This window comes from Stutzerimonas nosocomialis (assembly GCF_005876855.1).
In the GTDB taxonomy this organism is placed as follows: domain Bacteria; phylum Pseudomonadota; class Gammaproteobacteria; order Pseudomonadales; family Pseudomonadaceae; genus Stutzerimonas; species Stutzerimonas nosocomialis.
In genome coordinates this window covers 1-54,025 of sequence record NZ_QLAE01000023.1, presented here as the reverse complement: position 1 = coordinate 54,025, position 54,025 = coordinate 1, and the positions used below count along the sequence as shown (strand labels likewise).

Below are 54,025 nucleotides of genomic sequence, written 5' to 3'. Positions count from 1 at the left end.
CAGTGGTACAGCAAGACCCGCTACGGCTATGCGCGGGGCGGCGAACCGGTGCATTTCGTGGCCAACATCCGTCGCTATTACGACATCCTCACCTGGGTCACGCAGCCACAGATGGAAGGCGGCCAGCTGGTCAACGGCGAAATGCACGTGCCGGGCATCTATGCCGGCGAGCCCCAGGAAACCCTCCCGCCGCTCTGACGCGCGACCTCAGTAGCGCCCGATCGGGGCGAAGATCGCGCCACTCCGCTCGGCCAGGACCTCGGCCTGCAGCTCCACCTCCAGACCGCGCCGACCAGCACTCACGTAAATCGTCGCATGCGTCCTGGCCGACTCGTCGATGAAGGTACGCAGCCGCTTCTTCTGCCCCAGCGGGCTTATGCCGCCGACCAGATAACCGGTCGCGCGCTGGGCCGCCTGCGGGTCGGCCATGTCGACCTTCTTCACGCCGGCCGCCTGGGCCAGGGCCTTGAGGTCCAGATTGCCCACCACGGGCACCACCGCCACCAGCAATTCGTTCTTCTCGCTGGCGACCAGCAGGGTCTTGAACACCCGGGCCGGGTCCAGGCCGAGCTTCTCGGCGGCTTCCAGGCCATAGGACGGGGATTTCGGGTCATGGGTATAACTGTGGACCCAGTGCTCGGCACGGGTCTTCTTCAGCAGATCGATGGCAGGCGTCATGTCGGAGATGAGAGGCGGACGGGGCCTCTACGGTAGCCCAACGGCCCTACGCCCGCCAGCCAGGCTACCGGTGCCGGTCCGTCCCGACGGATCGAGCGCTGCCCCTCCGTCGGCCGGGGCCAGCCGCCTCTTCGGTACGGCCGAACTTTACTGGCGCAGCCCGGCCCAATTCGAATGAGCCTGCCCAGGCGATGCCACGCCGTGGGGGCGCCCGCCCCTGCGATCGGCCAGGGCTCGTTCGAACCCGAAAACCACAATCATGCCGACAGGACAGGTGCAGCCATGACCTTGCCACCCCATGCGCCGCTGGCGGAAGTCTACGACCTGGCTGTCGTCGGTGGCGGCATCAACGGCGTGGGCATCGCGGCGGACGCGGCCGGTCGCGGCCTGTCGGTGTTTCTCTGCGAGGCAGAGGACCTGGCGCAACATACCTCCTCGGCCAGCAGCAAGCTCATCCATGGCGGATTGCGCTACCTGGAACACTTCGAGTTCCGGCTGGTGCGCGAAGCCCTGGCCGAACGCGAAGTGCTGCTGGCCAAGGCACCCCACATCATCTCCCCGCTGCGGTTCGTCCTGCCACACCGCCCGCACCTGCGCGCGGCCTGGATGATCCGCGCCGGGCTGTTCCTCTACGACCACCTCGGTCGGCGCCGGAAACTGCCGGCCTCGCGGGGCCTGCACTTCGGCCAGGACAGCCCGCTGAGGCCCGAAATCCACTACGGTTTCGAATATTCCGATTGCTGGGTCGACGACGCCCGGCTGGTGGTGATCAACGCCATCGCCGCCCGGGAAAAGGGCGCGCACCTGCACACCCGCACCCGTTGCGTCAGTGCCCGGCGCAGCAAGGGCCTCTGGCACCTGCACCTCGAGCGGACCAACGGCAGCCTCTACTCGGTGCGGGCACGCGCCCTGGTCAATGCAGCCGGGCCCTGGGTCGCCGATTTCATCCGCAACGACCTCAAGCAGACTTCTCCATACGGGGTCCGCCTGATCCAGGGCAGCCATCTGATCGTGCCGCGGCTGTACGAAGGCGACAACGCCTTCATCCTGCAGAACGACGACCGTCGGATCGTGTTCGCCATCCCCTATCTGGAGCAGTTCACCCTCATCGGCACCACCGATCGCGAATACATCGGCGACCCCGCGCTGGTGCGCATCGGCGCGGACGAAATGGACTACCTGCTGGACATCTGCAACGCCCACTTCAAGCGCCAGCTGCAGCGCAGCGACATCGTCCACAGCTACTCGGGCGTGCGGCCGCTGTGCGACGACGAGTCGGACGAACCTTCGGTGATCACCCGCGACTACACCCTGTCGCTCAGTGCCTACCCGGGCGAGGCGCCGCTGCTCTCGGTGTTCGGCGGCAAGCTGACCACCTATCGCAAGCTCGCCGAGACCGCGCTGGCGCAGCTGCAGCCCTGGTTCCCCCATATGCGATCGCCCTGGACCGCACGGGCTCCGCTGCCCGGTGGCGAAGCGGTGACCTCCATCGACGGGCTGGTCGCCGAACTGCGCGCCGCGCACCCCTGGCTTCCCGAACCGCTGGCGCGACGCTGGGCGCGCAGTTACGGCAGCCGCAGCTGGGTGGTGCTGCAGGACGCCACCTCGCTGGACGACCTGGGACAGTGCTTCGGCGCGGATCTCCACGCCCGTGAAGTCGACTACCTGGTCGCCGAGGAATGGGCCCAGAGCAGCGAGGACATCCTCTGGCGCCGCACCAAGCTCGGCCTGTTTCTGCAACCCCAGGAGCAGAACGCCCTGGCCCGCTACCTGGACGAACGCCCGCTGGACACCCTGCCTCCGTTCGAGCTGTCGCGCCTGGCCTGAGCCGCGCGCGCCTGCGCCTCATCGCTCTGTTTGAATTGTTCGCCCCGACGGGTTTCTAACCTGAGCCCCGACGGAAGAGCGAACGATGACCGAACCGCAGCCCGAGAACCTCGAATCCGTATTGCAGAAACTGGACGGCGCCGCCGACGGCGAGGACCGGGTGTCGATCGGCAGCATGCTCGAGGCCACCGGGCAGCGCAGCTTTGGCGTGTTGCTATTGGTGCCGGGGCTGCTGGTGCTCTCGCCGCTTTCGGGCATCCCCGGTCTACCCACCTTCTTCGCGGTGATGATCGTGCTGGTGGCGACCCAGCTGCTGATCGGGCGCCACCACTTCTGGCTGCCCCGCTGGCTGCTCCAGCGCAGCGCCTCGCGGAGCAAGTACGACAAGGCGATGGGTTTCCTGCACCGCCTGGCCAAGCACGTGGACCGCGTTCTGCAGCCGCGCCTGGCGTGGCTCACCACCGGCATCGCGGTGCGCCTGACCGCCATTCTCTGCGTGCTGGTCGCGATCACCATGCCGCCGCTGGAACTGCTGCCCTTCGCCAACTCCCTGGCCGGCGCGATCCTCACCCTGCTCGGCCTGGGCTTGATGGCGCGCGACGGGGCCATGACGCTGGCGGCGCTGGGCCTTTATGGCATTCTGCTATTTCTTTTCATCCGGGTTCTGTTTTGAGACTCGACAGTCATGGGTGGCTGGGACACACTTTCGCGATGAACCTGGTTCATGGACAGCGATCAGCGCTATTGAAACGTTTCATCTAGCGGTTCAAGGACGGCCCGGAGACACCCATGCTGGAAATACGCCACCTCAAGACACTGCACGCCCTGCGTGAAACCGACAGCCTGGTCGAGGCGGCCGAACGGCTGCACCTCACCCAGTCAGCGCTTTCCCACCAGTTCAAGGAACTCGAGGAGCGGCTCGGGGTGCAGTTGTTCGTGCGCAAGACCCGCCCGGTGCGCTTCACCAGCGCCGGCCTGCGGCTTCTGCAACTGGCCGATTCGGTGTTGCCGCAACTGCGCGGCGCCGAGCGGGACCTGGCCCGGCTGGCCGGGGGAACGGCGGGACGCCTGCACATGGCGATCGAATGCCACAGCTGCTTCCAGTGGCTGATGCCGACCATCGACCAGTTCCGTGACGCCTGGCCCGAGGTGGAGCTGGACCTGGCCTCGGGCTTTTCCTTCGCCCCGCTGCCGGCGCTGGCCCGCGGCGATCTGGACCTGGTGGTGACCTCCGATCCGGTCGAGCTGCCCGGCATCACCTACGTCCCGCTGTTCACCTACGAAGCGCTGCTGGCGGTGGCCAACCAGCATCCGCTCGCCACCCGCCCCTGCGTCAGGCCGGAAGACCTGGCCGGCGAGATCCTCATCACCTACCCGGTCGAACGCGACCGGCTGGACATCTTCACCCGTTTCCTCGAGCCGGCCGACGTCGAGCCGGCGCAGGTGCGGACCTCGGAGCTGACGGTGATGATGATGCAACTGGTGGCCTCCGGGCGCGGGGTCTGCTGCCTGCCCAACTGGGCGCTGCACGAATACAGCGCGCGCGGCTACGTGACCGCCAAGCGGCTCGGCGAGAAGGGCCTGTTCGCCACGCTCTACGCGGGCATCCGCGCCGACATGCTCGACTCACCGTTCATGCGCGACTTCCTGCTCACCGCCAAGGACACCTCCTTCGCCACCCTCGAAGGCGTCAGCGCCGCGCCGAAGGCGAGCCGCTAACCCTTCAGTCCTTGCGCCGGCAGCAGAGGAACAGCCCGAACAGGCCCACCGCGATGCCGCCGGCCAGCAGCATCTTGCGATCGCCCTCTTCGCCGCCTCGCCAGCCGCCATGGACCCGGCGCTGCCCCGAGGGCGGATGGAACAGGTTGCCCGACGAGGTCGGCAGCCGGTCGGCGCGGTTCAACGCCATCCCGGTCAGCAGGCCGCTGATGCGGTCGAAGCCCGGGGTAACGAAATGCGCCAGCCGCAACAGCGTGGCCGTAGCCCCCACCGTGGTGGTGCGGCGCGGACGCATCGCCAGCTCGACCATCGCCGCCGCGACGCGCCGTGGGTCGTACAAGGGTGGCGGCGGCTGCAGCGAACGTCCGGCATAGTTGCCGCCGTCGCGGAAGCCGGGCGTGTCGACCACCGCCGGATACACATCGCACACGTGGATGTCGGGCCACTTCGCCAGCTCCCCGCGCAGGGCCTCGGAGAAGCCGCGCAGGCCGTACTTGGCCGCCGAGTAGGCCACCGCGTAAGGCTGCGCCACCCAGCTGCCCACCGACAGCGTATTGATCAGCACCCCGGAGTTCTGCTGCTTGAAATACGGCAGCACCACGTGGGCACCGCGCAGGTAACCGAGCAGGTCGGTCTGCACCACCTGTTCGTGGGCATCGAGGGGCGTCTCGTCGAACGCGCCGACCGCACCGACACCGGCATTGTTCACCCAGACATCGATGCGGCCCTGCCCGAACGCCGCGGCGGCGCTGCCGAGCGCCTCCATCGAATCGCTGGACGTGACGTCGGTGGGCACGGCGATCGCCTCGGCGCCGAGCCGCTCGCATTCGCCCACGGCGTCGTTAAGGGCTTGCTCGTCGCGCGCGGCCAGCACCAGCCGCGCGCCGTGACGGGCGAAGCACTGGGCCGCGGCGCGTCCGATTCCACTGGAGGCGCCGGTGATCACCACCACCGCGCCAAGGAGATTTCGCAGGCTCATCGTTCCTCCGGTTCCGTTGCCGTCTGTTCAGCTGACAGCCCCGGCACGGCAAACATTCCGTCCGACCGTCCGGTACCCCGGACGATCGAACCCCGCCCGGCGCCAGTCAGACCATGTTCAGCGACTGCTTGCGGGTGGGCGGCTCGAAGGCATCGTCGATGATCGCCAGTTCTTCCTCGCTCAGCTGCAGCGCGGCCGCCGCCGCATTGGCGCGCAGATGCTCGGGCGTCACCGCCTTGGGAATGGCGATCACGCCAGGCTGGCGCAGCACCCAGGCCAGGGCCACCGCCGCAGGCCCCACACCCTGCCGACGCGCCACCTCGAGCAACGCCGGATGACGCAGCAGCGCGCCGCCCTGGCCGACCGGACAGTAGGCCATCACCGGAATCCGCCGCTGCTGGCACCAGGGCAACAGGTCGAACTCGATACCGCGCTCGGCCGGGTTGTAGAGCACCTGGTTGGTCGCACAACGCTCTACCCGGGGCAGATCGAGCATGTCCTCCAGGTCCAGATTGGAGACGCCCCAGCGCCGGATCTTGCCGGCGGCCTTCAACCGTTCGAAGCCTTCCACCGTCTCGGCCAGCGGGTAGCGGCCGCGCCAGTGCAGCAGGTACAGATCGAGGTAATCGCAGCCCAAGCGCTGCAGGCTGCGTTCGCAGGCCTCGACGACGCCGTCGCGGCTGGCGTTGTGCGGGTACACCTTGCTGACCAGGAACACCCGCTCGCGACGTCCGGCGATCGCCTCGCCGACCACGCGCTCGGCGCCGCCTTCGCCGTACATCTCGGCGGTGTCGATCAGGGTCATGCCCAGCTCGATGCCCAGGCGCAGCGCCGCCACCTCACGGTCACGCTCGCCGGCGCGCTCGCCCATATGCCAGGTGCCCTGGCCGATCACCGGCACACAGGTCCCGTCGGCCAGTTCCAGCGTGCACATCAGGCGTCCTCCCCGACGTCTTCCTGCCAGGGGTCATAGGTGCCGAAGCTCCACAGATGGCCCTCCAGGTCCCGGCAGCTGAAGCCGCGGCCGCCGTAGTCCTGGTCCTTGAGGTCCACGACGATCTCGGCGCCGGCCGCCTTGGCCTGGGCATAGAGCGCATCGGCGCTGTTGACGATGACGTAGATGCCCTGGGTGGCGGCGCCCACCTCGTCGGGCTGTCGCAACTGACGGCCATATTCGTTGTCCGCCACCGGGCCGATCATCAGCATGCCGTTGCCGAACGAGACCTGCGCATGAATGATGCCGACCTGCTCGTCCTCGACCACATGCTGCTGGTCGAAACCGAAGGCGCGCTCCAGCCAGTCGAGCGCTGCGCCGACATCGCGGTAGCGCAGGCAGGGAATGAGGGTCGCCGTGGTGTGCTTGGTGAAATGGGACATGCGCGCTCCTTGGGTTGCGGGCGCCGAGCCAGGCGCCATGCCTGTGTGACCGGCGCAGCAGCCAAACGCTCGCATAAATCCGCCGACAAGACGCCCGGGCAGTGACTCAAGCGCCCGCGCGCAGCCGGGCGGGATTGCCCATCACGGTGGCGCCGGCCGGCACGTCGCGGGTCACCACGCTGCCCGCCCCGATCACCGCATCGTCGCCGATCCGGACGCCGGGAAGGATGATCGCCCCACCGCCGATCCAGACATTGCGACCAATGCGCACCGGCCGGCCGAACTCCAGCCCGGCGCGCCGCTGCTCGGCATCGCGCGGATGGTCGGCGGTGTAGATCTGCACCGCCGGGCCGATCTGGGTGTCGGCGCCGATATGCACCTCGACCACGTCGAGAATGACGCAGTTGAAGTTCAGGAACACGCCGTCTTCGAGGTGGATGTTGTAGCCGTAGTCGCAATGGAACGGCGGCCGGATCACCGCGCCGCGCCCGACCGAACCGAGCCGTTGCTCCAGCAGCGTGCGGCGCTCGGCAGGCTCCGCCGCGAGGGCGGCGTTGTAGCGCACCATCCAGGCCTTGGCCGCCGCCTGGTCGGCCTGTATTTCCGCATCCCCGGCCCGGTAGAGCTCGCCGGCCAGCATTTTCTGTTTCTCGCTCAGGGTCATGGCCCCTCCGATGAGTGGATCAGCGTGTCGCTGCCCGGACATCCTTGCGCTGCAGGCAACGGTCAATTTCAGTGCTGCGTCTTAATCGCAACAGTCCTGCCGGAGATAATCCCTCCACTTTTTATAGCGCCTGTTCAGGCGCATGGCTCGTTCTGGAGGTTTCATGAAGATTCTGCTGATCAACGGCGCCAAGGAATTCGCCCATTCGGCGGGGCGCTACAACCACACCCTGCATGACCTCGCGCGCGGCGAACTCGCCGAGCTGGGCCACGAGGTTCAGGAGACCCAGGTCGACGCCGGCTACGACATCGAGGCCGAGGTGGCCAAGTTCGTCTGGGCCGACGTGATCGTCTACCAGATGCCCGGCTGGTGGATGGGCGCGCCCTGGATCATCAAGAAGTACATCGACGAAGTCTTCACCGCCGGCCACGGCACGCTCTACGCCAGCGACGGCCGCAGCCGCAACGATCCGAGCCGCCACTACGGCAGCGGCGGACTGCTGCAGGGTCGCCGCTACATGCTCTCGCTGACCTGGAACGCTCCCCAGGCCGCGTTCGACGAGCCGGGCAACTTCTTCGAAGGGCGCGGCGTCGATGCCGTCTACTTCCCCTTCCATAAGTCCCAGGAATTCCTGGGCCTGCAGGCCCTGCCGACCTTCCTCGCCACCGACGTGATCAAGGCCCCGGACATCGAAGGCGACATCGCGGCCTACAAGGCGCACCTGCGCGAGGTCTTCGGCCCTCGCGGCTGATCGCGCACCCTGGCGACACACGTGTCGCGCCCTGTGCTCCGCAACGGAGCACAGGCGCCAGGCCAACGCGTCCTGCTTCCCCATCCAGACACAAGCCATGCCGCCCCGCTCCTCCCGACCGGCACGCAGAACGTTGATCTGGATCAAGCGCCGCTGCGATTTTCTCGACGACGTCTCAATGGCGTCAAAATGCCATTAAAGCTGTCGAGGATCTGGCCGAAGGCCTGATTCCACAAATCCGGTGTCCTGCCGGACAGGCCTAAACGAACTGGGGAACAAGATGTATCAATGGAGTGAAAAGCGGCTGGCTGATCTGTCGGTTGCCAACAAGCTCATCGTGGGCTTCGGCCTGGTGCTGCTCCTGACGTGCCTGGTGGCCGCGCTCAGCGTGCGAAGTCTCGACCAGGTTGCCGAAGGCAATCGAAACCTGCTGATGGTCGAGGAGCTGCAACAACTGGTCCTGCAGGCCCGCAGCGAGCGCATCCTGTTCGGCATCGCCGGTGAAAAGGCGCATGCCGAAAAGGTCATCGAGCTGACCGAGGAGATGCAGGCGCGGCTCGAGTCCTTCGTGGGCACGCTCGATTCGCCGAGCAGCCTGGCCATCGCCCGCGAGTTGCAGAACACCATCCCGGCCTATCGCAACGCCCTGCAGCGGATGGTCGAGATCCGCACCGGCCGCGAACAGATCCGTGGCGTGTTGGTCAAGAGCGCCGAGCAGACCCTGGCCGGCTTCAACGCCCTGCAGGAGCGCCTGTACACGAGCCTCAGGAACGATCCCTACGCGTCCGGCCTGATCGATCAGGTACGCGAGACCGAGGCGCTGAACAAGCAGGTGCTCAACATCCGCTACCTGGTGCGCGGCTTCATCTTCCAGCAGACGCCGCAATCGCAGCAGCTGGCCAGCGACGCGCTGGACCAGCTGTTCAAGGCGGCCGAGGCCAGCCGCAACCGGCTCCCGGCGCCGGTCGCCGCCGACCTTGCCAGCACCCTCGAAGCCCTGCGCACCTACCAGGCCTCGGTCGGCGCCTTTGGCGAGAGCCTTTCCAGCGGACGAGACGTGGACGCGGGCCTGGTAAAACTGGCCGACTCGCTGCGCACGAACGCCAAGGCCCTGCTGGACGATCGCCAGGCCGCTCTGGCCGAGGCCACCCGGCAGGCGATCCGGCAGGTCGTCCTGGTGGCCGCCGCCGCCCTGGTGCTCGGCTTGCTGGCGGCATTGGCCATCGGCAGCCAGGTCATCCGCCCGCTGCGCCACACGCTCGGCCTCGCCGGCCGCATCGCCCAGGGAGACCTCAGCGCCCAGGCGACCACCGGACGCCGCGACGAACTCGGGCAGTTGCAGAACGCGATGGCGGAAATGGCCGGCAGCCTGCGGGACCTGGTGGGCCGCATCGGCAGCGGCGTATCGCGGATCACCCACTCGGCCGAATCCCTGTCGACCATCACCGAGCAGACCAGCGCCGGCGTCAACAGCCAGAAGGTGGAGACCGACCAGGTGGCCACCGCCATGCAGGAAATGGTCGCCACGGTGCAGGAAGTCGCGCGCAACGCCGAAGAGGCGTCCCAGGCCGCGCGTCTGGCCGACCAGCAGGCCAAGCAGGGTGACAAGGTGGTCAGCACCGCGATCGACGGGATCGAGCAGCTGGCCCGGGGCGTCGAGCGTTCGGCCGAGGCCATGGAACGGCTCAAGGCCGAAAGCGAGCGGATCGGCAGCGTGCTGGACGTGATCAAGTCGGTCGCCGAGCAGACCAACCTGCTGGCGCTCAACGCCGCCATCGAGGCAGCCCGGGCCGGCGAAGCCGGGCGTGGTTTCGCGGTGGTGGCCGACGAGGTGCGCGGCCTGGCCAAGCGCACGCAGCAGTCGACCTCCGAAATCGAGGCCCTGATCGCCGGGCTGCAACAAGGCGCGCAGCAGGCCATGGCGACGATGCACGACAGCCGCTCGCTGACCGCCTCGACCGTCGACCTGACCCGCGAAGCAGGCCTCGCCCTGGCCACCATCACCCAGACCGTCTCGCAGATCCAGAACATGAATCTGCAGATCGCCGCGGCTGCCGAGCAGCAGAGCAGCGTCGCCGACGAGATCAACCGCAGCGTGGTCAACGTGCGCGAAGTGGCCGAGCAGTCGGCCAGCTCAAGCGAGGAGACCGCCGCCTCGAGCACCGAGCTGGCACGCCTGGGTAACGAGCTGCAGCAACAGGTCGCGCGTTTCAGGCTCTAAGCAGATGCCCGCAGCCGGACACCTTCCGGCTGCGGGCACCTTCGCCCGAAACGAGGAAGCCTCGATGACCCCATTGCGCCTTGCGCCCCTGCTGCTCGCGCTGTCGGCCTGCAGCGCCACCCCGCCCGGCAACGATCCCTCGCACCCCGCGCCCGACCCCGCCATCGCCGCCTTTCGCAGCATCTGTCTGGAAACCGCGCCAAGCTTCGCCGGCGCTTCGGCGGCGGCCCGCCAGCTCGGCATCGGGCTCACCGACATGGGCTTCGTCAGGCTGGGCATGACGGCCGACAAATCCATGGGCGTGCAGGTCAAGGACAACAGCGAATGCGCGGTGACCACGCCCAGCCAGGCGGATGATCAGCTCACGCGGCGGTTCCTGGCGATGATCGCCGAGGTCACCGGAACCCCGCCCGGCCGCCAGGTGCCGGTGAAGGTCAGCGTCGGCGACCAGACGTTCATCTTCACCCACGACCGCAACGGCGGCGAAGCCTACGTGATGCTCAGGCCCGAGCCGTAGGCAGCCCCGGCTAGCGGTTGACCACCTTCGCCGGCAGCGCCACCACCAGCAGCGAGCTGAGCAGCAGGCAGCCGGCGAAGAACCACATCGCACCGGTGCTCGAACCGGTGAGGTCGAGCGCCAGCCCGACCAGCGAGTTGCTCACCAGCCCGGCGATGTTGGCCAGCGAGCAGGCCAGCGCGAAGCCGGTGGCCGCGGCGGTCCCGCTGAGAAAGGTCGCCGGCAGGCTGAAGAACACGGGTACCGCGCCGATGATGGTCGCCTGGGCGATGGCGAAGAGAATCACCGTGCCTGTCGCGCTATGGCTGAACCAGGTGCTGGCGGCCATCGCCAGCGCACCGATCCAGAACGGCACGATGATGTGCCAGCGCCGCTCGCGGAAGCGGTCCGAACTCGCGCCCAGCGCCAGCATGCCGATCAGCGCGGCCAGGCTCGGGATCGCGGTGAGCCAGCCGATGGTCAGCGGATCGGCCACGCCGGCGTTGCGCAGGAAGGTCGGCATCCAGAACCCCATGGCATAGGCGCTGAGCAGGATCGAGAAATCGATCCCGCCGAGCATCCAGACCTTCAGGTTGAAGAAGCCTTCGCGAAAGCTCTGCCCGCTGCCGGGGCTCTGCTGCTCGTCGAGGGCAAGCTGCGCGGCGATGGCCTGCGCCTGCGAGGCCGTCAGCCAGCGGGCCTGCTCCGGGCCGTTCGGCAACAGCCGGAACGCCAGCACGCCGAGCAGCACGCTGGGCAGGCCTTCGAGCAGGAACAGCCACTGCCAGCCGTGCATCCCGCCGACCTGGTCGAAACGCCCCATGATCCAGCCCGACAGCGGCCCGCCGACCAGGCTCGACAGCGGCAGGCCGATCATGAACAGGGCGATGATCCGCCCGCGGCGCCAGCTCGGGAACCAGAGCGTCAGGTAATAGAGCACGCCGGGCAGAAAGCCCGCCTCGGCCGCACCGAGCAGGAAGCGGATGAGGTAGAACTGCCCCGGCGTCTGCACGAACAGCGTACAGGCCGACAGCGCGCCCCAGGTGATCATGATCCGTGCGATCCAGATCCGCGCCCCGACGCGCCTGAGCACCAGGTTGCTCGGCACCTCGAAGAGGATGTAGCCGACGAAGAACAGCCCGGCCCCGAGCCCGAACGCCGCCTCGCTGAATTGCAACTGCTCGGCCATCTGCAGCTTGGCGAAGCCGACGTTGATCCGGTCGAGATAGGCGGCGAGGTAGCAGAAGCAGAGGAACGGGATCAGCCGCCAGGTGATGGTGCGATACAGGCGGCGCAGTTCATCGTCGCCGGGCTGGGCTGGCGCAACGGTCATCGAGCGGTCTCCGGGAAGTGGCGGTCGGCGTCAGGGTGAGGTAGGCCTCGGGGTGGCGGCGTGCTGAATACAATGCCCCGCCCCGAAGGTCTCAGGTTTACCGCTCGCGCAGCGTATCGGTTGGCGTCCTCGCATGGAATTGATTCTCTTCATCGGCATCCAGGCCGCGGGTAAATCCACGTTCTATACCCGACGGTTCTTCGACACCCACCTGCGCCTCGATCTCGACATGCTGCGCACGCGTCATTGCGAGCGGAGCGTGCTGCAGACCTGCCTCGCGACGCAGCAACGGCTGGTGGTGGAGCAACCCGACCCTCGCCGAACGCGCCGGCTTCCGGGTGACCGGCTATTTCTTCGAGCCGCCTCTCGGGGCTGCGAGCAACGCAACAAGGCCCGCGCCCGACAGGTACCGCCCGCCGGCCTGTTCGGCACCCTCAAGCGCCTGCAACGACCGAGCCTGGACGAAGGCTTCGATGAACTGCACCGCGTGGTGCTCGAGCCCGACGGGCAGTTTCGCGTGACGCCCTACCCACCTGTTCGGCAGTTTTAAAGACCGGCCTGGGCCGCGATATCGAAGCCGAAATGCTTGCGGCATTGACGGCTGCCCTTGGCGGTGACTCGCAAGACACGCGAGTCGAGGTCCTTCACTACCCACCCCCGGCTACTCATCAGGTCGAGCAACGCGGCGGCGAGGCTGCCTCCCAGGTGCGGGCGCCGCTCGCTCCAATCCAGGCAAGGATAGGCAAAGCGCCGACGACGACCGCGTGCCTGCTCCACATCGACGCCCAGCGCCACTAGCGCTTCCCGGCCTCGATCGGTGAGCCCATAACCGTCCTGCTCAGGCACGATCCAGGCCTGCGCCAGCAGAGCGTCGTGAAGCTTGACCGCCACCTCTCCCGCGCAGTGGTCGTAGCAGGTACGCGCATGGCGCAGCGGTGACGGCGTGCTCGGTCGGAACGGCGTACGCGCCACGCCGGCGACGGTCAGCAAGGCCTCCAGCGCAGCCGCCACGTCGGCGTTGGCCAGACGGAAGTAGCGGTGCTTACCCTGGGACGACATCGCCACCAGCCCTTGATCGCACAGGCGCCGGAAATGTCCGCTGGCCGTGGAGCTGCCGATATCGGCCAACGCAGCCAGCTCCGTTGCGGTACGCGCATGGCCGTCGAGCAGGCTGCAGAGCATGCGTGCCCGCGCGCGATCGGCGATCGCACCCGCGATGTCGGCCAAATGGAGGTCCGTCTGGTCTGCATTCATGGTTCGGCTCATCCCGAAGTATTGGATACAGCCGGCAGCATACTGCGTCGCTATTCCCTTCGCAGGAGATAGCCGCATGCAACGACCGGGTTTCTTTGGGCGCAACGTGATGTGGGCGGCGTTCACGATGGCGATGTTCGGCTGGGGTGTCGGCTTTTACGGGCCGCCGATATTTCTCCATGCCGTGATGCAGCGCACCGGCTGGCCGCTGTCGCTGGTGTCAGGAGCGGTCACGCTGCACTTTCTCGCCGGCACGCTAGTGGTGGCCAACTTGCCACGGATCTACGCCCGTTTCGGCATTGCCCGTGTGACCTTCAGCGGTTCGCTGGTCCTCGCGCTCGGAATTGGCGGCTGGGCTGTCGCCGCAACACCCTGGCAGCTGCTGCTGGCAGCGTTGTTCAGCGGCATGGGCTGGGTCACGCTCGGCGCGGCAGCAGTCAATGCGCTCATCGCGCCGTGGTTCGTCACCACCCGCCCCGCTGCACTGGGCATGGCCTACAACGGCGCGAGTCTGGGCGGCGTGCTGTTCTCACCGTTGTGGGTAGTGTTGATCGCGACCCTGGGTTTCGACGGCGCGGTGCTGGCGGTCGGCCTGTCGATGGTCGCCGTGATCGGCGCACTGGCCCGCAGCATATTCGTCCATAGTCCCGAATCGCTCGGGCAATGTCCGGATGGTGGGTCTTTTCGCGGTCAAGACCGCTCCCACGATGGGCCGCGGTGTCCGGGTGGGAGTGGTCTTGATCGCGAACCTCTGCGCCACCCCGCTCGCGCTCAGGTCCGGTCTCGCGAGTTCGAGCACACCCCCACGGCTGCAGCCGTGACGAGGAGGCCAATGCACCTGCCGGGACGTGCGCTCTGGCGAAATCGGCAATTCGTCACCCTGGCGCTGGGCATGTCGCTGGGCCTGTTCGCCCAGATCGGGCTGATCACCCATCTGTTCAGCCTGCTGGTACCACGCCTTGGCGGACAGTGGGCGGGTATCGCGATGGGCGTTGCGACACTCGCCGCCATAGGCGGACGACTCCTGGTAGGCCGCTATCTAAACCCTGGCAGCGACCGGCGCGGGGTCGCCTGCTGCGCCTATGCCCTGCAGATTCTCGGCTCGCTGGTGCTGCTCGCCGCCGATGGTCAGCCCGCGTTGTTGTGGCTCGGGGTGGTTCTGTTCGGATCGGGTATAGGCAACGCGACCTCCCTGCCCCCGTTGATCGCCCAGACAGAATTCGTCGATGCGCAGCGCGCCGTTTCGCTGATCGTTGCCCTGTCGCAAGCCTGCTACGCCTTCGGCCCGGCGCTGTTCGGGCTGTTACGCGAAGCATCGCCGGCAGGCTGGAATGGCGCGGCCGTGCTGGCCATGGCCGCGCTGATTCAAAGTTTGGCCATGATCAGCTTGGCTCTGGGCCGACGTGTCGATAGTGCCGAGTTCAGCGCAGCAGCTGCCACAACGGCAACCTCGCCTCCCGCTCGGCCTGCCGACGCGTCAGGCCGACGTCCTTGAGTTGCTCGTCGGTCATCCGCAGCAGCGCGCGGCGCGTTTGCTGACGTAGCCGGAAGCGGGCCCAGAGACAGCCGAGCGAGGCGCGCGGCAGGAGTTCGGCATTGCGGACGGTGATTCCGGATGGCGTGAGGGTGGCTTTCATGTCGGCGCTCCTGCAAAGGGGTAACGCCATGATCCTCGGTGCGCCATCTGTATGGCAGATCCAGAAACCATGAATCAGATGCAGTACAGAATGAGCTATGCCGCATCTGAATCCCCGAAAACGGGCCTATCTGTATTGTGACGAGCCCGGACGGCTCGGGTATCGTGCTGGTCATGACCCTCTACCTCGAACTTGCCGAATCCCTCGGCCAGCGCATCGAACAAGGCCTTTACCGCGCGGGCGAGCGCTTGCCTTCCGTGCGTTCGCTGAGCCTTGAGCACGGCGTCAGCCTGACGACGGTGCAACAGGCCTACCGCGTGCTCGAAGAGGCCGGCCTGGCGACGCCACGCCCGAAGTCCGGCTACTTCGTGCCGGACGAGCGGCGCCTGCCCGAGCTGCCCCGGGTCGCTCGGCTGGCGCAACGGCCGGTGGACATATCCCAGTGGGAAGACATCCTCGAGCTGATGCGCAGCCGCCCGGCACCGGAGCTGATGCAGTTCGGCCGCGGCATGCCCGATGTCGTCTCGCCGACGCTCAAGCCGCTGCTGGCGAACCTCGCGCGCCTGAGCAGACGCACCGACGTGCCCGGCCTGTACTACGGCGACATCCAGGGGTTGCGCGCATTGCGCGAGCAGGTGGCACGCCTGGCGCTCGATTCCGGCTGCCAGTTCGGCGCCGAGGATCTGGTGATCACCAACGGCTGCATCGAGGCGCTGACCACCGCGGTCCGCGCGATCTGCGAGCCGGGCGACATCGTTGCGGTGGACTCGCCGAGTTTTCATGGCGCCATGCAGACGCTCAAGGGCGTGGGCATGAAGGCGCTGGAGATTCCGACCGACCCGCTCACGGGCATCAGCCTGGAGGCGCTGGAGCTGGCCCTCGAACAGTGGCCTATCAAGGCGATCCAGATCACCCCGACCTGCAACAACCCGTTCGGCTACGTCATGCCGGAGGCCAACAAGCGCGCCCTGCTGCGCCTGGCTCAGCAGTTCGACGTCGCGGTCATCGAGGATGACGTCCACGGCGACCTGGCCTACCGCTACCCGCGCCCGCGTACCCTCAAGTCGTTCGATATCGACGGGCGGGTGCTGCTCTGCAGCTCCTTCTCCAAGTCGCTCGCACCGGGGCTGCGGGTCGGCTGGATCGCGCCGGGGCGCTATCTGCAGCGAATCCTGCACATGAAGTACATCGGCTCGGGCGCGACGGCCACCCAACCGCAGATGGCCATCGCCCAGTTCATTGCCGAGGGGCACTACCCACCGCACCTTCGCCGGATGCGCAGCCAGTACCAGCGCAACCGCGATCAGATGAGCGCCTGGGTCGGCCGCTATTTCCCCGCCGGGACGCGCATCAGCCAGCCGCTGGGCGGTTTCATGCTGTGGGTCGAGCTGGCCGAGCAGTTCGACAGCCTCGAACTCAACAGGCGCCTGCTCGAACAGGGCATCCAGATCGCGCCGGGTTGCATCTTTTCCGCAGCCGGCAAATACCGGAACTGCCTGCGCCTGAACTATGCGGCCCGCCCCTGCCCCGAACTGGAGGCCGCGGTGCGCCGTATCGGTGAAACCGCGGCACAGTTGCTGAGCGAATCGGAGCCGCCGGCGCCGGCGATCAGTTCAGACGTGCCAGCGCCTGGCTGATTTCACTGACATCGGTCGGCCGTACCACCCGGGCGACTTCCTGCCCCTGGCGCATGAAGATCAGCGTCGGCCAGAGCTTGACGCGGAAGGTGCGGCCCAGCACCCGGCCCTTGCCATCCTCGACCTTGATGTGGCGGATGCCGGGACGCGTGGCGAGGGTCTGCTCGATCAGCGGCTGGGCGGCGCGACAGTGGCCGCACCAGTCGGTGCCGAACTCGATGACGGTCTCTCCGTCGAGCGCATCGACTTCTTCACGCGACGGGGCCTGGGGCGAATACGGGCCATTCATGAGGCAGCTCCTGCAGTGGCTGATGAAGGGTTCGACAGCGTGAGCGTCGCGTTCATTGCATGGGACGAGGGTGTCGGGGGCGCAGGGCGATGGATCGTGGTGGGTTCTTCGCGGTCGAGACCGCTCCCACGGAATACGGCGGTCCGGCCCGTGGGAGTGGTCGGGACGTCTGGTCTTGACCGCGAAGCAAGCGAAGCCACAACGCCAGGCCCCGTATCAGGCCTCTCCCGAGTGGCGCATCGCCCAGGCGTGCGTGCCACCGTGGCTCAGTCGCTCACGTGAATGACGATCTTGCCGCGCACATGCCCTGTCTGGCTCAGGCGCATGGCGTCGGCGGCCTGCTCCAGTGGGAAGGTTTTGGCGATGGGGACGATCAGACGGCCTTCGGCAGCCATGTCGGCCAGCACGCGCAGGTCGGCGCCGCTTGGGCGCACCCAGGCCCAAAGCCCGCCGGCGGATGACACCGAGTCGTCGACGATCGAGCCGTGACGGCCACCTTCACGCAGAACCGCCCGGGTCTGCTCCAGCACGCCACCGACGAAGTCCACGACCACGTCGACACCTTCGGGCGCCAGCGCCCGGACGCGCTCGACCAGGCCCTCGCCGTAGGCCACCGGCTCGACGCCCAGCGAGCGGAGGAACGCATGGTTCTTTTCCGACGCGGTACCGATCACCCTCGCGCCGAGGTAGCGCGCGATCTGCACCGCCTGGATGCCCACCCCGCCCGCGGCCGCATGCACCAGCACCAGGTCCTTCTCGCCGGTGTGCAGCCGCGTCAGCAGCTGGTAGGCGGTCAGGCCCGCCAGGGGAATGGCGGCCGCCTGGTCCCAATCCAGGCTGGCCGGCTTGCGGGTCACCGAGCGTGCCGGAACCGTCGCCAGCTCGGCGTAGGTGCCGTCGTGGACGAAATCCTTGCGCGCGTAGGCCATCACTTCGTCGCCGGGTGAGAACTCCGGAACGTCGAAGCCGACCGCCTCGACGACGCCGGCGACGTCCCAGCCCGGCGTCACCGGGAAAAACGTCTGCATCGCGCCATCGAGGGCGCCGGACATGAGCTTCCAGTCCACCGGGTTCACCGCCGCGCGGCGCACGCGGATCAGCACTTCGCCGGGCGCCACCTTCGGTGCGGGCCGCTCGCCGAGTTTCAGCACGTCAGGGTCGCCGTAGCGCTCGTAGATCATGGCTTTCATCGGTTCTCTCCTGCAGGGTTGGCCGCTCGGCAGCGCGCCGAGTGCAGAGGCGTGATGCCTCAGGGTTGGTCCCGAGGCCGCCGTCGGGAGTTCATCGTCGCCGACTGCCGGAGCCCCTGGCCTGGGCAAGGCGGCCCGGCAGCCGCATCAGCGCGCCGGCACCAGGCGAATCCGGGTGATTTCCGAAGGCGCGCCGAAACGTAGCGGCGGGCCCCAGTAACCGGTGCCGCGGCTGATGTAGACCTGCAGCCGCCCCGCCCGCTGCAGTCCGGCCACCCAGGGCTGCTGCCAGCGCACGAAGTGCATCCAGGGCCAGAACTGGCCGCCGTGGGTATGCCCTGACAGTTGCAGGTCATACCCCGCCTCGCGGGCGGCGGTGGCTGAACGCGGCTGATGCGCCAGCAGGATCTTCGGCGCCTCGGCCGGCGCACCGGCCAGTGCGGCCTGGGGGTCGCTGCGGTGGTCGGGATGGAAATGGCCGGCCGAATAATCGGTGACGCCCGCGACCACCAGCTCGCCCCCCTCGTGGGCGAGCCGCACGTGCTGGTTGAGCAGCACCCGCAGGCCGAGTCGCTCGAACTCGGCGACCCAGGCCTTGGCGCCGGAGTAGTACTCGTGATTGCCGGTCACCACCAGCGTGCCGTGCCTGGCGTTGAGGTCGGCAAGCGGTGCGATGTCGTCGCGCAGGCCCTCGACGCTGCCGTCCACCAGGTCGCCGGTGATGGCGATCAGGTCCGCCGACAGGGCATTGGTCCGGGTGACGATGCCATCCAGGTAGCCACGCTTGATGGTCGGCCCGACGTGGATGTCGCTGAGCTGGACGATGGTGAAGCCGTGCAGCGACGCGGGCAGGCCATCCAGGGCGATTTCCCGCTCGACCACGCGCGCCACCCGGCGTGCATTGAACAGGCCGAACAGCGTCAGCGCGACCACCAGCCCGAGCACCGCCAGCGCCGAGCCATGGGCGAAGCCGGGCCAGTCCAGGCCGGTCAGCGACAGTATGGCGAGCACCAGAGCGCGCAGCAGCGCGAGCACCGCCAGGCTCGAGAACACGCCCATCACCAGCAGCGCGGTCCAGGCGAGCCACGCCCGGCCCTGGCGCTGGACGCCCATGGGCAGCAGCAGGCAGGAGATCACCAGGTAGAGCCAGGCCGCGCCCGTCCCCACCGGGCCCAATGCCAGGTCGGGAATCAGGGTGACGCCGACGAACAGGTGCAGGCCGGCCAGTACCAGCAGAATCATCAATCGTGAACGCATCGCGGTCTCTCGGCAGGAACAACAGGGTCGGACGCCTGGGGCGTTCCGGGTGCCCGGGGATGAACCGAGATGATGCGCGATTTCCAGAAAAGAAACCGCAGTGGCAGGCGGGAGGGAGAAAAAAGGGCGTCGCCGCGCGGCGACGCCCTTCTGTCAGCGCTGGATCACGGTCGCGACGTTGCCGGTACCGTTCTGCATCACGGTGGCGCTGAGGTTTTCGCTCGTCAGCGCGATGCTGCCCTGGGTGATCCGCGCCTGGTTGGCATCGCCGACCTGGCTGACCGCGGCGTCCAGGTTGTAGCCGTACTGGGTCACGCTGATAAGGTTTTCCGAGCCTTGCTGGGAGAAGGTGGTGGTATTGAAATCGGCGCCTTGCTGCACCTCCACCGCATTGGAGTCGCCGATCGACACGCCGGTGATTTCGCTGCTGCGACCGTCCTGATCCATCACCAGGTCGTTGCCGTACCCTTCCTGCACGAGATCGATGAGGTTGTGGCCGCCCGATTGGGAGACCTGGGCCGTGTTGGCATCCCCCTTCTGCTCCAGCCGAACCAGCCCGGCGTTGTAGCGGCTGGAATACTGGTCCACCTCCGCATTGTTGTCGTTGCCTACCTGGGCGACTTCGATGGTGCCGCCGTAAGCCACGACGGCCTGGCGAATGGACAGCACGTTGCCGTCCCCGACCTGCTGGCTGACGGTGGTCCCGCTGCCCAGTTGAGTGAGGGTGGTGGCGTTGTCGTTGCCTATCGACGACACATCGGCCTCGTTCAGCCGCCAGCTCTGTTCGATCACGTGCAGGTTGCCATTCCCCTGCTGCGACGAGACGACCTGGTTGTCCGCTTCTTCCTGCCAGACCACCGAATAGTTGCCTTCGCCGACCTGGTTGATGGCCGCGTTCTGTCGCTCGCCTTCCTGATAGATGCTGGCGTTGTTGGCCTGCCCGTTCTGATCGATCGAGGCGGTATGTTCCAGGCCAACCTGGATGGTTTCGGCGAGGTTCGAGCCGCCGGCCTGGATGACCGTCGAGCTATGCCGGTCGCCGTCCTGGTACTGGACGATCTGGTTGCCTTCGCCATTGGATTGCTCGGCGAAGACCTCGTTGTCGTTTCCGGTCTGGCTCTGATCGACCTGGTTGGCAGCGGCGGCGTTGAGGCTGAAGGCAAACAGAATGGCAACAGCCAGGGGTTTGGGTGTGAACATGCGCAATAGCTCCTGTAACGAGTGCGTCGGCACAGGCCGGTTGGGTGACATCCGAGGTCCCCGACCGGCCTCCCTGTACGGCACAGCGTCCGGATTGTTCGCCAGCGCGACGAGCGAGGTGAATCGGCTTAACGGTGTAAAAAGCAGCGGCCGTCATGGCCGACCGGATTAACCCCCGCCTGGGCCGCGGCTGTGCAGGCGAAAAAGCTCCCGGCCATTCGTCGGTCAGGCGCAACGCCGCGTCGGGCTTCGTGGCGCGGCGCTGGCCTGCATCAGAAAAGCGCCTGGATCGCTTCCCGGTAGGCCTGTCGTCCGACCCGCATGCTGTTGTTGTGGGTGGCGCCTTCCACCAGCAACAGCCGCTTGGGCTCGAGCGCCGCCTCGTACAGTTCCTCACTGAAACGAGCCGGCACGTACTGGTCCTGGGTGCCATGCACCACCAGCAGCGGCATGCCGATCTGGTCGATCTTGTCGATCGAGTCGAAGCGCTGCGACAGCAGCCAGCGCACCGGGAGGGAGGTATCGGCCAGGACGGTGGCGATATCGGCGAGCGTGGTGAAGGTGGATTCGATGATCAGCCCCCGCGCCTGCACCTCGCCATCGGCGCTGCGCGCCTCGCGCCCCAGCTCGGCGGCCAGGTCGACCGCCACCGCGCCGCCCAGGGAATGCCCGTAGATCAGGCGCTTGCCGGCGTCGGGCTGCAGCGTCTTCATCCGCTCCCAGGCGATGCGCGCATCCTCGTAGACCGTGGCTTCCGAAGGCGGATCGCCGAGGCTCTGGCCGAAACCGCGGTAGTCGATGGCGAACACCGAGAAGCCCAGCGCGCGCAGCTGTTCGAGGCGAAACAGGTGCCCGGTGAGGTTCCAGCGTGCGCCGTGGAGATAAAGCACCGCCGGCGCATCCTCGCTCGCGGCGGGCCACCACCAGGCCGAAATGCTCTGGCTTTCGCCGAAGTTCGGGCCGCGCAGCACCATCTCCTCGACGCCCTCGGGCAATCCGCCGTACCAGCTGGCGTTGCCCTGCTCGACCCGGAACACCAGCTCGCGCTCCTTCTGCTCGAGCATCGAGCAACCCACCGGCAAGCCCACCACCAGCGCCATCAACAGCAACAACCCCGGCCAGCGGGGAAAACGCCTTCTCGCCATATGGCTCACCTGTGAAAGACAACCGACACATTGGGCCGGCTCGATCCCCTGCGGTGCAAGTCGCAGGCCAGGGCAAGGGGTAACCGGGCGTGTCGGTCGCGCTGGAATCGAGCGGGCGACGCTCGAGGCGGGAATGACAGACAGGGCATCAACCGAGGTAATGATCACTATCGCCGCGTCCGTCTTTGGACATCGGCCCGGGCTCGGTAGCCTTTTCTCCGTACCCCCATTCCCACGAGGAAGCCATCATGAAAAAGCTAATCGCCAGCCTGATCCTGGCCAGCCTGAGCGGAGCCGTATTCGCCATCCCGGCCGAGCCGCAACGACTGCTGCTGGAAGCCCAGCCCTCTCACGAGCAGACCGACACCACCGTCGCCGAAGGCGGCTTCGAGCGCACCCCGCTGGGCCTGCAGCTCGCCGATGACGGTTTCGACCGCACCCCGCTGGGCCGCCTGCTGGCCGAAGGCGGCAGCGACCGGCTGATCGAGCGCCACAGTTGAACCCGTGCCGGCCTGAGTCCGGGCGCCGCAATCAAAAAACCCATGGAGCGATGAGCCCCATGGGTTTTTTGTTGCCTGCCCGCCCGCTACCTGACCACGGACGAGCGTGCGGCCTCACTTTTTCTTCTTCTGGATGGCCATGCCCGAGCCGAGGTCGGCACCGGTGATCGGGTCCAGCGACGGGTTGGACGCCGTACGCTTGACCATCTGGGTGGTCGCCTTCATCTCTTTTTCCGAGAGATTCACCGTCGCCATGCCATCGCCGCCGTCGACCGCCGGTTCCGGGCTTTCGATGTATTCCCATTCCGGCCCCTGGTTCCACGGACCGCGCGTATCGCCCTGACCCTGGGACAGGTTGAAGTACACGCTCTCGAACTCCGGCACCGGCGCCAGCTTGCCTTGCGGGAAGTTGGGTTGCAGCGAGTGCAGCGCCTTCTCGAAGGATTTCTGGTGGGCGATTTCACGGGTCATCAGGAACTTCAGCGCATCCTGGATACCCGGATCGTCAGTGACGTTGATCAGCCGCTCGTAGACGATCTTGGCCCGCGCCTCGGCCGCGATGTTCGAGCGCAGGTCGGCGGTCGGTTCGCCGATGGTATCGACGTAGGCCGCGGTCCAGGGCACGCCCGCCGAATTGATCAACGGAGTGCCGCCGCCGTAGAGCACCTGGGTCACATGGGAGTCGTTGCCCGCTCCCGTCAGCGAACGGTACATCTCGGCCTCCTGCTCGATGCCTTCGGCAAGTTCGCCGCGGGCACCTTTGTTGAGCATGGCGATGATCGAGCCGATCACTTCGAGGTGGCTGAGCTCCTCGGTGGCGATATCGATCAGCATGTCTTTGCGGCCTGGGTCCTCCTCGGTCACCCCCTGAGTGAAATAGCGCATCGCAGCGGCGAGCTCGCCTTGCGGGCCCCCGAACTGTTCGAGCATCAGGTTGGCCAGGCCAGGGTTTGGCTGAGCCACTCGCACGGTATATTGCAGTCGCTTGTTATGGACAAACATGCTGTTCTCCTGAGGGGAAATTTAAACAGCGTCCTTTCAGCGTTCATTTTCCATTGATGAGAAACCGCAACGGTTTCAGGCCTGATCGACGACAATTGCGACCAAACGTATGAAATGGAGAATCGGCCCACGTCTTTAGTTCAGAGCCTGCGTCTATCTGGCCGAAAGCTTTTCTCTATCGCCGCGAACCGGGTCCAGCATTGGCGCGGGTTTGCCGGCACCGCCCGATGGACGGCGCCGCAGCCGCCCGCCGAACGGTCGTCCGCCCTGCCGTTCATCCCCCGTTCGGAACGCCCTTCAACTCGATCCAGGTGGGTGCGTGGTCGCTCGCCTTGGGCTGGTCGCGCACCCAGCGATCGACCCCCGCGTCGTGCAAGCGCGGGGCGAGTTCGGCGTTGAGCAGCAGGTGATCGATGCGCAGACCCGAGTTCTTCTGCCAGTGCTGGCGGAAATAATCCCAGAAGGTGTAGAGGCGCTCGTCGGGGTAACGCGCACGCAGGGCATCGATCCAGCCCTGCGCCAGCAGGCGCTGGAAGCACTCACGGCTTTCCGGCTGCAGCAACGCATCCTTGCGCCAGGAGCGCGGGTTGTAGATGTCCTCGTCGGTGGGCACCACGTTGTAGTCGCCGGCCAGCACCACCGGGTGACCGCTGTCGAACAGCCCCTGGGCATGGGCGATGAAGTGCTCGAACCACTGCAGCTTGTAGTCGAACTTCGGCCCCGGCTGCGGGTTGCCGTTGGGCAGGTACAGGCAGCCGACGATAACCCCATGGGCGGCTGCCTCCAGGTAGCGGCTGTGGCTGTCGGCTTCCATGCCCGGCAGGCCGCGGCGAATTTCCAGGGGGTCCATGCCTTTGGCCAGGATGGCCACGCCATTCCAGGATTTCTGCCCGTGCCAGATCGCGCCGTAGCCCGCGCCGCGGATCTCGTCGATGGGAAAGGAGGCGTCCTGCGTCTTGAGTTCCTGCAGGCAGGCCACGTCGGGCGCCTCGCGCTCGAGCCATTGCAGCAGCGCGGGCAGCCGCGAGCGGATTCCGTTGATGTTGAAGGTCGCGATTTTCAGTTTTTCCACGGCTTGGCCTCGTCGGGTGCGAGTCGGGTGCGGCGTCGGCCGGCCCGGTCCTATTCCGACCGCCGTTGCGCCGCGAACGTGCCCTCAGCGCTGCGTGGGAAAGGATGCCGGATCGGCGAAGCGCTCGAGCAGATAGTCGTAGATCAACCGTACCCGTGCCGGCACCGGCTCTCTCTGCGGGCGGTTGATGGAGCGGGCGAGTTCATCGAGCACGGTCGCCAGGGCACCACTGCGTATACGCAGCACGGCCGTCAGCTCGGCTTCGGCCTCGTCGCAGGCAAACGCCCAAGGGGCAGCGGCGCTATATGTCCAGCTGCCCCTTGTCCCAAAGGCGCACCAGATCTCCCGGTGCGCGCTCCTCGGGAATCCGCAGCACCAGCTCGTCGTCGGCGTCCTCGCGCCGGTAGCGCAGCTCCACCTTGTAGTAGCGCTGGTCGCCCTGCCCGGCCTGGGGCGTGGACAGCGGCAGACAGCCTTCGAGCAGCGAGCAGATCTGCCCGCGCTGGCCCGGATCGCACTGGGCGAAGTCGATTTCCCGCGGGCGGCTGAGCATCGACATCGCGGCGAAACCACCCTGGCGCGAAAGCCGCACCACGGTGTCCTGTCCCAGCTCTGGCAGTCGTTTCATCGTTCCTCCTTCATCCCGTGGCTACGCCGACATCGGACCAGGCCTGCGCAATTGACCGCGCCTGGCCCGATTGTGCGCCGAAGCGTCGCTCGGCGTGGGCCACGGTCAACGCAGCGAAGGCGCCGAAATCCGCATCGTTGCCAAGGGCGCGGTCGCACAGGGTGTCGTACCAGACCTGCCCGGCGGTCTCCCAGGCGTAACCGCCGATGGCGCTGGCCGCCAGGTAGAACGCGCGGTTGGGAATGCCGGAGTTGAGGTGCACGCCGCCGTTGTCGTCGCGGGTGTCGATGAAGTCGCGCATGTGCCCCGGCTGCGGGTCCTTGCCCAGCAGCGGATCGTCATAGGCGCTGCCCGGTTCCGCCATCGAGCGCAACGCACGCCCCTGGATGCGCTCGGTGAGCAGATCGGCCCCCACCAGCCAGTCGGCTTCGGCCGCGGTCTGGCGGAGCACGTACTGCTTGGTCAGCACCCCGAAGACATCGGACACCGACTCGTTCAACGCGCCGGACTGGTTGTAGTACACCAGCCCGGCCTCGGCCTCGATGACACCATGGGCGAGTTCGTGGGCGATCACGTCCAGCGAACGGGTGAAACGCTGGAACACCTCGCCGTCGCCATCGCCGAAGACCATCTGCTCGCCGTTCCAGAACGCATTCTCGTAGCGCTCGCCATAGTGCACCGTGCCGATCAACGGAAACCCGCGGCCATCGATCGAGTGGCGGGCGTACACCTGCCAGAAGAATTCGTAGGTCGCGCCCAGCGCGTCGTAGGCCTCGTCCACCGCCGCATCGCCGGTAGCGCCCTGCCCCTCGATGCGGCTGAGCCGGCCGGGCAGCCGCATCTGGTTCTCGGCGTCGTGGATGCTGCGCCTGGGCTGGCCCGGCTGGGAGCGCTCCGGCAATGCGGTCTGCATCGGCCGATGCAGGGGCGGGCCGGGGTTGCGCTGCAGGGCCTGGACATGGCTGAGCGTCCCCAGCGCGCAGGAGCGCTGCCGCTCCGAGCCGTGCTCGATGATGTGGCTGAGAATGTAGGGCGGGATGAACCCGCGTGGCGTCTGCTTCAATCGCATGGCACGTCCTCCCGTCTGGTCGCCACTGCACCCGATGGGCACAACCGACCGCAGCGATACCCTTGTGATCGTGCCGGGCCCCGGACGTTTCGTTCACGCATCCGAAACCGCGAGGTCGTTCACGGATGCGATTCCCGTGGGAGCGGGACTCGCCCGCGAAGGGTACGCCACCGATATTTCTGCCCAACCGCCAACGCCTTTCGCGCGGTCAAGACCTCTCCCACAGAGGTGCGCTGGAGGCCTGCGGGTTCGCGTCGGGACGCTCAGAGCACGTAGAACGCGATCGCCACGTAGTGCAGCAGGCTGCCGCCGATGACGAACAGGTGCCAGATGCCGTGCCAGTGGCGAAAACGCTGGTCGAAGGCGAAGAAGACGATGCCCAGGGTGTAGAGCACGCCGCCACCCACCAGCCAGGCGAAGCCGGTGGCGCCGAGCGCGGCCAGCAGCGGCTCGACCGCGACCAGGACGATCCATCCCATCACCGCGTAGATGACCACCGAGAGCACCCGGGCTTCGGAACGGGGTTTGATTTCCTGCAGCATGCCCACCAGCGCCAGCCCCCAGACGATCCCGAACAGCCACCAGCCCCAGGGGCCGCGCAGGGTGACCAGGCAGAACGGGGTGTAACTGCCGGCGATCATCAGGTAGATCGACAGGTGGTCGACCTTCTGCATGATGCGTTTCGCCCGGCCGCGCACGCTGTGGTAGACGGTCGACACGGTGTAGAGCGTAACCAGCGTCACGCCGTAGATCGCCACGCTGACGATCTTCCAGGGCGAGCCGTCCAGAGCGGCGAGGACCAGCAGCCAGACCGCGCCGAAGAACGCCAGCGCGGCACCGACCAAGTGAGTCCAGGCGTTGAGTTTTTCGCCGTGGTACATGGATGTCGCTTACCTCCGAGAAACGAGGGCGCTAGCGTGGCGACAATCCCTCGGGCACGCAATGGCCCTACAATGCGGTCGTCCTCCAACCCGCCCCGAGTCCCGCCGATGAAACGCTTCGTATTGCTCGACACCGCCCCGATCCCCGAGACCGACGGCGCCCTGTGCCTGTTCGAGTACGGCGAGGACTTCGTGATCAAGATCCGCGGAGGCGACGGCAACCAGCTGATGAACACCCGCATGCACGGCTCGGAGGATGCGCTGGCGCGGATTCCCTGCAGCCAGATCGCCAAGCGCCCCGGCGCCCGGGTGCTGATCGGCGGCCTGGGAATGGGCTTCACCCTGGCCGCGGCGCTCGCGGAGCTGGGCGACGATGCCGAAGTGGTGGTGGCCGAACTGGTGCCGGGCGTGATCGACTGGAACCACGGCCCGCTGGGCGAGAAGGCCGGCAGGCCAGTGCTGGACCCGCGTACCCGGATCGTCAACGAGGATGTCGCCGCACTGTTGCAGCGTGAGAAAGGCGGCTTCGACGCGATCATGCTGGATGTCGACAATGGCCCTGAGGGGCTGACCCAGAAGCGCAACAGCTGGCTCTATTCGCTGGCGGGCCTGAACGGCTGCGCGGCGGCACTGCGGCCCGGCGGCGTACTGGCGGTGTGGTCGGCCAGCGCCGACCGCGCCTTCACCGAGCGGCTCGCCAAGGCTGGCTTCGCGGCCCGCGACGTGCAGGTCTACGCCCATGGCAACAAGGGCACCCGCCACACCATCTGGATTGCCGAACGGCGCCGCCGCTAGGCGATGGCGAAGGTCAGGGCGACGCGGCTACCGTCGCCGCCTTCGCGCGCGAGTCGGGCGCCGCAGCGGTGGGCGAGCGCCTCCATCAGCCCCTGGCCCGGATTGCCCTCCTCTGCCAGCGCTTCGCCGAAACCGCAGCCGGCATCGCTCAGCGAGACTTCGGCGCTGGCCTCGCCCACCCGGCGCACCCGCAGGCCCACTTCGCCGACGTGGCCTTGCCGCGCCGCGCTGATGACCAGTTCGTTGACGATCAGCCCCAGGGTCGAGGCCAGCTGGAACGAGACCGGCACCGACTGGGTCTGCGCGGTCAGCATCGCCGTCCCGCCGCTTTCGGCGTTGAGGATGGCGCGCACCAGGTTCGGCAGGTAGTCACCCAGGTCCACCGTGCCGCTGCTGCTGCGGTGCAGCTCTTCCTGCACCGCACCGATGCCGTGCACACGGCTGATGGCGGCCTGCAGCAGGGCTTTCGCCTCCTCGCCCGAGGCCTGGTTCCGGGACAGCTGGAGGAAGGCGATGATCAGTTGCAGGTTGTTCTTGACCCGGTGATTGAGCTCGGCCAGCAGCACCCGCTGGTGCTCCTCCAGATCGCGCTGCTCGGTGATGTCGATGCAGCTGCCGAAGTAGCCGGCAAAGGCGCCGTTGCGGTAGTACGGCGCGCCGTTGTCGAGCAGCCAGCGATACACGCCGTCGTGGCGCTTGAGGCGATACGGCATGGTGAAGGGTTCGCGCGCATCGAAGGCGGTCTGGTAGATGGAGACGCAGCGCTCGAAGTCGTCCGGATGCACGTCTTCGGCCCACCCGTAGCCGAACAGCTGCGCCTGGCTCTTGCCGGCGAACGCCTGCCACGGCCTGTTGAACCAGTCGCACAGCTTGTCCGGCCGCGAACGCCAGATCATCACTGGGGCGTTGTCGGCGAGCTCACGAAACTCGCGCTCGCCCATGTCGGCCGGATTCAGCCCTGCGGGTATGCCTTCAATCTGCGTCATTTCACTGTCCTGCCGCATGGCGGCCCGTGTCGAAGAGTTCCAGCGCCAGGGCACGCCCCGCGCTGCAGCAGCCCAACCAATGCGGATGTTGCTGCCGGCCCGGTTGACGCCCACCGGGGCCGGATCGGCACATCCCTCACCCGTCGACCGCAGGCCTGCCAGCTCGGGCCCTCGGACCGTGAGGGCGAACAGCGCTGGGCCAGGATCGGAGCGCCACGACCGGAAGGATTCGCATCCTCGAATGGAACGCCTTGGCATTGGGCGGACCGGCACTACCTGATGGACATCCGGGGCGCCCCGGTGTTCGCGCACCGCCTGGCGCTCGGCCCGCCGACACCCGCCAGATGTGATTCAGTCGAGCTTCGAGGGCAGGCAAACGACGACTAGTGGCCCTATGCAATCATGCGCTATGGTTGCGTCCCCGACCGTTCGGCTCCGCCCGAACGGCACATTCACCCGCCTGCCGCCCCTCCAGCAGACCGCCTCAACGACAGGGACCGTTCCGATGTACAAAGCGACAGCATTTCTGACCGCAGCCGTGCTCCTCAGCGGATGCAGCATCAAGCAGACCGTGACCCCGGCCGAATTGACCGCCGATCTGCCCACCGAAATCTGTGCGATCCCCGCCGAGGGGCTGCGCCAGGGTTTCAACACCACCTACAAGTCGCTGCTGCAGAGCAAGGGCTTCACGGTGCGCGAACTCAAGCCCAACACCAGCCCTCGCACCTGCGATCTGTCCACCACCTATATCGGCCAGTGGGGCTGGGACATGGCCCTGTACATGAAGTACGCCGATATCCGGGTCTTCAACAAGGGTCGGCAGGTTGGTCAGGCGCTGTATGACTCGCGCTCCGGGGGCGGCCGGCTGGACAAGTTCATCGACGCCGAAACCAAGATCGCCGAACTCACCGACCAGCTCTTTCCGAACGGGGCGACCGGGCTCGGTCAAGGAGCCATGCCGGCGTTGCGTGAGGACGGCTCCCCGACCAAGGCGCAGCAACTGTATGAACTGCGCCAGGAGAACCTGAGTTACGAGCAGTTCCAGACCCGCTACCAGGAGATCATGAGCCAACCGTAACGCATGAGGACCCAGCCCTTCCTGCGCCCCATCCTCCATCACGAAGAGGCTCCCACTCGTCGCCCGTCCCGGCGCTGACACGCTTTGGTCATGTCCATGCGCTTAGCCTGTTGCTGCCGAACCGCGGCGAACAGGAGGCTGTGATGAGCAGATTGCAACGATTGATCGCCCAGTGCGCCCGCAACGCCCCGGAACCCAGGGGGCTCGACGCCTGGCGCCAGGCTCGCCCGAGCGGACTCGATGCCGGCGAGGCGTTGCAGGGGCGGCGCAGTGCCGGACAGCGGCCGCTGGCCCAGGAGCGCTGAGCGCCTTCACCACGCGCATGGCGCACCACCGGCGACCGGCAAGGTCCTATCGATTGCCGGGCCGTCCCCTTCCGGGCGGCCCTTTCGCAATCGGAGTGCGTTCATGCAGATCACCCTGGTACGCCACGGCGAGCCCGATCACAACGGGGCTCGCTGGTGCACGCCACGCGAGATGAAGACCTGGATCGAGGGCTACAACCAGGCCGACATCATCGAGAAACCGCTTCCGGCAGCCCTGCAGCAGCTCGCCGACGAAGCCGGAGCCGTCGTCAGCAGTTCATTGTCGAGATGCCAGCAATCGACCCATCACCTGGTGGGCGAGCCGCAGTGCGTCAACGACCGGCTATTCGCCGAGGCCCACCTGCCCTACCCCGACCTCGACTTCCCGCGGCTGCCGGTCAGGGTCTGGCGAACCCTGTTCCGCGGCGCCTGGTTCCTCGGCTTCTCGCGCCATACCGAGTCGATCGGCCAGTCCAGCGAACGCGCAAGGCAGGCGGCCGAGCGGTTGATCGCCCTGGCCCAGGAGCACGGAAGCGTGCTGCTGATGGGGCACGGGATCATGAACATCCTGATCGCCCGGCATCTGCGCGCGCAGGGCTGGAAAGGCCCGCAGTTACTATTTCTGCGCGATTACTGGCACCCGAGCACCTACCGCAAGCCAGGCGACTGACCCGTTCAGAGAAATGCCCGCACCAGCGCCTGGATGCCGAGCAACAGCAAGCCGATGAAGAACGCCTTGCGGAACACCGCCTCGCTCAGCCGCTGGCGAACCCACTGCCCCAACCCGAGCCCGAGCAGCGCGGGCAGTACCAGCATGGCCGATGCGCCGAAGTCGATCGCCTGGGTACCGCCGTGCAGCAGCAGGCCGAGGCCCAGCGCCAGGGTCGAGACGGTGAACGAGAGGCCGAGCGCCTGGATCAGGCTCTCCTTGTCCAGCCCGAGGGCCTGCAGGTAGGGCACCGCCGGAATGACGAACACACCGGTCAGGCCGGTGACCAGCCCGGTGACGAAGCCGACCAGGATCGAGACGCCCCGCTCGCCGCGTGACGGCACCCTGAGGCGGACCGACTTCAGCCCGATGACGGCATAGAGAATCAGGGTCGCGCCCAGGGCCGCGGACACCCAGGGGCTGCCCGAGCCGACCATCCAGCGCGTGGTGATCAGCGTACCGAGGGTTACCGCGACCATCATCGGCCACAGCCGTATCAGCAAGGGTCGCAGCGCGGGTCCGGCCCACAGCTGCCAGAGGTTGGTCGCCATCGACGGCGCCAGCAGCAGGGCCGACGCCTGCGCCGGGCTCATCACCACCGCCAGCATGCCGATGGCCACCGTGGGCAGGCCCATGCCCACCACGCCCTTGACCACCCCGGCCAGCACGAACACCGCGATACAGAACGCCAGCTCCATCGACCCGCTCCATGATTTTCCTGGTGCGCAACTGTGCCTGAATCGGCGCAAGACCGGTATCGCGACGCGCCGTTCGTCAGCGTCCCCGCCCCATCGGGCCGGAAGGCATCACATGACGGGCAACCCGTCCGATGCTTTCTATACTCGCTGGACCACCCAGGGAGACACCGCCATGCGCCGCACGATCGCCTTCATTGCCGCCACCCTCCTCAGCGCTCCGTTGTGGGCGATGCACTGCCCGAGCGACATGGCCGAGATCGACCAGCAGCTCGAGGCCAACCCGCCCAGCGACCCGGCGACCCTGGAGCAGGTGCAGCAGCTGCGCGCCCAGGGCGAGGCGTTTCATGAAGCCGGCGACCACGCCCAATCCGTGCAGGTGCTGGGCGAGGCGCTCGATCTGCTCGAGGCCTCGCGCTGACCTTGCAGCAACCTGATCCGGCTAGCCAGGAACCTGGCCATTCGCCGAGGGCTCAGAGCATCAGCGGCAGAGTCAGGGCGATCATCACGCCCAGCAGGCTCATGCCGAGGGCGGCGAAGGCGCCGCACTCGTCCCCTTCCTCCAGCGCCCGCGCGGTGCCGATGGCGTGGGCGTTGATGCCATAGCTCAAGCCGCGCGCGGCGGGGTTGTCGACGCCGGCCCAGCGCAGCAGCAGCGGGCCGAGCGCGGTTCCGATCACCCCGGTCAGCATCACGAACACCGCCGCCAGCGCCGCGATGCCACCCAGCTGCTCGGCCACCAGCATGGCGATCGGCATGGTGGCCGACTTCGGCGCCAGGCTCATCAGCACGGTCAGTTCGGCGCCCAGCAGCCAGGCGACGCCGAGGGTGATCGCCACCCCCAGCACGCCGCCGGCGACGAGCGTCAGCAGGATCGGCCAGAACAGCTGGCGGATGCGCTTGAGGTGGCGATACAGGGGTACGGCCAGCGCCACCGTGGCCGGCCCGAGCAGCAGCGCGATCGGCGAGGCGCCTTCGCGGTAGCGTGCGTAGTCCAGCCCACCGAGGTGCAGCGCGGCGACCACCAGCAGCATCGCCACCAGCACCGGCTGCAGCACCAGCCAGCCGCTGCGCCGGTAGACCAGCAGCGCCAGCTGGAAGGCGACCAGCGTCAGGCCGACCGGAAACATCGGGTGCTCGCGCACCATGACCCACAGGGCGTGCCAGTCGAACCCGCTCATGCGTCCTTCTCCGTTCCGGCCGCATCCATGCGCTGCGCCAGACGCTGCATCAGCCATCCGCAGAACGGCACGGTGACCAGCAGCGAGACCACCAGCCCCGCCGCGATCGCCGGCAGATCGCCGAGCAACGCCTCGCCGCTGACCATGATCCCGGTCGCCGGGACCACCAGCAGCAGCGGCAGGTACTGCAACAGGACGCCCGCCGCCTGCTCCAGCGGCTGTGGAATGCCACGGCGCAGCAGCAGCCAGCCGAACAGCAGGGCCATGCCGATGATCGGCCCGGGCAGCGCCGGCAGCAGCAACAGGTTCAGCACGCTGCCCAGAAGCTGCAGCAGGACCAGCCAGGTCAGGCCTTTCAAGATCATCAGGGGTCTCCAGACATCATTCGGAACGGGGCGCGGTGCGTCGGCCGAGCGACCATATACCACCGGTCGTGGCCAGGCGTCTTCGACGCATCCCGCGACGCGCGCACCAAGCAAAGGACTATCGCCCAGGTGCGCCACACTGAAACAGACGCAGATGTGATGCGCAAAACCATATCAGAAGGCGTGCCACCTCTGTCGGGCTGACCTGGATCAAGGCTGCTTCAGGCCTGTTCTGATAGCCGCACCGCGCCACCCTTCTGATCCGCTTTTTTATCGTTCAGCTGAGGCTGTTATCCACACAGATCGGCGGGGATCATGCGCCGGCCTGAACAGTCCAAGGGGCCGCGCGCCATGACCGAACGAATTCCCGCCACCCTCATCGACACCCTCGACCCTGGCCGGCCCGTACGCCTGACGCCCGCTCGCAGCGGTGGTCCGATCCATACCCGCAGCTTCACCGGCACGATCCGCACCCTTCGCCTCGTCACCGGCGCCCTGCTGTTCCTGTTGTTCTTCGGCACCGCCTGGCTGAACGTCGACGGCCGCCAGGCGGTGCTCTGGGACCTGGGCAAGCGGCAGTTCCACATCTTTGGCGCAACCTTCTGGCCGCAGGATTTCATCCTGCTCTCGGCGCTGCTGATCATCGCCGCGTTCGGCCTGTTCTTCATCACCGTGCTGGCCGGCCGCGTCTGGTGCGGCTACGCCTGCCCGCAGAGCACCTGGACCTGGATCTTCATGTGGGCCGAAAAGGTCACCGAAGGCGACCGGCTCAGGCGGATCAGGCTCGACGCCGCGCCCTGGAGCCTCGGCAAGCTGTTGCGCCGCTCGGCCAAGCACGGGCTCTGGCTCGCGGTGAGCCTGGCAACCGCGATCGCCTTCGTCGGCTATTTCACCCCCGTGCGGGCGCTGGTAGTCGACCTGTTCAGCCTCAGCCTCGATGGGCAAACCGCGTTCTGGCTGTTCTTCTTCACCGCCGCGACCTACCTCAACGCCGGCTGGCTGCGCGAGAAGGTCTGCGTACACATGTGCCCCTACTCGCGCTTCCAGAGCGTGATGTTCGACGCCGACACGCTGATCATTTCCTACGACGCGACGCGCGGCGAGAACCGCGGGCCGCGGCGCAAGGACAGCGACCCGGCCGCCCAGGGGCTCGGCGACTGCATCGACTGCAGCATCTGCGTGCAGGTCTGCCCCACCGGCATCGACATCCGCGACGGCCTGCAACTCGACTGCCTGAGCTGCGGCGCCTGCATCGATGCCTGCGACTCGGTGATGGACTGGATGGGCTACGCCCGTGGCCTGGTGCGCTACACCTCCGAACGGGCGCTCGAAGGCGGCAAGACCCGCCTGTGGCGCCCGCGCCTGGTGGGCTATGCCATGGCCCTGCTGGTGATGCTAGGCGCCTTCGCCTGGGCGCTCGAGGCGCGGCCGCTGCTGTCGCTGGACGTCACCCGCGATCGCACGCTGTTCCGGGAAAACACCGCCGGCCAGATCGAGAACATGTACAGCCTCAAGCTCATCAACAAGACGCAGCAGCCGCGCCAGTACCGCGTGTCGGTCTCGGGCGAGGACTACGCCCTCAGGGGCCGGCAGGAAATCGCCCTGGCGCCCGGCGAGATCGTCGACCTGCCCGTCAGCGTGGCGCGCCTGCGGGAAACCGGCCAGACCGCCAGCCGCATCCGGTTCAACCTCGAAGACCTGCACGACCCGGCCAGCCGCACCAGCAGCCCGAGCACCTTCGTGGCGCCCGCCAACCGCTGAGCGCACGGCCGCCGACAGGGCGGCCGTTGCGCCACACACCCGGAAAGTGCCTTTGTGATGACGGGATCAGTAGACTGTCCGGCGCCCTACATGCCAGGCCAGGACAGGATGAAGCGCTACGAAAGATTCGCGGATGAAATCGCCGAGCTGATCCGCAGCGGCGTCCTCAAGGGCGGCGAGAGAATCCCCTCGGTGCGGCACGCCAGCAGGACCTACGGCGTCAGCCCCTCGACCGTCTTCCAGGCCTATTACCTGCTCGAAGACCGCGGCCTGATCCAGGCCCGGGCCCGCTCCGGCTACTTCGTGCGCGAGCATGCCAAGCGCCCGCTCAACGAGCCCGACATCAGCGCCCGCGCCGGCGAAACCACCGAGGTCGGCGTCAGCGAGCTGGTGTTTTCGGTCCTGGCCTCGCTGCGGGACCCGCAGACCGTGCCCTTCGGCTCGGCGTTTCCCAGCCCGGGCCTGTTCCCCCTGCCCCGCCTGGCCCGCTCCATGGCCCACGCGGTGCGCGACATGCCGGCCGGCGCGGTGATCGCGGAGATGACCGCGGGCAATCCCGACCTGCGCCGGCAGATCGCCCTGCGCTACATGGTCAGCGGCGTGATGCTGCCGCTGGAGGAACTGGTCATCACCAACGGCGCCATGGAGGCGCTCAACCTCTGCCTGCAGGCCGTCACCGAGCCGGGCGACCTGGTGGCGATCGAGGCACCCGCCTTCTACGCCACGCTGCAGGTCCTCGAACGGCTCAAGCTCAAGGCCGTGGAAATTCCGGTGCATCCGCGCGAAGGCATCGACCTCGACGTGCTGGCCGACAGCCTGCGGCGCCTGCCGATCAAGGCCTGCTGGTTCATGAGCAGCCTGCAGAACCCGCTCGGCGCCAGCATGGGCGAGGCGAAGAAGGACGCGCTCTACGCGCTGATCGAGCAACATCAGGTGCCGCTGATCGAAGACGACGTCTACGCCGAGCTGTACTTCACCCGGGAGCCGCCCAAGCCGGTCAAGAGCCGGGACCGCCAGGGGCTGGTGATGCACTGCGGCTCCTTTTCCAAGAGCCTGGCGCCCGGGTATCGCGTCGGCTGGGTGGCGGCCGGACGCTTCGCCGAGCAGGTCAGTCGGCTGAAGCTGATGACCACCATCTCCCCGTCGGTCCCGGCCCAGGCGGCCATCGCCGACTACCTGCAGCACGGCGGTTACGATCGCCACCTGCGCAAGCTGCGCCACACGCTGGAAATGCAGCAGGGCGCGATGCTCGCCTCCGCCGCCCGGCATTTTCCGGCCAGCACCCGCGTGACCCGACCGGGCGGCGGCTATTTCCTCTGGTTCGAATTCCCCGAGCCGGTGGACTCGCTGCAACTGCTGCATCTGGCCCTGGCCCAGGGCATCAGCCTCGCCCCCGGGCCGATCTTCTCGGCCACGCAGCGCTTTCGCAATTGCGCCCGGCTCAACCACGGGCACGCCTGGGATCAGCGCAGCGAGAACGCCATGGCGCTGCTCGGACGCATGATCAAGTCGTTCTGACCCCGCTGCGCGCGGCGGCCGAACCCGCCGGTCGCTTGCGACTCCTAACAGTGACGGTCACCTCGATGGAGCCTGCGATGAGCGAAGACGTGAAAGTCAGACACGACCCCGGGCAGAGCCGCTACGTGCTCGAAGTGGACGGCGCGGTGCGCGGCCACGCCGACTACACCGAACAGGGCGAGCGGCGCCTGTTCACCCACACCGAAGTGGACCGGGACCTCGAAGGCCGGGGCCTCGGCGCCCGGCTGGTGAAAGAGGCGCTGGAAGACGTGCGCCGCTCCGGAAAGCGGCTGGTGCCGCTCTGCGCCTTCGTCAAGGCCTACGTCGAACGGCACCCCGAGTGGCGCGACCTGGTAGACGCACCGAACGGCTAGGCTCGCAGCCTCAGCGCCGCGCCAGCCACACCCCCGTCGCCGAGAGCAGCATGCCGACGACGGCCAGGGGCGCCAGCACCTCGCCGAACAACAGCCAGGCGATCAGCGCGGTGGTCGGCGGCGTCAGGTAGAACAGGCTGGCCACCTTCACCGCGCTGCCCTGGCTGATCATCTTGTTGAGCAGCGTAATGGCCCCGATCGACAGCACCAGCACCAGCCACAGCAGCGCGAAGACGAACTCGCCGTTCCACTGGATCTCGCGGGTCTCGGTGACCAAGGCCACCGCACCGAGCACCAGCACGCACGGCAGGAACTGGATCACCGAGCCGCTGCGCAGGTCGAACGCCGGGCAGAAACGCTTCTGGTAGAGCGTGCCCAGGGTGATGCTGCACAGCGCGAACAACGCCGGCCAGACCCAGTGCAGCAGCACCTCCAGGGTGACGCCGTCGAGTTCGAGCTTGCTGCCCAGCACCAGCAGCACCCCGCCCAGCCCCAGCCCCAGGCCGAGCCACTGCCGGCGCGTGACCTGCTCGCCCAGCAGCAACCCGGCCAGCAGCGCGGTGAGCAGCGGCTGCAGGCCGACCACCAGCGCCGTCGGCCCGGCCGGCAGGCCACGGTCGATGGCGGTGAACACGCCGCCCAGATAGCCGCCGTGCACCAGCAGGCCGGTGACCGCGATATGCATTGCCGCGCGCGGCGTCGCCGGCCAGGGCGCGCGGGTCAGCAGCGCGATGGGCGTCATCAGCAGTACGACGAGGATGAACCGCACCACGTTGAAGGTCAGCGGCTCGACATAGGGCAAGCCGAACTTGGCGCCGATGAAACCAGTGCTCCAGAGCACCACGAAGGTGACCGGCAGAAACAGCTGCAAACTGAGGACGGGACGCTGAACCATGATCGATGCCAGCCGCAAGTCGGAGCGGCATTCTACGAGAATCCCAGGCGGGCGACAGCCGTTCAGCCGAGCAGGCTGGCCCAGGCCGACCCGAGCAGCAGCAATGCCATCAGCTGGTTGAAGCGCCTGAGCGCGCGCGCCGAGCGCAGCAGCCGGGTCGCACCGATGCCCAGCAGCGCCCAGACGCCCAGGCAAGGCAGCGCCACCAGGAAGAACACCAGGGCGAACAGGGCATAACGCGCGGCGCTGGCATCGGCCCCGGCGAACAGGCTCACCACCGCCATGGCCATCATCCAGGTCTTGGGATTGACCAGCTGCAAGCCCGCGCCGCCGGCCAGCCCCAGACGCCGCACCGGGGCCTGGCCGTCCTTCTCGATCGGCTGCGCCTCGCTGCGAAAGATCTGCCAGGCCAGGTAGCTGAGCCAGGCCACCCCGAGCCAGGCCATGGCGCGCTGCAGGCCGGGATGGCCGAGCAGCCACTGGCCGATCCCCAGGCCGACCAGCAGGACGATGCCCGCCGCGCCGGCACAGGCCCCCAGCACGATCGGCAAGGCACGCCACAACCCGTAGCGCGCGCTGTTGCTGAGCACCAGCAGGTTGGTCGGCCCCGGGGTGATGGAAGCGACGAAGGCGAAGAGGACGAACGGCAGCAACTGGCTCATCGCGGCCGCCGTGACGATGAAGACGTGGACATGGTGGCTCCGGAAAAGAAAGGGTCGGGAGCCGATTGTCGAGCGGTCGTGCTCAGGCGTCTGGAAGATTCGAGCAGCGCGTGCGGTAGTGAGCCGGGGTCAGGCCATAGGCGCGCCGGAACCAGCGCCCCAGATGGCTCTGGTCGGCGAAACCGAGCGAGGTCGCGACGCTGGCCGGTGTCAATCCCAGGGCCAGCAACTGCCGTGCGCGGGACAGGCGCAGCTGCACCAGGTAGGCGTGCGGCGCCAGACCGAAGGCGGCCTTGAACGCCCGCGACAGACGAAAGCGATCGACCCCGCAGGCCTGCGCCAGATGGTCCAGGCCGATGTCCTGTTCCAGGTGCGCATGCAGGTAATCGCGGGCGCGCAGCGCCACCAGCGGCAGGCGCGGATCATGGTCGATGCGCGGGCGCCACTGCAGGTGCGCCGCGAGCTTGCCGAGCAGACCGTCGAGCGCGGCCTGGCGGACGATGCGCATTTCGCTGCCCTGCAGCACCCGGTAGGCGCCGGCGATGCGAGCGATCAGCTCGGGCTCCTCGGCCAGGGTGGCGGCGAACCGGGGCTGGCAGTCGCCCGGCGCGTCCTCATGCAGGCTGCGCAGCTCGCGCTCCAGCCAGTGGGCGTCGAGATAGAGCATCGAATAGGTGAAGCCCTCTTCCGTCGGCGCATGCCCGTCGTGCAGCTCGCCGGGTTCGAGCAGAAAGACCTGCCCCGGCGTTGAACTGTGCAGCACCTTGCGGCAGTGAAACTGCTGGACGCCCTGCTCGGTGAAGCCGATCAGGTAGCTGTCGTGCCAGTGGGGATCGTAGGCGTGGCCCTGGAAATGGGCACGGATCGTCTCGATGCCGGTTTCGGCATCCTGGTTGAACGTGATCCAGCGGTGGCTGCCCATGATGGCTCCATGAGTGATGCGCCTGACAGGGCATCATACCCAGCACCTGGCGCAGCTTCTGGAACATTTGTGCACAAACCCCGGCCGCCTGAGGCGGTCGGGGTCGGTGCGTTGCACAGGGTTACTGCAGGTGGGTCTTCAGCGCGTTGCCGGCCTGCTCGACGGCGGCCCGCGTGCCGGGCAGCTGGCCGAGGGCGTTGAGCAGCCCGAAGTCGTGGATCATCCCGTTGTAACGGGTCGCCACCACCGGGACGCCGGCGGCATCGAGCTTGCGCGCATAGGCCTCGCCCTCGTCACGCAGCACGTCGAACTCCGCCGTCTGCACCAGGGCCGGCGGCAGGCCGCGCAACCGCTCGACATCCGCCCGCAGCGGCGAGGCGTAGACCTCGGCGCGCTGCTTCGGGTCGGTGGTGTAGTTGTCCCAGAACCAGCCCATCATGTTGCGCGTCAGGAAGTGGCCCTCGGCGTACTGCCTGTACGAGGCGGTCTCGAAGCTCGCGTCGGTCACCGGCCAGAGCAGCGCCTGGAAGCGGATCGCCGGGGCGCCCTTGTCCTTGGCCATCAGGCTGACCACGGCCGCCATGTTGCCGCCGACGCTGTTGCCGGCGACCGCCAGGCGCTTGCCGTCGACCTGAATCTCCCGGCCATGCTCGGCTACCCAGCGCGTCGCGGCGTAGGCCTGGTTGATCGCGGTCGGGTACTTCGCCTCGGGCGAAGGCGTGTAGTCCACATAGACCGCCGCCGCGCCGGACGCCACCACCAGGTCGCGGATCAGCCGTTCGTGGGTCGGGAAATCGCCCAGCACCCAGCCGCCGCCATGGAAGAACATGAAGACCGGCAACTCGCCCTTGGCGCCGACGGGGCGAACGATGTTCAGCCGGATCGACTCGCCGTCCACCTCGATGGTGCGTTCGCTGACATCCGCCTCGGGCAGCTCGGCACCGGCCTGGGCTCCGCTCAGAACGGCGCGGGCGTCCTTGGGCGACAACTGCTCGATCGGCTTGCCGCCGCCTTTTTCCAGCGCCTCGAGAAAGGCCTGGGTCTGGCGTTCGACGCCGGGGCTGCCGGCGGCGAGCGCGGCGCCGGCCGACAGCGAGAGGATGGCGAGAGAAAGGGTCTGCTTGATGTTCATGGGGTTGCTCCTCTGTCGGGCCGCTCAGGCCAGGGTCAGGGTGACGTCGATGTTGCCGCGAGTGGCGTTCGAGTAAGGGCAGACGATGTGCGCCTTCTCGACCAGCTGGCGCGCTTCTTCGCGGTCCATGTCCGGGAGGGTGATCTTCAGCTCGACCTCGATGCCGAAGCCGGTGGGTATGGCGCCGATGCCGACGAAGCCTTCGACCCAGGTCTCGGGCGACAGTTTGTGCTTGTCGCGGGCGGCGACGAATTTCAGTGCGCCGAGAAAACAGGCCGAGTAACCGGCGGCGAACAGCTGTTCGGGGTTGGTGCCCTGCCCGCCCGCGCCGCCCAGTTCCCTGGGCGTGGTCAGGCGCACGTCGAGCACGCCGTCGGAGGAGATGGCACGGCCGTCACGGCCGCCGGTCGCTTCAGCGGAGGCGCGGTAGAGAACGTTTTCGATGGTCATGGTGAGGTTCCTTTTTTCCGTGTGGGTCAGGTTCGTTCCGGGGCTCTCAGCCCTGGTGGGTCGTCAGCCAGGTGGGGTAAGGCGCCTGCAGCCGACGGCCGCTTTCGTCAGGGCTGGCGTGCACGGCTGCGCTGGAGACAACGGCAATGGCGAGAACCCATGGAGTGATGCGTTTCATCTGTCTTTCCTCTTCATGGTGGTGACTGTCGGCAGGTGCCGTCAGGGAGGAAGCAGGCGCTGCCTTTGATTATCTCGATAACTACTTGCGCACTAACCTGTTCCTTGAAGCAAACATTAGTACGCATTAATTTTGTACGCAAACTATTTGTTAGAACCTTTGGCTTTCACAGCTGGGAGGAAATGGCATAAGCCCCGGCTTCCGAGGGCTACAGAGGGCCTGACGTCCTCGCGACGTCCTTTTCGCGACCAAGATCAGGCCCTCCTCCCCACGGTCTGCGCGATTGTGGGAGCGGTCTCGACCACGAGCTTTTTGGCTGGCCTACGCCTGACACCTCAGGCGTAGGCCACGAGCGCCGAGGAAACTACAGCGAGGTATGCAGGTGCCGGCGCAGCTCCACCAGCTCGTGCTTGAGTGCGGCGAGTGCGGCGGGCGTCATGCCGCTGGACGAGAGGATGCATTGGGGAAACGCCTTGGCCTCCTTCTGCACCTCCCAGCCCGCGTCGGTCACCCGCAGCTGGACGACACGCTCGTCGTTGCTGCTGCGGGTGCGGGTGATCAGCTCCATGGCCTCGAGACGCTTGAGCAGCGGAGTCACCGAACCCGGGTCGGTGAGCAGTCGGGCGCTGAGCTCGCCGACGGTGATCCCGTCGCTTTCCCAGAGCACCAGCATCGCCAGGTATTGCGGATAGGTCAGCCCGACCTTTTGCAGCAGCGGCTTGTAGACCTTGGTCATCATCAGCGAGGTGGAATAGAGGGCGAAGCACAGCTGGTTGTCCAGCAGCAGCTCATCGCAGGATTCGGCCATGGGGTCGGGCTCCGGTTGATCAGGGCATAACGTTAACGCGCTAAAAGCCTGGCTGCCAGCGATGACGCCGGCTCAGTCGGGCGAACGTTCCCCGCGCGGCCGTACCTTGCCGCGAAACACCCAGAAGCCATAGGTACTGTAGGCCAGGGTGAAGGGAATCAGCCCGGCGAAGCCGATCAGCATGAACCCCAGGCTCGAGCGCGGCGACGCGCCCTGCTCCAGGGTCAGCGACGGCGGAATGAGGGTCGGATGGAGGCTTGCGAGCAGGCCGGCGAACAGCACCACGACCGCACCGAGCACCATGAACAGCGGCAGGAAATCGTGCCGGCTGCCGAGCACCGTCCAGAAACCGAGCGCCAGGGCCGCGAGCAGCCCCAGCCAGGTCGCCAGCAGGGGGAGATCGTCCCAGCGATCACGCAGGCTCGGCTGCACCAGCCCGCTCCACCCGATGGCGGCGCCGGCCACCAGCAGCGTCAGCAGCCCGAGCACCCTCGCCTGTCGCCGCGCCTTGGCCTGCAGCTCGCCGTCGGTCCTCCAGACCAGCCAGCACGCGCCGAGCAGCGCATAACCGGCCACCAGCGCCAGGCCGCAGAACAGCGAAAAGCCGCTCAGCCAATCCCAGCCATCACCGCTGTACTGGCTGCCGTCGTGGGGAATGCCCTGCAGCAGCGCGCCGGCCAGCACGCCCTGGGCGAAGGTCGCCAGCGTCGAGCCCAGGATGAAGGCCAGGTCGTAGGCACGTCGCCGGCGCGCGTTTCGTGCGCCGTCGCGATACTCCAGCGCCACGCCACGCAGGATCAGCGCCAGCAGCATCACGAACAGCGGGATGTAGGTGGCCGTGAAGAAGATGCTGTAGACCGCCGGAAACATCGCGATCAGCCCACCGCCGCCCAGCACCAGCCAGGTCTCGTTACCGTCCCAGATCGGCAGGATGGAAAACGCCATGACGTGACGCGCCTCCTCGCCCGGGTTGGCCATGAACAGGATGCCGACGCCCAGATCGGTGCCATCGAGCACCACGTACGTGAGCACGCTGAAGGCAAGCGCGCCGGCAGCCAGCAGGGGTAGCAGCGAATCCAGGGGCATGATTCACCTCGCGTGGCGTCAGTCGACAGGCGGGCTTCGCAGCCCGGGTTCAGGTTCGCGCTCGCCCTGCTCGGGAGGCCGGCGCAGCGCGCGCAGCAGATAGGCCAGGCCCAAGCCGAACACCAGCAGGTAGACCGCCAGGATGCTCAGCGTCGAGCTGGTCACGAACGACAGCGAGACCGGCGAGCGGCTGTCCGCGGTACGCAGCAGGCCATAGACGGTGAACGGCTGGCGCCCGACCTCGGTGACCACCCAGCCGCAAAGCATCGCGACGAACCCCGCCGGCGCCATCCACACCGACGCCCGTTGCAGCCAGCGCGCCTCATACAGCCGGCCACGCCAGCGCAGTACCAGGCTGGCCGCTCCGATCCCGGCCATCAGCAGGCCCAGTCCCACCATGATGCGGAAGGCGAAGAACACGATCGGCACCGGCGGAATGTCTTCGGGCGGGAATTCGTTGAGGCTCCTGATGGTGCCGCTCAGGTTGTGGCGCAGGTACAGGGAGCCCACGTTCGGGACCGCCAGCTCGAAGTGATTGCGCCGCGCCTGCATGTCGGGAATCGCGAACAGCCTCATCGGCTCGCCCTGCCCCGGCGGCGGCCGATCCCACGCGCCCTCTATCGCCGCGACCTTCTGCGGCTGGTGTTCGAGGGTGTTTTCCCCGTGCAGATCGCCTACCAGGATCTGCAGCGGCGCGAGCACCGCGATGACCCACAGGGCCATGGAAAACATCACCCGCGCGCCCCGGTTGCCCCGGTCGCGCAACAGGTGCCAGGCACCGGTGGCCGCCACCATCAGCGCGGTGGCCAGGAACGCCGCGAGGGTCATGTGGGTGAAGCGATAGGGAAACGAGGGGTTGAAGATGATCGCCAGCCAGTCCTGCGCCTCGAAACGGCCATCGGGGCCGATCACGAAGCCGGCCGGCGTGTGCATCCAGGAATTGGCCGAAAGTATCCAGAACGCGCTGAACAGCGAGCCGAGGGCCACCATGCAGGTGGTGAAGAAGTGCAGCTTCGGTCCGACCTTGCGCATGCCGAACAGCATGATCCCGAGAAAGCCGGCTTCGAGAAAGAACGCGACCAGCACCTCGTAGAACATCAGCGGACCGATCACCGCGCCGGCCAGCGTCGCCAGCCGCCCCCAGTTGGTGCCGAATTCGAACTCCATGACGATCCCGGACACCACGCCCACCGTCACGTTGAGCGCAAATATCTTCAGCCAGAACTTGTAGAGGTCCAGATAGAGTTCGTCGCGGGTGCGCAGCCAGAGGCCTTCGAGCACCATCAGGAAGTTGGCAAGGCCAATGGAAAAGGCCGCCAGCACGATGTGGAAACTGATGGTGAGCCCGAACTGGATGCGGGCGGCCAGCAAGGCCGGATCGTCGACGTCCATGCGCTGAGGCTCCGCTCGCTCAGGTCGCTCGGCTCACCGGGATGCGGCGACGGTGGCGCATCAGCCCGGCGACCGGGCCGGGTCCGCCGCCCGCGGATAGGTGCGCTCTTCCTCGAACGTGCCATCCGCGCGATGGATCTTCACCGATCCTTCCTTGCCCGCCATGTAGCCGGGCACCTGGCGCACCAGTTCCTCCTTGGTCGGCGCTTCGAGTACCGCGCGCGTACCGCCCTCTTCCAGCAAGGCCCAGCCCGCGCCGACCTGTTTCACATGATAGTTCTGCACGCCCGTCTCCTCGTCGTAGTCTCCAGGCTCTAGAGCCCCGACACCGGAGCGAGGTTCCACAGCGCGCGTCGGCAGGTGAATATTTGCCGCTGCGCTCGACTGGCGGCGCGATTACACTCCGATCATCGGCGGTTCGCCGGGTGCCCGCCCGGCACTCACTCCGACCGCCCATGGCGCTACGCCCACCGGGATGCAATGGCAGGAAACCCCATGGATCAGAACGCACACACGCCACTGCGGACCGTTCGGCTGCGACGTCGCCTGCTGACCATCGCACTGGCCGGCATCGTTCCGCTCGCGCTGGCCGCGGGCCTCGGGCTGCTCGCGATCATCCACGAACAGCGGCACCAGACCGAGTTGCGCGGCCTGGAAGTGACCCGCCTGGCCGCCACCGCGATCGAGGTGGAGGTGCAGCGCTCGATGGACGTCCTGCGGGCGCTGGCCCAGTCCGACCCGCTCACCGAAGGCGACATCCGCGCCTACGGCGACCTGGGTCGCCGCATGCTGCCGTTCATGCCGGGCTGGCAGTCGATACTGCTGATCGATCGCGACGGCCGGGTGGTGCAGCGCGTCGCCCGCGAAACACCCACCGCCGATGGCGCGCTGGCCGACCATGCGAGCTTTGCCGAAGTGCTGCGCACCGGCAACGCCCGGGTCGGCGACATGGCCCTCGGGCCCCGCGGCCAATGGGGCATCCCCTTGCGCGTGCCGGTGGTGCGCGGCGGGCAGATCCGCTATGTGCTGACGGCCGTGCTGCAGCCCCAGGCCATCCTCAACGTCATCAACAACCGGCGCCTGCCCGACGGCTGGGTGACGACGGTGCTCGATCGCAACGAAAAACGCATCGCGCGCACCCTGCATCACGAGGAGACCCTGGGCAGCTCGCCTACTCCCACCCTCCACGAGCTGCTTGCGCACAACCCGGCCCCCGAGGGCATCGGCGTGTCCGATACCGTCGAAGGCGAGTCGATGTTCACCGCCTTCGTGAGACTCGAAGAGCTCGGCTGGAGCATCGCCACCGGGATTCCCCGCAGCACCGTGGCGGCCGGGACAATGCAGTCGCTCCTGCTGTACGGCGGCGGGCTCGCCATGTCCCTCGCCCTCGCGGTGGCCGCGGCGCTGTTCGCCTCGCGGCGCATCAACGTGCCGATGCGCCAGCTGCGCCGCGCCGCCAGCGCCATCGGAAAACGCCAGGCGGTGCAGGCGCCGGCCAGCGAGATCGACGAAATCCGCGAAGTGGGCCATGCGCTGGAAATCGCCGCCCAGGCGCGCGACCTGAGCGAGCATGAACGCGACCAGGTGGTCTCGCGGCTCGAACAGGCCCAGCGCGAACTCACCCAGCAGGTCTCCGACCTGGAGCGCTTGCAGGCGCTGAGCAGCCGCCTGCTGCAACTGCCGTCGCTCGACGAGCAGCTCGCCAGCATCCTCGAGGTGCTGTGCGACCTGCATGGCGCCAGCCAGGGGCTCCTGTCCCTCAGCGAGAACGGCTCCCAGCCGCGCCTGCATTGCGCGCGCGGCCTGTCGCAGGCGGCGCTGGAATGGCTCGATGACCTCCAGCCCGGCCCGGACATCTGTGGCGGCGCCGTACTCAGTGGCCAGCGGATAGTGGCGGTGGAGACCGATCCCTGTTTCGCGCCCTTCGTGACGCAGGCGCGCCAGGAGGGTTTCCGCGCGACGCACATCACGCCGATCAAGCACAGCGATGGCACGGTGATGGGCGCCCTCACCATCCTGCTGTCCACGCCCCGCGAACCGAGCGAGCGGGAGATCCGCCTGGCCGATCTCACCGCCGACCTGGCCTCGGTGTTCATCGACCGCGACCGCGCGCGCACCCGGGCCGGCGCACTGGAACAGCGCCTGCAGGTCGCGCTCGATTCGTCCGCCGTGCCCTTCACCGTGATTTCCCCGCTGCACGACGACAGCGGCGTGATCCGGGATTTTCGCTGTGACTTCGTCAACCCCAGAGCCGCCACCATCCTCGCCTATCCGGTCAGGAAACTGACCGGCACCCAGGTCCGCGACCTGCTCCCGGACTGGGGCGACTCGCGGCTGTTCGCTACCCTGGTCGAGGTGGTCACCAGCGGGCGCTCCGAAGAATTCGAGTTGCGCTCGACCTTCCACGAGCAGGAACGCTGGTTCCATGTCATCGCCACGCCGTTTCGCTCGAGCGTGGCGGTCTGGTTCGCGGACTTCAGCGATCGCAAGCGCCAGGAACAGATCATCCTCGAGGCCGACCGCCGCAAGGACGAATTCCTCGCCACCCTCGCCCACGAGCTGCGCAATCCGCTGGCGCCGATTCGGCTGGCCGCCAGCGTATTCGGCACGCCCACCGCGAGCGAGGCGCAGAAGCAGCGCAGCCAGCAGGTCATCGAACGCCAGGTCAGGCACATGGCCCTGCTGCTCGACGACCTGATGGACATCTCCCGCATCACCCTGGGCAAGCTGATGCTGCGCAGGGAGCCGGTCGACCTGTGCAAGGTGGTCGAGGCCGCCCTGGAAACCGCCGGGGCCAAGCTCGAGGCCAAGCACCATCAGGTGACGGTGCAGCTGCCCGACGCGCCGGTGATGGTCAACGGCGACGCGCTACGCCTCGAACAGCTGGTCACCAACCTGCTGACCAACGCGGCCAAGTTCACCGCCGAAGGCGGCCATATCCGCGTCGAACTGCGTCACGAAGCCGGCCGGGCATGGGTGCGCGTCAGCGACGACGGACTTGGCATCGACGCCGAACACCTGGGGCTGATCTTCGAGAAATTCGCCCAGGTGGCCCCCACGCACCAGAGCACCGGGCTGGGTATCGGTCTGGCGCTGGCCCGGGGGCTCGCGCAGCTTCATGGCGGCGATATCGAAGCCAGCAGCGAGGGGCTCGGCCAGGGTTCGCAATTCACCGTGCACCTGCCGGTGCTGGAACGGCAGGCGCCGCGTCCGCCGGAACGTAAGGCACAGGCCCTGGGCAGCGCTGGGCGAAGCATCCTGGTAGCCGACGACAACCACGACATCGCCGAGACCATGGCCGAACTGCTGCGCCTGGAGGGGCATCAGGTGCACCTGGCGTTCGACGGGATAGAAGCGCTCGACGTCTTCCAGCGCATCCGACCGCAGGTCGCCTTGCTCGACATCGGCATGCCGGGCCTGCGCGGCGACGAAGTGGCACGCGCCATCCGCGCGCTGCCCGATGGCCGGGAGGTGGTGCTGGTGGCGATCACCGGATGGGGGCAGCCCAAGGACAAGGAGGCCTCGCTGGCGGCCGGCTTCGATTGCCACCTGACCAAGCCCGTCGACCTCGGCGAGCTGCTGGCCGCCATTGACCTGGCCCCCGGCGCCGGCTGACAGATCCACCTCAGCAGGATTCGAGCAACTCGCGCAGGCAACGGGTGAGCGGCGCCAGCCCCACGGGCTTGTTCAGCACACGGGTACGGGCCACGCCGACGAACGCATCGCTCGGGTAGCCGGAAACGACCAGCACGGGCAGCTCGGGGCGCCGCTGGCGAAGGCGCTCCACCAGTTCTCGGCCGTCCATGCCCGGCATCGCCAGGTCGGTCACCAGGACATCGACCGGATCGGCCTCGTCGAGACGCAACGCGGCTTCGCCACCGTAGGCCATGGAGACCCGGTAGCCATCGAGCTCCAGAAATGCCTGGAACAGACCCGCGATCTCCACTTCGTCGTCTACCACCAGGACATGGAGCGCGCTCATGCCGGCTGCCTTCGGCCGAGCAGCGCGTCCAGGTATTCGGCCAGCTCGCGCTGTTTGTAGGGCTTGTTGAGGATGTTCAGCGCGGAGGCGTCGACGCCCCGGCCCGCCAGGTCGTCGGCGTAGCCGGTGGTCAGCAGCACCGGCAACCCCGGGATACGCTCGCGCGCCCGTTCGGCCAGCACCAGGCCATTGATGCCGCCCGGCATGATCACGTCGGTAAACAGCAGATCGATGTCGCCGTCGCTTTCGTCGACGATCTGCATAGCCATCTCGCCGCTGTCCGCGGCCAGTACCCGGTAGCCGAGGGAAACCAGGTGGGCCAGGGTCACTTCACGGACGTCGCTGCTGTCTTCCACCAGCAGAATCGTCTGCTGACCGACGACGGCCGGGGGCGGATCGCCGAGCGGGCCCTCCTCCGGATGCGACGCACGCTCCCCGGCGACCGGGAAGATCATCCGCACCGTGGTGCCCTTGCCCACCTCGCTCTCGATCTCGAGCCGGCCGTGGGATTGCTGGACGAAGCCATGGACCATCGCCAGCCCCAGGCCCGTCCCCGGGCCCTTGGTGCTGAAGAACGGCTCCGAGGCGCGGCGCAGCACGTCGGGCGCCATCCCTTCGCCCTCGTCGATGACGCAGAGGACCACGTAGTTGCCCGAAGGAAGATTGTGCGCCGCGCTGCGCTCGGGGTTCTGCAAGGTCGCGGTGCCGACGGTGACCCGACCCCCGCTGGGCATGGCATCGCGGGCGTTCATCAGCACGTTGAGCAGCGCCATTTCCATGTGCGTCGGGTCGAGGGCGCAGGACGGCAGGCCCGGTTTGAGGTCCAGCCGCAGGTCGACATGCTCGCCCAGGGCGCGGACCGCCATTTCGCTGAACTCCACCACCAGCGTATTGAGGTTCAGCCGTTGCGGTTCCAGACGCTGCTTTCGGGCGAAGGCGAGCAGTTGCTGCGTGAGCTTGCCGCCGCGTTCGGCCGCCGCCTGCGCATGCTCGATGGCCATGGAAAGCGCCGAATTGTCGGCGACGCTCTGCTGCGCCACCTCCAGATTACCGGTTATGACTTGGAGCAGGTTGTTGAAATCATGGGCCAGCCCCGCGGTCAGCTGGCCGATCGCCTCCATCTTCTGCGCATGGCGAAACGACTGCTCGGAGACCCGGCGCTGGGTGACGTCGAGCTGGGAGGCGAAGAAGTACAGCAGCTCGCCGCGTTCGTCGAAGATCGGCCCGATGAACAGCGCGTTCCAGAACGGCGTGCCGTCGGCCTTGTAATTGAGCAGGTCCAGCGCCACGCCGCGGTGCTCTTCCAGGGCCTTGCGAACTTCCGCGACCGACTCCGGATCGGTCTGCTCGCCCTGCAGGAACCGGCAGTTGCGGCCCACCACCTGGTGCTCTTCGTAGCCGGTGAGGTCGAGAAAGGCCTTGTTGATGAAGACGACAGGGTTGTCGTGCTGGCGCGGATCGGTGATCACCATCGGCATGCGGGTCATCTCGACGGCCGCGAAGAAGACACTGCTGCGATCGTCCAGACCCGGCCGGGTGATGTAGCTGGCCTGCCAGTGCCGGAGGCCAGGGTTGTCGCCCAGCGGGTCCTGGCTGTTGCCCTCGAGCTCGCCGTTGGCGGGCAGCCCGCCGCTCTGCCCTCCGCCCTCGAGGTCGACGGGTCGTTTGTCTTCATCGCCTGGGTAGCGACTGTCTTGGGTCATTCACTTCTCCACGCTCTGACCCGCCCACCGCCGCAGCGAGCAAAACCGGTCGACTCATCTGCTTCGATGGCAAGAGGGCGCCGGGAGTTCAGCGTCTCGTGCGAGACGAACGCCGGATGGCCGCCGGACGAACGCCAAGGGGCTTGGGCAGAGTCGCCCCGATGGCGTAACGTCCTGTTCGTTGCGGACCGGCCCTGCACCAGGGAGGGCGATCCGCCCCAACCCAATCCAGCAGGAGCGACACCGATGCCCGCCTATTTCGTTGCCATCCGCGAATCGACCCAGGACGCCGAAGAACTCAAGACCTACAGCGAGAAGGCGGCGCAGGCGCGCACCGATGCGCTGACGCCCCTGGCCTTCTACGGCCCGTTCCGCATGACCGAAGGTGAGCCGATGGAAGGCGCGGTGATCCTGCAGTTCCCCACCTTCGAGGACGCCGAAGCCTGGTACGACAGCCCCGCCTACCAGGAAGCGGTGGTGCATCGCTTCCGCGGCGCCACCTACCGCACCTTCATCATCCAGGGCGTGGAGTGAGACGCTCGCCGGCCCGCCCGACCGGGCCGGCGGACACCCTCGCTACCAGCCGAGGGTTTCCTTGAGAAAAGGGATCGTCAGCTTGCGCTGGGCCTGCAGCGAGGCCTGATCGAGCTGATCGAGCAGATCGAACAACGCGTTCATGTTGCGCGAGCCACGGGTCAGGATGAACCGGCCGACGTCGTCCGGCAGGTTGAGTCCACGACGGGACGCTCGCAGCTGCAACGCGCGCAGCTTGTCCTCGTCCGACAGCGGCTGGAGCATGAACACCAGCGACAGGCTCAGGCGCGACTTGAGGTCCGCCAGTTGCACCGGCAATTCGCGTGGCGCGCTATTGGCCGCCAGCAGCAGACGCCGGCCGCCGTCGCGCAGGCGATTGAACAGGTGGAACAGCGCCTCTTCCCAGACCGGATCGCCGGCGACCGCATCCAGATCGTCCAGGCAGACCAGCTCGCTCTGCTCCAGATCGTCCAGCAGCGCAGTGCCGTATTCGGCCACCTCGCCGAGCGGCAGGTAGACCGCCGACTCGCCGCGCTGCTGCAGCCACAGGCAGGCCGCCTGCAACAGGTGGCTGCGCCCCACCCCGGCGGGGCCCCACAGGTAGATCAGCTCGTCCGACCAGCCGGCCTGCGGCGAACAGAGGCGCTCGACATAGCCCAGCGCCGCGGCATTGGCGCCGGGATAGAAGTTGGCGAAGGTGGCGTCGTCGCGAAGGCGGACGCCGAGCGGGAGCTGGATGGGTTTCATGGCAGCCTGGGTTGTTCGGCCGGATCCATGGCCGGATCGGCGTAAAGGCCGGAGAGTTTATAGACATCGTGCATGTGGCGCAGCAGCACCATGATCACCGCGGCCACCGGCAAGGCCAGCAACACGCCGGTGAACCCGAACAACTGCCCGCCGGCCAGCACGGCGAAGATTACCGCCACCGGGTGCAGGCCGATGCGGTCGCCCACCAGCAGCGGCGTCAGCAGCATGCCTTCGAGCAACTGGCCGATGGTGAACACCGCCACGACGCCCAGCAGCGGATACGGCTCGAGGCCGAACTGGAACAACGCCGCAATCAGCGCCGCGCCGATGCCGACCACGAAGCCCATGTAGGGCACCAGGCTGGCCAGCCCGGCCAGCACGCCGATCAGCAGGCCCAGCTGCAGGCCGAGCAGCATCAGGCCACCGGCATAGACCACCGCCAGCGCCAGCATCACCAGCAACTGGCCGCGCAGGAACGCGCCGATCACCTCGTGGCATTCGCCCATCAGTTCCACCACCAGCGACTCGCGGCGCCGTGGCAACAGGTCCCGCAGCCGGGCGACGATCAGGTCCCAGTCGCGCAGCAGATAGAAGCTGACCACCGGGATCAGCAGCAGGTTGGCCACCCAGGCGAGCAAGGCCAGGCTCGACGCCGTCGCCCGGCTGAACAGCTGCGCCAGTACATCGGTGGTGCCGCCCAGCTGCCCGGCGAAGGCGGCCTTGAGCTGATCGAAGCGCCAGAAGCCCTCCTCCAGCCCGAAGCGCGCCTGGGCCCACGGCAGGGCCACCTGCTGCAACCAGTCCAGCGCCACCGGCGTCAGCTGGTACAGGTGCATCAGCTGGCGTCCGAGCATCGGCACCAGCACCACCAGCAGCACCACGCAGACCAGGCTGAACAGCCCGAAGACCACCACCACGCCCCAGGTGCGGGACAGCTTCAGGCGCTCGAGCCGATCGACCAGCGGATCGCCCAGGTACGCCAGCAGGATGCCGATCAGAAAGGGCGTGAGGATCGGCTTCAACAGGTACACCAGCCAGCCGCACAGCAGCAGTCCGGCCAGCCACAGCCAGCGGTTGTTCATTCGATGCCTCGTTTCGACAGGTTGAAGGGTCCGGACGCGACTCGCCGGGCAGAGCCCAGGCGGGTCGCCCCGTGGGCGGCGGGCAGGCCGGTCTCAGGAAGGGTGTTGAGGGGATGCATGGCAGTCCTTTGCGCTGCGGGGCGCGGACCCGGCATACCGGGCCCGCGCGAGGCGGTTACCAGCTGAAGCGCATCACCGTGCCGCGATCCGCTGCGGCGGGCGCTGCTGCGGGAGGCTGATCGGCTACGGGCTCGCCATCGGCGGGAAGCCCCTGCGTAGCGCCGTCGACATCGACACCGGCATCGGCATCGATCTGCAGCGCATCGTCCGGTACGGCGACCGGCTCTGGCGGGATTTCGACCTCCCGCAGACGCGCCAGGGCCAGCTGGCTGCGCAGCTGTTCGGGGCTGGCATTGAGGCGGTAGACCAGCATGTCGTCGTCGATGCGCAGCAGCGTGCCACCGAAGGGCGCGACCAGCTTGTCCAGTTCCGCGAAGCGGCTGATGTCGGCGCCGACGATCTCCAGGGTGATCTCCGAGACGGCGCCAGGCGCCACCACGAAACGCGGCGCCAGGAACTGGCCGGCCGCGCGCATGACCGCATCGGCGAGCGCCTCGCGGCTGTCGCCATCGGCCTTGCCGTGGCCGCGCTCCTCGCCGTGCCAGAGCTGCCAGTCGGCCTGCCAGGCGCCATCGGCTTCACGGGCGTAAACCGCCAGCATCACATCGGCGTCGTAGCGCTCGGACAGCATCCGCAGGGCATCGCCGCTGCTCGCCCTGACCGCCTCGGGCGTGGCTTCGAGCTGCTCGCTCAGGTCCGCCAGCGGCAGGTGCAGCGGCAGACCGCGGTGGCGTCCGGCTTCGCGCAGCAGCGCCGCACTGCTCTGGTTGTCGCCGACCAGCTGGCTGCCGTCGACCGTTTCGTAGAGCCACCAGACGAGCACACCGGGCCGATTGGCGCCCCACAGGGGCAGGCCGGCCTGGCGCAGGCTGCGCTCGACGGTCGTCTGGTCGAAGTCGACGACCAGGCTGTTGCCGTCATAGCTGTACTGGCGTACGAGCTGTTGGGGATCGTCACGCAGCGCGGCGACCGCCTCGCTCCTGGCGGCCTGCTCGTCGCCGGTCAGGCGCAGCACCAGCGTATCGAAGGCACGCTGCAGGGCCTGCTCCTGCTCGCCCGACTGCTGGCTCTCGACCGGCTCGCGCACCTGGAACAGTCCGCGGGTCTGCTCGGCATGGCCGGGCAGGGCCAACGACACGAGGCACAGCAGCAGTACGCGGGAAATCATGTGCATGGGTCAGTCTCGAGAAGCGCCGCGTGCCGGCACGCGGGCGAATTGGAAAGGGCCTATTACCTTAAACAGCCGCCACAGCGCGAGCAACCGCACCGTAGACGCAGCGCGACGGCGCCGGCAAAGGTCATTGCCCGGCGAGCAGCGGGCGCCGCGCGGGATGGTCGCTGTGCGGCAAGCCTGATAAAATCGCGGGCTTTTCCGCAGACCGGCTCCGGCGCTTTGCGAAGCGCACCGAACAGCGTTTCCGGCCCGGTCGATTCTCCCGCACCTCCTCTGACAGGCCCGGACTCTATGAGCAAGCAACCCTCCATCAGCTACAAGGACGCAGGCGTCGACATCGATGCCGGCGAAGCCCTGGTCGAACGCATCAAGGGCGTGGCCAAACGGACCGCGCGGCCGGAAGTGATGGGCGGGCTCGGCGGCTTCGGCGCCCTCTGCGAGATCCCGGCCGGCTACCGTCAGCCGGTGCTGGTGTCGGGCACCGATGGCGTGGGTACCAAGCTGCGCCTGGCGCTGAACCTGAACAAGCACGACAGCATCGGCCAGGACCTGGTCGCCATGTGCGTCAACGACCTGGTGGTATGC

The 54,025-nt window shown here is 67.5% G+C and carries 60 protein-coding genes (1 of these 60 cut by a window edge); 22 read left to right on the top strand and 38 right to left on the bottom strand.

All coding sequences use genetic code 11. From position 1 onward, the window contains the following. On the top strand, positions 1–198 hold the end of the coding sequence (gene mltF / locus DN824_RS14825) for a membrane-bound lytic murein transglycosylase MltF (protein WP_138409182.1). 1,263 nt of this gene lie to the left of the window's left edge; only the last 198 of its 1,461 coding nucleotides appear in the window; its start codon lies off the left edge, out of view; it ends in the stop codon at positions 196–198. A gap of 9 nt (positions 199–207) precedes the next feature. Here the strand turns inward: mltF and ybaK are convergent, their stop codons facing one another. Then, on the bottom strand, positions 208–678 hold the full coding sequence (gene ybaK / locus DN824_RS14820; protein ID WP_138409181.1) for a Cys-tRNA(Pro) deacylase: 471 nt from the start codon (positions 676–678) through the stop codon (positions 208–210). A gap of 282 nt (positions 679–960) precedes the next feature. On the opposite strand from ybaK, the gene glpD reads away from it, so the two are divergent. The 3 genes from glpD to metR all read left to right on the top strand — a co-directional run bounded on the left by glpD (position 961) and on the right by metR (position 4,224). Then, positions 961–2,505 carry a glycerol-3-phosphate dehydrogenase gene (gene glpD / locus DN824_RS14815; RefSeq protein ID WP_138409180.1) on the top strand — a complete coding sequence of 515 codons (1,545 nt, stop codon included), beginning with the start codon at positions 961–963 and terminating at the stop codon, positions 2,503–2,505. A gap of 85 nt (positions 2,506–2,590) precedes the next feature. After that, positions 2,591–3,178, top strand: a complete 588-nt coding sequence (locus DN824_RS14810) for an exopolysaccharide biosynthesis protein (protein ID WP_138409179.1) — start codon at positions 2,591–2,593, stop codon at positions 3,176–3,178. 116 nt (positions 3,179–3,294) lie between these two features. After that, the gene (gene metR / locus DN824_RS14805; protein ID WP_138409178.1) at positions 3,295–4,224 is read left to right on the top strand and encodes a transcriptional regulator MetR; all 930 of its coding nucleotides are present in this window, start codon (positions 3,295–3,297) and stop codon (positions 4,222–4,224) included. A 4-nt stretch (positions 4,225–4,228) separates the two neighbouring features. On the opposite strand, the gene DN824_RS14800 is transcribed toward metR, so the two are convergent. The 4 genes from DN824_RS14800 to DN824_RS14785 form a co-directional block, all read right to left on the bottom strand. After that, positions 4,229–5,203, bottom strand: a complete 975-nt coding sequence (locus DN824_RS14800) for an SDR family oxidoreductase (RefSeq protein ID WP_138409177.1) — start codon at positions 5,201–5,203, stop codon at positions 4,229–4,231. A gap of 106 nt (positions 5,204–5,309) precedes the next feature. Continuing rightward, the gene (locus tag DN824_RS14795) at positions 5,310–6,137 is read right to left on the bottom strand and encodes an aldo/keto reductase (RefSeq protein ID WP_138409176.1); all 828 of its coding nucleotides are present in this window, start codon (positions 6,135–6,137) and stop codon (positions 5,310–5,312) included. Beyond that, positions 6,137–6,580: a VOC family protein gene (locus DN824_RS14790; protein ID WP_138409175.1), complete on the bottom strand. Its 444-nt coding sequence runs from the start codon at positions 6,578–6,580 to the stop codon at positions 6,137–6,139. Before DN824_RS14790 ends, DN824_RS14795 begins: the two co-directional genes overlap by 1 nt. Positions 6,581–6,686: 106 nt before the next feature. Next, positions 6,687–7,244, bottom strand: a complete 558-nt coding sequence (locus DN824_RS14785; RefSeq protein ID WP_138409174.1) for a sugar O-acetyltransferase — start codon at positions 7,242–7,244, stop codon at positions 6,687–6,689. 163 nt (positions 7,245–7,407) lie between these two features. Between DN824_RS14785 and DN824_RS14780 the strand changes: the two genes are divergently transcribed. The 3 genes from DN824_RS14780 (at position 7,408) to DN824_RS14770 (ending at position 10,733) form a co-directional block, all read left to right on the top strand. Further along, on the top strand, positions 7,408–7,995 hold the full coding sequence (locus DN824_RS14780) for an NAD(P)H-dependent oxidoreductase (protein WP_138409173.1): 588 nt from the start codon (positions 7,408–7,410) through the stop codon (positions 7,993–7,995). Between the two features lie 280 nt (positions 7,996–8,275). After that, positions 8,276–10,216 (top strand): HAMP domain-containing methyl-accepting chemotaxis protein, encoded by a 1,941-nt coding sequence (locus DN824_RS14775; protein ID WP_138409172.1) that lies wholly within the window; start codon positions 8,276–8,278, stop codon positions 10,214–10,216. 64 nt (positions 10,217–10,280) lie between these two features. Next, positions 10,281–10,733: a hypothetical protein gene (locus DN824_RS14770; RefSeq protein ID WP_138409171.1), complete on the top strand. Its 453-nt coding sequence runs from the start codon at positions 10,281–10,283 to the stop codon at positions 10,731–10,733. A gap of 10 nt (positions 10,734–10,743) precedes the next feature. Here the strand turns inward: DN824_RS14770 and DN824_RS14765 are convergent, their stop codons facing one another. After that, on the bottom strand, positions 10,744–12,045 hold the full coding sequence (locus DN824_RS14765; RefSeq protein ID WP_138409170.1) for an MFS transporter: 1,302 nt from the start codon (positions 12,043–12,045) through the stop codon (positions 10,744–10,746). Between the two features lie 133 nt (positions 12,046–12,178). Here DN824_RS14765 and DN824_RS14760 point away from each other — a divergent pair, with 133 nt between their 5' ends. Then, entirely contained in the window at positions 12,179–12,595 is a 417-nt protein-coding gene (locus DN824_RS14760) for a bifunctional polynucleotide phosphatase/kinase family protein (RefSeq protein WP_138409169.1), read from the top strand. Here DN824_RS14760 and DN824_RS14755 read toward each other — a convergent pair. Then, positions 12,592–13,299 carry an ArsR/SmtB family transcription factor gene (locus DN824_RS14755; RefSeq protein ID WP_138409168.1) on the bottom strand — a complete coding sequence of 236 codons (708 nt, stop codon included), beginning with the start codon at positions 13,297–13,299 and terminating at the stop codon, positions 12,592–12,594. The two genes, DN824_RS14760 and DN824_RS14755, sit on opposite strands and share 4 nt — an antisense overlap. A gap of 76 nt (positions 13,300–13,375) precedes the next feature. Here DN824_RS14755 and DN824_RS14750 point away from each other — a divergent pair, with 76 nt between their 5' ends. Further along, entirely contained in the window at positions 13,376–14,794 is a 1,419-nt protein-coding gene (locus DN824_RS14750; protein ID WP_138409167.1) for an MFS transporter, read from the top strand. Here DN824_RS14750 and DN824_RS14745 read toward each other — a convergent pair. Beyond that, positions 14,721–14,936, bottom strand: a complete 216-nt coding sequence (locus tag DN824_RS14745; RefSeq protein ID WP_138409166.1) for a DUF1127 domain-containing protein — start codon at positions 14,934–14,936, stop codon at positions 14,721–14,723. The genes DN824_RS14750 and DN824_RS14745 overlap by 74 nt on opposite strands. A gap of 173 nt (positions 14,937–15,109) precedes the next feature. On the opposite strand from DN824_RS14745, the gene DN824_RS14740 reads away from it, so the two are divergent. Then, positions 15,110–16,573 (top strand): aminotransferase-like domain-containing protein, encoded by a 1,464-nt coding sequence (locus DN824_RS14740; RefSeq protein ID WP_138409165.1) that lies wholly within the window; start codon positions 15,110–15,112, stop codon positions 16,571–16,573. On the opposite strand, the gene DN824_RS14735 is transcribed toward DN824_RS14740, so the two are convergent. The 5 genes from DN824_RS14735 to DN824_RS14715 form a co-directional block, all read right to left on the bottom strand. Continuing rightward, positions 16,545–16,862, bottom strand: coding sequence for a thioredoxin family protein (locus DN824_RS14735; RefSeq protein ID WP_138409164.1), 318 nt, complete (start codon positions 16,860–16,862; stop codon positions 16,545–16,547). The two genes, DN824_RS14740 and DN824_RS14735, sit on opposite strands and share 29 nt — an antisense overlap. A 266-nt stretch (positions 16,863–17,128) precedes the next feature. After that, complete coding sequence (locus tag DN824_RS14730) at positions 17,129–18,052, bottom strand: NADP-dependent oxidoreductase (RefSeq protein ID WP_138409163.1); 924 nt, start codon at positions 18,050–18,052, stop codon at positions 17,129–17,131. A 147-nt stretch (positions 18,053–18,199) separates the two neighbouring features. After that, positions 18,200–19,309 carry a metallophosphoesterase gene (locus tag DN824_RS14725; protein WP_138409162.1) on the bottom strand — a complete coding sequence of 370 codons (1,110 nt, stop codon included), beginning with the start codon at positions 19,307–19,309 and terminating at the stop codon, positions 18,200–18,202. 153 nt (positions 19,310–19,462) lie between these two features. After that, complete coding sequence (locus tag DN824_RS14720) at positions 19,463–20,509, bottom strand: hypothetical protein (protein WP_158295393.1); 1,047 nt, start codon at positions 20,507–20,509, stop codon at positions 19,463–19,465. Between the two features lie 272 nt (positions 20,510–20,781). Beyond that, complete coding sequence (locus DN824_RS14715; protein WP_138409160.1) at positions 20,782–21,654, bottom strand: alpha/beta hydrolase; 873 nt, start codon at positions 21,652–21,654, stop codon at positions 20,782–20,784. A 248-nt stretch (positions 21,655–21,902) separates the two neighbouring features. Between DN824_RS14715 and DN824_RS14710 the strand changes: the two genes are divergently transcribed. Further along, positions 21,903–22,154 (top strand): hypothetical protein, encoded by a 252-nt coding sequence (locus tag DN824_RS14710; RefSeq protein WP_138409159.1) that lies wholly within the window; start codon positions 21,903–21,905, stop codon positions 22,152–22,154. Positions 22,155–22,268: 114 nt separating this feature from the next. On the opposite strand, the gene DN824_RS14705 is transcribed toward DN824_RS14710, so the two are convergent. From DN824_RS14705 to trhA, 6 genes are all read right to left on the bottom strand, one after another. Continuing rightward, positions 22,269–23,156 carry a manganese catalase family protein gene (locus DN824_RS14705; RefSeq protein ID WP_138409158.1) on the bottom strand — a complete coding sequence of 296 codons (888 nt, stop codon included), beginning with the start codon at positions 23,154–23,156 and terminating at the stop codon, positions 22,269–22,271. Between the two features lie 274 nt (positions 23,157–23,430). Then, positions 23,431–24,228 carry an exodeoxyribonuclease III gene (gene xth, locus DN824_RS14700; RefSeq protein ID WP_138409157.1) on the bottom strand — a complete coding sequence of 266 codons (798 nt, stop codon included), beginning with the start codon at positions 24,226–24,228 and terminating at the stop codon, positions 23,431–23,433. Positions 24,229–24,312: 84 nt separating this feature from the next. Beyond that, positions 24,313–24,474, bottom strand: coding sequence for a hypothetical protein (locus DN824_RS22495; protein WP_158295334.1), 162 nt, complete (start codon positions 24,472–24,474; stop codon positions 24,313–24,315). A gap of 55 nt (positions 24,475–24,529) precedes the next feature. Then, positions 24,530–24,856 carry a protealysin inhibitor emfourin gene (locus DN824_RS14695; protein ID WP_138409156.1) on the bottom strand — a complete coding sequence of 109 codons (327 nt, stop codon included), beginning with the start codon at positions 24,854–24,856 and terminating at the stop codon, positions 24,530–24,532. A 10-nt stretch (positions 24,857–24,866) separates the two neighbouring features. Further along, positions 24,867–25,925 (bottom strand): M4 family metallopeptidase, encoded by a 1,059-nt coding sequence (locus DN824_RS14690; RefSeq protein WP_138409155.1) that lies wholly within the window; start codon positions 25,923–25,925, stop codon positions 24,867–24,869. Positions 25,926–26,188: 263 nt separating this feature from the next. Beyond that, entirely contained in the window at positions 26,189–26,806 is a 618-nt protein-coding gene (gene trhA / locus DN824_RS14685) for a PAQR family membrane homeostasis protein TrhA (RefSeq protein WP_138409154.1), read from the bottom strand. Between the two features lie 108 nt (positions 26,807–26,914). On the opposite strand from trhA, the gene DN824_RS14680 reads away from it, so the two are divergent. Further along, on the top strand, positions 26,915–27,601 hold the full coding sequence (locus DN824_RS14680) for a spermidine synthase (protein WP_138409153.1): 687 nt from the start codon (positions 26,915–26,917) through the stop codon (positions 27,599–27,601). Here the strand turns inward: DN824_RS14680 and DN824_RS14675 are convergent. Next, positions 27,598–28,587, bottom strand: coding sequence for a sensor histidine kinase (locus DN824_RS14675; protein ID WP_158295392.1), 990 nt, complete (start codon positions 28,585–28,587; stop codon positions 27,598–27,600). The two genes, DN824_RS14680 and DN824_RS14675, sit on opposite strands and share 4 nt — an antisense overlap. Positions 28,588–29,092: 505 nt before the next feature. Here DN824_RS14675 and DN824_RS14670 point away from each other — a divergent pair. The 3 genes from DN824_RS14670 (at position 29,093) to DN824_RS14665 (ending at position 30,640) form a co-directional block, all read left to right on the top strand. After that, positions 29,093–29,665 carry an Sbal_3080 family lipoprotein gene (locus tag DN824_RS14670; RefSeq protein ID WP_138409151.1) on the top strand — a complete coding sequence of 191 codons (573 nt, stop codon included), beginning with the start codon at positions 29,093–29,095 and terminating at the stop codon, positions 29,663–29,665. Positions 29,666–29,808: 143 nt separating this feature from the next. Continuing rightward, positions 29,809–29,970: an AbrB/MazE/SpoVT family DNA-binding domain-containing protein gene (locus DN824_RS22490; RefSeq protein ID WP_158295336.1), complete on the top strand. Its 162-nt coding sequence runs from the start codon at positions 29,809–29,811 to the stop codon at positions 29,968–29,970. Between the two features lie 103 nt (positions 29,971–30,073). Further along, complete coding sequence (locus DN824_RS14665; RefSeq protein ID WP_138409150.1) at positions 30,074–30,640, top strand: histidine phosphatase family protein; 567 nt, start codon at positions 30,074–30,076, stop codon at positions 30,638–30,640. Positions 30,641–30,645: 5 nt separating this feature from the next. On the opposite strand, the gene DN824_RS14660 is transcribed toward DN824_RS14665, so the two are convergent. Next, a complete protein-coding gene (locus tag DN824_RS14660) occupies positions 30,646–31,377 on the bottom strand; it encodes a sulfite exporter TauE/SafE family protein (RefSeq protein ID WP_138409149.1) in 732 nt (243 codons plus the stop codon). 172 nt (positions 31,378–31,549) lie between these two features. On the opposite strand from DN824_RS14660, the gene DN824_RS14655 reads away from it, so the two are divergent. Continuing rightward, the gene (locus tag DN824_RS14655; RefSeq protein WP_138409148.1) at positions 31,550–31,795 is read left to right on the top strand and encodes a hypothetical protein; all 246 of its coding nucleotides are present in this window, start codon (positions 31,550–31,552) and stop codon (positions 31,793–31,795) included. A gap of 52 nt (positions 31,796–31,847) precedes the next feature. Here DN824_RS14655 and DN824_RS14650 read toward each other — a convergent pair whose 3' ends face one another. Both DN824_RS14650 and DN824_RS14645 read right to left on the bottom strand, forming a co-directional pair. Next, entirely contained in the window at positions 31,848–32,555 is a 708-nt protein-coding gene (locus DN824_RS14650) for an LrgB family protein (protein ID WP_138409147.1), read from the bottom strand. Further along, complete coding sequence (locus tag DN824_RS14645; protein WP_138409146.1) at positions 32,552–32,920, bottom strand: CidA/LrgA family protein; 369 nt, start codon at positions 32,918–32,920, stop codon at positions 32,552–32,554. Before DN824_RS14645 ends, DN824_RS14650 begins: the two co-directional genes overlap by 4 nt. Positions 32,921–33,271: 351 nt before the next feature. On the opposite strand from DN824_RS14645, the gene ccoG reads away from it, so the two are divergent. The 3 genes from ccoG to DN824_RS14630 all read left to right on the top strand — a co-directional run bounded on the left by ccoG (position 33,272) and on the right by DN824_RS14630 (position 36,573). Beyond that, entirely contained in the window at positions 33,272–34,681 is a 1,410-nt protein-coding gene (gene ccoG / locus DN824_RS14640) for a cytochrome c oxidase accessory protein CcoG (protein WP_138409145.1), read from the top strand. 108 nt (positions 34,682–34,789) lie between these two features. Continuing rightward, positions 34,790–36,199: a GntR family transcriptional regulator MpaR gene (mapR, locus tag DN824_RS14635; RefSeq protein ID WP_138409144.1), complete on the top strand. Its 1,410-nt coding sequence runs from the start codon at positions 34,790–34,792 to the stop codon at positions 36,197–36,199. Between the two features lie 77 nt (positions 36,200–36,276). Further along, complete coding sequence (locus DN824_RS14630; protein WP_138409143.1) at positions 36,277–36,573, top strand: GNAT family N-acetyltransferase; 297 nt, start codon at positions 36,277–36,279, stop codon at positions 36,571–36,573. 10 nt (positions 36,574–36,583) lie between these two features. Here DN824_RS14630 and DN824_RS14625 read toward each other — a convergent pair whose 3' ends face one another. The 10 genes from DN824_RS14625 to DN824_RS14585 form a co-directional block, all read right to left on the bottom strand. Next, the gene (locus tag DN824_RS14625; protein ID WP_138409142.1) at positions 36,584–37,468 is read right to left on the bottom strand and encodes a DMT family transporter; all 885 of its coding nucleotides are present in this window, start codon (positions 37,466–37,468) and stop codon (positions 36,584–36,586) included. Positions 37,469–37,530: 62 nt separating this feature from the next. After that, positions 37,531–38,130, bottom strand: a complete 600-nt coding sequence (locus DN824_RS14620) for a LysE family translocator (protein WP_138409141.1) — start codon at positions 38,128–38,130, stop codon at positions 37,531–37,533. Positions 38,131–38,212: 82 nt separating this feature from the next. After that, complete coding sequence (locus DN824_RS14615) at positions 38,213–39,052, bottom strand: AraC family transcriptional regulator (protein ID WP_138409140.1); 840 nt, start codon at positions 39,050–39,052, stop codon at positions 38,213–38,215. 121 nt (positions 39,053–39,173) lie between these two features. Beyond that, complete coding sequence (locus DN824_RS14610) at positions 39,174–40,184, bottom strand: alpha/beta hydrolase (RefSeq protein ID WP_138409139.1); 1,011 nt, start codon at positions 40,182–40,184, stop codon at positions 39,174–39,176. A gap of 24 nt (positions 40,185–40,208) precedes the next feature. Further along, the gene (locus DN824_RS14605; RefSeq protein WP_138409138.1) at positions 40,209–40,634 is read right to left on the bottom strand and encodes an organic hydroperoxide resistance protein; all 426 of its coding nucleotides are present in this window, start codon (positions 40,632–40,634) and stop codon (positions 40,209–40,211) included. Between the two features lie 46 nt (positions 40,635–40,680). Then, positions 40,681–40,812 (bottom strand): hypothetical protein, encoded by a 132-nt coding sequence (locus DN824_RS22825; protein WP_282096987.1) that lies wholly within the window; start codon positions 40,810–40,812, stop codon positions 40,681–40,683. Positions 40,813–41,176: 364 nt separating this feature from the next. Next, complete coding sequence (locus DN824_RS14600; RefSeq protein WP_138409137.1) at positions 41,177–41,620, bottom strand: MarR family winged helix-turn-helix transcriptional regulator; 444 nt, start codon at positions 41,618–41,620, stop codon at positions 41,177–41,179. A gap of 72 nt (positions 41,621–41,692) precedes the next feature. Further along, positions 41,693–42,706, bottom strand: coding sequence for a cytochrome d ubiquinol oxidase subunit II (gene cydB, locus DN824_RS14595; RefSeq protein ID WP_138409136.1), 1,014 nt, complete (start codon positions 42,704–42,706; stop codon positions 41,693–41,695). An 18-nt stretch (positions 42,707–42,724) separates the two neighbouring features. Further along, the gene (locus DN824_RS14590; RefSeq protein ID WP_138409135.1) at positions 42,725–44,098 is read right to left on the bottom strand and encodes a cytochrome ubiquinol oxidase subunit I; all 1,374 of its coding nucleotides are present in this window, start codon (positions 44,096–44,098) and stop codon (positions 42,725–42,727) included. A 60-nt stretch (positions 44,099–44,158) separates the two neighbouring features. Continuing rightward, positions 44,159–44,383, bottom strand: a complete 225-nt coding sequence (locus tag DN824_RS14585; protein WP_138409134.1) for a DUF2188 domain-containing protein — start codon at positions 44,381–44,383, stop codon at positions 44,159–44,161. A gap of 663 nt (positions 44,384–45,046) precedes the next feature. Here DN824_RS14585 and DN824_RS14580 point away from each other — a divergent pair. Further along, on the top strand, positions 45,047–47,713 hold the full coding sequence (locus DN824_RS14580) for an ATP-binding protein (protein ID WP_414718418.1): 2,667 nt from the start codon (positions 45,047–45,049) through the stop codon (positions 47,711–47,713). 10 nt (positions 47,714–47,723) lie between these two features. Here DN824_RS14580 and DN824_RS14575 read toward each other — a convergent pair whose 3' ends face one another. Then, positions 47,724–48,080, bottom strand: a complete 357-nt coding sequence (locus tag DN824_RS14575) for a response regulator (RefSeq protein WP_138409132.1) — start codon at positions 48,078–48,080, stop codon at positions 47,724–47,726. Continuing rightward, a complete protein-coding gene (locus DN824_RS14570; RefSeq protein ID WP_138409131.1) occupies positions 48,077–49,783 on the bottom strand; it encodes a histidine kinase famiy protein in 1,707 nt (568 codons plus the stop codon). The genes DN824_RS14575 and DN824_RS14570 overlap by 4 nt, the downstream gene beginning before the upstream one ends. 246 nt (positions 49,784–50,029) lie before the next feature. Here DN824_RS14570 and DN824_RS14565 point away from each other — a divergent pair, with 246 nt between their 5' ends. Beyond that, positions 50,030–50,317, top strand: coding sequence for a DUF1330 domain-containing protein (locus tag DN824_RS14565; RefSeq protein WP_138409130.1), 288 nt, complete (start codon positions 50,030–50,032; stop codon positions 50,315–50,317). A 42-nt stretch (positions 50,318–50,359) separates the two neighbouring features. On the opposite strand, the gene hda is transcribed toward DN824_RS14565, so the two are convergent. From hda to DN824_RS14550, 3 genes are all read right to left on the bottom strand, one after another. Further along, a complete protein-coding gene (gene hda, locus DN824_RS14560; RefSeq protein WP_138409129.1) occupies positions 50,360–51,064 on the bottom strand; it encodes a DnaA regulatory inactivator Hda in 705 nt (234 codons plus the stop codon). Then, entirely contained in the window at positions 51,061–52,146 is a 1,086-nt protein-coding gene (locus DN824_RS14555) for an AI-2E family transporter (RefSeq protein ID WP_138409128.1), read from the bottom strand. Before DN824_RS14555 ends, hda begins: the two co-directional genes overlap by 4 nt. A gap of 175 nt (positions 52,147–52,321) precedes the next feature. Then, positions 52,322–53,440: a DUF2066 domain-containing protein gene (locus tag DN824_RS14550; RefSeq protein WP_138409127.1), complete on the bottom strand. Its 1,119-nt coding sequence runs from the start codon at positions 53,438–53,440 to the stop codon at positions 52,322–52,324. Positions 53,441–53,731: 291 nt separating this feature from the next. On the opposite strand from DN824_RS14550, the gene DN824_RS14545 reads away from it, so the two are divergent. Beyond that, positions 53,732–54,025 (top strand): AIR synthase related protein (locus DN824_RS14545; protein ID WP_349751666.1); only part of this gene is annotated, 294 nt, incomplete at its 3' end.

Coding starts and splice junctions, on each gene's coding strand:
- ybaK (WP_138409181.1), bottom strand. CDS start 678: ATGACGCCTGCCATCGATCTGCTGAAGAAGACCCGTGCCGAGCACTGG.
- glpD (WP_138409180.1), top strand. CDS start 961: ATGACCTTGCCACCCCATGCGCCGCTGGCGGAAGTCTACGACCTGGCT.
- DN824_RS14810 (WP_138409179.1), top strand. CDS start 2,591: ATGACCGAACCGCAGCCCGAGAACCTCGAATCCGTATTGCAGAAACTG.
- metR (WP_138409178.1), top strand. CDS start 3,295: ATGCTGGAAATACGCCACCTCAAGACACTGCACGCCCTGCGTGAAACC.
- DN824_RS14800 (WP_138409177.1), bottom strand. CDS start 5,203: ATGAGCCTGCGAAATCTCCTTGGCGCGGTGGTGGTGATCACCGGCGCC.
- DN824_RS14795 (WP_138409176.1), bottom strand. CDS start 6,137: ATGTGCACGCTGGAACTGGCCGACGGGACCTGTGTGCCGGTGATCGGC.
- DN824_RS14790 (WP_138409175.1), bottom strand. CDS start 6,580: ATGTCCCATTTCACCAAGCACACCACGGCGACCCTCATTCCCTGCCTG.
- DN824_RS14785 (WP_138409174.1), bottom strand. CDS start 7,244: ATGACCCTGAGCGAGAAACAGAAAATGCTGGCCGGCGAGCTCTACCGG.
- DN824_RS14780 (WP_138409173.1), top strand. CDS start 7,408: ATGAAGATTCTGCTGATCAACGGCGCCAAGGAATTCGCCCATTCGGCG.
- DN824_RS14775 (WP_138409172.1), top strand. CDS start 8,276: ATGTATCAATGGAGTGAAAAGCGGCTGGCTGATCTGTCGGTTGCCAAC.
- DN824_RS14770 (WP_138409171.1), top strand. CDS start 10,281: ATGACCCCATTGCGCCTTGCGCCCCTGCTGCTCGCGCTGTCGGCCTGC.
- DN824_RS14765 (WP_138409170.1), bottom strand. CDS start 12,045: ATGACCGTTGCGCCAGCCCAGCCCGGCGACGATGAACTGCGCCGCCTG.
- DN824_RS14760 (WP_138409169.1), top strand. CDS start 12,179: ATGGAATTGATTCTCTTCATCGGCATCCAGGCCGCGGGTAAATCCACG.
- DN824_RS14755 (WP_138409168.1), bottom strand. CDS start 13,299: ATGAATGCAGACCAGACGGACCTCCATTTGGCCGACATCGCGGGTGCG.
- DN824_RS14750 (WP_138409167.1), top strand. CDS start 13,376: ATGCAACGACCGGGTTTCTTTGGGCGCAACGTGATGTGGGCGGCGTTC.
- DN824_RS14745 (WP_138409166.1), bottom strand. CDS start 14,936: ATGAAAGCCACCCTCACGCCATCCGGAATCACCGTCCGCAATGCCGAA.
- DN824_RS14740 (WP_138409165.1), top strand. CDS start 15,110: ATGACCCTCTACCTCGAACTTGCCGAATCCCTCGGCCAGCGCATCGAA.
- DN824_RS14735 (WP_138409164.1), bottom strand. CDS start 16,862: ATGAATGGCCCGTATTCGCCCCAGGCCCCGTCGCGTGAAGAAGTCGAT.
- DN824_RS14730 (WP_138409163.1), bottom strand. CDS start 18,052: ATGAAAGCCATGATCTACGAGCGCTACGGCGACCCTGACGTGCTGAAA.
- DN824_RS14725 (WP_138409162.1), bottom strand. CDS start 19,309: ATGCGTTCACGATTGATGATTCTGCTGGTACTGGCCGGCCTGCACCTG.
- DN824_RS14720 (WP_158295393.1), bottom strand. CDS start 20,509: ATGTTCACACCCAAACCCCTGGCTGTTGCCATTCTGTTTGCCTTCAGC.
- DN824_RS14715 (WP_138409160.1), bottom strand. CDS start 21,654: ATGGCGAGAAGGCGTTTTCCCCGCTGGCCGGGGTTGTTGCTGTTGATG.
- DN824_RS14710 (WP_138409159.1), top strand. CDS start 21,903: ATGAAAAAGCTAATCGCCAGCCTGATCCTGGCCAGCCTGAGCGGAGCC.
- DN824_RS14705 (WP_138409158.1), bottom strand. CDS start 23,156: ATGTTTGTCCATAACAAGCGACTGCAATATACCGTGCGAGTGGCTCAG.
- DN824_RS14695 (WP_138409156.1), bottom strand. CDS start 24,856: ATGAAACGACTGCCAGAGCTGGGACAGGACACCGTGGTGCGGCTTTCG.
- DN824_RS14690 (WP_138409155.1), bottom strand. CDS start 25,925: ATGCGATTGAAGCAGACGCCACGCGGGTTCATCCCGCCCTACATTCTC.
- trhA (WP_138409154.1), bottom strand. CDS start 26,806: ATGTACCACGGCGAAAAACTCAACGCCTGGACTCACTTGGTCGGTGCC.
- DN824_RS14680 (WP_138409153.1), top strand. CDS start 26,915: ATGAAACGCTTCGTATTGCTCGACACCGCCCCGATCCCCGAGACCGAC.
- DN824_RS14675 (WP_158295392.1), bottom strand. CDS start 28,587: ATGACGCAGATTGAAGGCATACCCGCAGGGCTGAATCCGGCCGACATG.
- DN824_RS14670 (WP_138409151.1), top strand. CDS start 29,093: ATGTACAAAGCGACAGCATTTCTGACCGCAGCCGTGCTCCTCAGCGGA.
- DN824_RS22490 (WP_158295336.1), top strand. CDS start 29,809: ATGAGCAGATTGCAACGATTGATCGCCCAGTGCGCCCGCAACGCCCCG.
- DN824_RS14665 (WP_138409150.1), top strand. CDS start 30,074: ATGCAGATCACCCTGGTACGCCACGGCGAGCCCGATCACAACGGGGCT.
- DN824_RS14660 (WP_138409149.1), bottom strand. CDS start 31,377: ATGGAGCTGGCGTTCTGTATCGCGGTGTTCGTGCTGGCCGGGGTGGTC.
- DN824_RS14655 (WP_138409148.1), top strand. CDS start 31,550: ATGCGCCGCACGATCGCCTTCATTGCCGCCACCCTCCTCAGCGCTCCG.
- DN824_RS14650 (WP_138409147.1), bottom strand. CDS start 32,555: ATGAGCGGGTTCGACTGGCACGCCCTGTGGGTCATGGTGCGCGAGCAC.
- DN824_RS14645 (WP_138409146.1), bottom strand. CDS start 32,920: ATGATCTTGAAAGGCCTGACCTGGCTGGTCCTGCTGCAGCTTCTGGGC.
- ccoG (WP_138409145.1), top strand. CDS start 33,272: ATGACCGAACGAATTCCCGCCACCCTCATCGACACCCTCGACCCTGGC.
- mapR (WP_138409144.1), top strand. CDS start 34,790: ATGAAGCGCTACGAAAGATTCGCGGATGAAATCGCCGAGCTGATCCGC.
- DN824_RS14630 (WP_138409143.1), top strand. CDS start 36,277: ATGAGCGAAGACGTGAAAGTCAGACACGACCCCGGGCAGAGCCGCTAC.
- DN824_RS14625 (WP_138409142.1), bottom strand. CDS start 37,468: ATGGTTCAGCGTCCCGTCCTCAGTTTGCAGCTGTTTCTGCCGGTCACC.
- DN824_RS14620 (WP_138409141.1), bottom strand. CDS start 38,130: ATGAGCCAGTTGCTGCCGTTCGTCCTCTTCGCCTTCGTCGCTTCCATC.
- DN824_RS14615 (WP_138409140.1), bottom strand. CDS start 39,052: ATGGGCAGCCACCGCTGGATCACGTTCAACCAGGATGCCGAAACCGGC.
- DN824_RS14610 (WP_138409139.1), bottom strand. CDS start 40,184: ATGAACATCAAGCAGACCCTTTCTCTCGCCATCCTCTCGCTGTCGGCC.
- DN824_RS14605 (WP_138409138.1), bottom strand. CDS start 40,634: ATGACCATCGAAAACGTTCTCTACCGCGCCTCCGCTGAAGCGACCGGC.
- DN824_RS22825 (WP_282096987.1), bottom strand. CDS start 40,812: ATGAAACGCATCACTCCATGGGTTCTCGCCATTGCCGTTGTCTCCAGC.
- DN824_RS14600 (WP_138409137.1), bottom strand. CDS start 41,620: ATGGCCGAATCCTGCGATGAGCTGCTGCTGGACAACCAGCTGTGCTTC.
- cydB (WP_138409136.1), bottom strand. CDS start 42,706: ATGCCCCTGGATTCGCTGCTACCCCTGCTGGCTGCCGGCGCGCTTGCC.
- DN824_RS14590 (WP_138409135.1), bottom strand. CDS start 44,098: ATGGACGTCGACGATCCGGCCTTGCTGGCCGCCCGCATCCAGTTCGGG.
- DN824_RS14580 (WP_414718418.1), top strand. CDS start 45,047: ATGGCCCTCGGGCCCCGCGGCCAATGGGGCATCCCCTTGCGCGTGCCG.
- DN824_RS14575 (WP_138409132.1), bottom strand. CDS start 48,080: ATGAGCGCGCTCCATGTCCTGGTGGTAGACGACGAAGTGGAGATCGCG.
- DN824_RS14570 (WP_138409131.1), bottom strand. CDS start 49,783: ATGACCCAAGACAGTCGCTACCCAGGCGATGAAGACAAACGACCCGTC.
- DN824_RS14565 (WP_138409130.1), top strand. CDS start 50,030: ATGCCCGCCTATTTCGTTGCCATCCGCGAATCGACCCAGGACGCCGAA.
- hda (WP_138409129.1), bottom strand. CDS start 51,064: ATGAAACCCATCCAGCTCCCGCTCGGCGTCCGCCTTCGCGACGACGCC.
- DN824_RS14555 (WP_138409128.1), bottom strand. CDS start 52,146: ATGAACAACCGCTGGCTGTGGCTGGCCGGACTGCTGCTGTGCGGCTGG.
- DN824_RS14550 (WP_138409127.1), bottom strand. CDS start 53,440: ATGCACATGATTTCCCGCGTACTGCTGCTGTGCCTCGTGTCGTTGGCC.